The sequence below is a fragment of the Donghicola sp. XS_ASV15 genome (assembly GCF_041224595.1).
Classification (GTDB): Bacteria; Pseudomonadota; Alphaproteobacteria; order Rhodobacterales; family Rhodobacteraceae; genus Donghicola.
On sequence record NZ_JBGFGN010000162.1, the window covers coordinates 53,450 to 108,904 of the forward strand.

At 60.0% G+C, this 55,455-nt stretch carries 55 protein-coding genes (1 of these 55 running past the window's edge); 30 read left to right on the forward strand and 25 right to left on the reverse strand.

Going from position 1 to position 55,455, the window contains the following annotated elements; translation table 11 throughout:
• The 4 genes from AB9K37_RS16655 to AB9K37_RS16670 all read left to right on the forward strand — a co-directional run.
• On the forward strand, positions 1–441 hold the 3' portion of the coding sequence (locus AB9K37_RS16655) for a 16S rRNA (uracil(1498)-N(3))-methyltransferase (protein WP_369840835.1). Its footprint begins 285 nt before the window's first position; only the last 441 of its 726 coding nucleotides appear in the window; the start codon falls outside the window, past its left edge; its stop codon occupies positions 439–441.
• A 15-nt stretch (positions 442–456) separates the two neighbouring features.
• A complete protein-coding gene (locus AB9K37_RS16660) occupies positions 457–1,374 on the forward strand; it encodes a hypothetical protein (RefSeq protein WP_369840837.1) in 918 nt (305 codons plus the stop codon).
• A gap of 76 nt (positions 1,375–1,450) precedes the next feature.
• Complete coding sequence (locus tag AB9K37_RS16665; protein WP_369840839.1) at positions 1,451–1,957, forward strand: hypothetical protein; 507 nt, start codon at positions 1,451–1,453, stop codon at positions 1,955–1,957.
• A gap of 61 nt (positions 1,958–2,018) precedes the next feature.
• On the forward strand, positions 2,019–3,389 hold the full coding sequence (locus AB9K37_RS16670; RefSeq protein ID WP_369840841.1) for a glutamate--cysteine ligase: 1,371 nt from the start codon (positions 2,019–2,021) through the stop codon (positions 3,387–3,389).
• Positions 3,390–3,482: 93 nt separating this feature from the next.
• Here AB9K37_RS16670 and plsY read toward each other — a convergent pair whose 3' ends face one another.
• Genes plsY through AB9K37_RS16690 form a run of 4 tightly spaced genes read right to left on the reverse strand, consistent with a single transcriptional unit; the run spans position 3,483 to position 6,894 of the window.
• Positions 3,483–4,091: a glycerol-3-phosphate 1-O-acyltransferase PlsY gene (gene plsY / locus AB9K37_RS16675; protein WP_369840843.1), complete on the reverse strand. Its 609-nt coding sequence runs from the start codon at positions 4,089–4,091 to the stop codon at positions 3,483–3,485.
• A 1-nt stretch (position 4,092) separates the two neighbouring features.
• Positions 4,093–5,376 carry a dihydroorotase gene (gene pyrC / locus AB9K37_RS16680; RefSeq protein WP_369840845.1) on the reverse strand — a complete coding sequence of 428 codons (1,284 nt, stop codon included), beginning with the start codon at positions 5,374–5,376 and terminating at the stop codon, positions 4,093–4,095.
• A gap of 31 nt (positions 5,377–5,407) precedes the next feature.
• Positions 5,408–5,938, reverse strand: coding sequence for a hypothetical protein (locus tag AB9K37_RS16685; RefSeq protein ID WP_369840847.1), 531 nt, complete (start codon positions 5,936–5,938; stop codon positions 5,408–5,410).
• Positions 5,935–6,894, reverse strand: a complete 960-nt coding sequence (locus tag AB9K37_RS16690; RefSeq protein WP_369840849.1) for an aspartate carbamoyltransferase catalytic subunit — start codon at positions 6,892–6,894, stop codon at positions 5,935–5,937. Before AB9K37_RS16690 ends, AB9K37_RS16685 begins: the two co-directional genes overlap by 4 nt.
• 101 nt (positions 6,895–6,995) lie before the next feature.
• Here AB9K37_RS16690 and AB9K37_RS16695 point away from each other — a divergent pair, with 101 nt between their 5' ends.
• The 5 genes from AB9K37_RS16695 (at position 6,996) to AB9K37_RS16715 (ending at position 13,714) form a co-directional block, all read left to right on the forward strand.
• Positions 6,996–7,808, forward strand: coding sequence for a uracil-DNA glycosylase family protein (locus tag AB9K37_RS16695; RefSeq protein WP_369840851.1), 813 nt, complete (start codon positions 6,996–6,998; stop codon positions 7,806–7,808).
• Positions 7,805–8,347, forward strand: coding sequence for a molybdenum cofactor biosynthesis protein B (gene moaB, locus AB9K37_RS16700; RefSeq protein WP_369840853.1), 543 nt, complete (start codon positions 7,805–7,807; stop codon positions 8,345–8,347). The genes AB9K37_RS16695 and moaB overlap by 4 nt, the downstream gene beginning before the upstream one ends.
• Positions 8,344–8,781 carry an NUDIX domain-containing protein gene (locus AB9K37_RS16705; protein WP_369840855.1) on the forward strand — a complete coding sequence of 146 codons (438 nt, stop codon included), beginning with the start codon at positions 8,344–8,346 and terminating at the stop codon, positions 8,779–8,781. The genes moaB and AB9K37_RS16705 overlap by 4 nt, the downstream gene beginning before the upstream one ends.
• A gap of 112 nt (positions 8,782–8,893) precedes the next feature.
• Entirely contained in the window at positions 8,894–10,339 is a 1,446-nt protein-coding gene (locus AB9K37_RS16710) for an efflux RND transporter periplasmic adaptor subunit (protein WP_369840857.1), read from the forward strand.
• Positions 10,340–10,342: 3 nt separating this feature from the next.
• Positions 10,343–13,714 (forward strand): efflux RND transporter permease subunit, encoded by a 3,372-nt coding sequence (locus AB9K37_RS16715; protein WP_369840859.1) that lies wholly within the window; start codon positions 10,343–10,345, stop codon positions 13,712–13,714.
• Here AB9K37_RS16715 and AB9K37_RS16720 read toward each other — a convergent pair.
• Entirely contained in the window at positions 13,711–14,508 is a 798-nt protein-coding gene (locus AB9K37_RS16720) for a protein-disulfide reductase DsbD domain-containing protein (protein ID WP_369840861.1), read from the reverse strand. The genes AB9K37_RS16715 and AB9K37_RS16720 overlap by 4 nt on opposite strands.
• 105 nt (positions 14,509–14,613) lie before the next feature.
• Between AB9K37_RS16720 and AB9K37_RS16725 the strand changes: the two genes are divergently transcribed.
• Positions 14,614–15,183 (forward strand): YqgE/AlgH family protein, encoded by a 570-nt coding sequence (locus AB9K37_RS16725; protein WP_072708102.1) that lies wholly within the window; start codon positions 14,614–14,616, stop codon positions 15,181–15,183.
• Here the strand turns inward: AB9K37_RS16725 and AB9K37_RS16730 are convergent.
• Positions 15,180–16,127, reverse strand: coding sequence for an L-threonylcarbamoyladenylate synthase (locus AB9K37_RS16730; RefSeq protein WP_369840863.1), 948 nt, complete (start codon positions 16,125–16,127; stop codon positions 15,180–15,182). The genes AB9K37_RS16725 and AB9K37_RS16730 overlap by 4 nt on opposite strands.
• A 117-nt stretch (positions 16,128–16,244) precedes the next feature.
• Here AB9K37_RS16730 and AB9K37_RS16735 point away from each other — a divergent pair, with 117 nt between their 5' ends.
• The 4 genes from AB9K37_RS16735 to AB9K37_RS16750 all read left to right on the forward strand — a co-directional run bounded on the left by AB9K37_RS16735 (position 16,245) and on the right by AB9K37_RS16750 (position 19,880).
• Positions 16,245–17,960: an acyl-CoA dehydrogenase gene (locus tag AB9K37_RS16735; protein WP_369840865.1), complete on the forward strand. Its 1,716-nt coding sequence runs from the start codon at positions 16,245–16,247 to the stop codon at positions 17,958–17,960.
• Entirely contained in the window at positions 17,957–18,994 is a 1,038-nt protein-coding gene (locus AB9K37_RS16740; RefSeq protein WP_369840867.1) for an MBL fold metallo-hydrolase, read from the forward strand. Before AB9K37_RS16735 ends, AB9K37_RS16740 begins: the two co-directional genes overlap by 4 nt.
• A gap of 93 nt (positions 18,995–19,087) precedes the next feature.
• Positions 19,088–19,222 carry an aa3-type cytochrome c oxidase subunit IV gene (locus AB9K37_RS16745; protein WP_369840869.1) on the forward strand — a complete coding sequence of 45 codons (135 nt, stop codon included), beginning with the start codon at positions 19,088–19,090 and terminating at the stop codon, positions 19,220–19,222.
• Between the two features lie 19 nt (positions 19,223–19,241).
• Positions 19,242–19,880 (forward strand): hypothetical protein, encoded by a 639-nt coding sequence (locus tag AB9K37_RS16750; RefSeq protein WP_369840871.1) that lies wholly within the window; start codon positions 19,242–19,244, stop codon positions 19,878–19,880.
• Here AB9K37_RS16750 and AB9K37_RS16755 read toward each other — a convergent pair.
• The 4 genes from AB9K37_RS16755 to greA all read right to left on the reverse strand — a co-directional run bounded on the left by AB9K37_RS16755 (position 19,877) and on the right by greA (position 22,565).
• Complete coding sequence (locus AB9K37_RS16755) at positions 19,877–20,209, reverse strand: AzlD domain-containing protein (protein WP_369840873.1); 333 nt, start codon at positions 20,207–20,209, stop codon at positions 19,877–19,879. The genes AB9K37_RS16750 and AB9K37_RS16755 overlap by 4 nt on opposite strands.
• A gap of 2 nt (positions 20,210–20,211) precedes the next feature.
• A complete protein-coding gene (locus tag AB9K37_RS16760) occupies positions 20,212–20,922 on the reverse strand; it encodes an AzlC family ABC transporter permease (protein WP_369840875.1) in 711 nt (236 codons plus the stop codon).
• Positions 20,923–21,067: 145 nt separating this feature from the next.
• Positions 21,068–22,084 (reverse strand): hypothetical protein, encoded by a 1,017-nt coding sequence (locus AB9K37_RS16765; RefSeq protein ID WP_369840877.1) that lies wholly within the window; start codon positions 22,082–22,084, stop codon positions 21,068–21,070.
• Positions 22,085–22,094: 10 nt separating this feature from the next.
• Entirely contained in the window at positions 22,095–22,565 is a 471-nt protein-coding gene (gene greA / locus AB9K37_RS16770) for a transcription elongation factor GreA (RefSeq protein ID WP_072707922.1), read from the reverse strand.
• Between the two features lie 402 nt (positions 22,566–22,967).
• Between greA and AB9K37_RS16775 the strand changes: the two genes are divergently transcribed.
• The 3 genes from AB9K37_RS16775 to AB9K37_RS16785 all read left to right on the forward strand — a co-directional run bounded on the left by AB9K37_RS16775 (position 22,968) and on the right by AB9K37_RS16785 (position 27,246).
• Complete coding sequence (locus AB9K37_RS16775; RefSeq protein ID WP_369840879.1) at positions 22,968–24,620, forward strand: electron transfer flavoprotein-ubiquinone oxidoreductase; 1,653 nt, start codon at positions 22,968–22,970, stop codon at positions 24,618–24,620.
• Between the two features lie 111 nt (positions 24,621–24,731).
• A complete protein-coding gene (locus AB9K37_RS16780) occupies positions 24,732–26,423 on the forward strand; it encodes a tetratricopeptide repeat protein (RefSeq protein WP_369840881.1) in 1,692 nt (563 codons plus the stop codon).
• Positions 26,413–27,246: a 4-(cytidine 5'-diphospho)-2-C-methyl-D-erythritol kinase gene (locus AB9K37_RS16785; protein ID WP_369840883.1), complete on the forward strand. Its 834-nt coding sequence runs from the start codon at positions 26,413–26,415 to the stop codon at positions 27,244–27,246. Before AB9K37_RS16780 ends, AB9K37_RS16785 begins: the two co-directional genes overlap by 11 nt.
• An 8-nt stretch (positions 27,247–27,254) precedes the next feature.
• Here AB9K37_RS16785 and AB9K37_RS16790 read toward each other — a convergent pair whose 3' ends face one another.
• Positions 27,255–28,256, reverse strand: a complete 1,002-nt coding sequence (locus AB9K37_RS16790) for a polyprenyl synthetase family protein (protein ID WP_369840885.1) — start codon at positions 28,254–28,256, stop codon at positions 27,255–27,257.
• 56 nt (positions 28,257–28,312) lie between these two features.
• Here AB9K37_RS16790 and AB9K37_RS16795 point away from each other — a divergent pair, with 56 nt between their 5' ends.
• The 3 genes from AB9K37_RS16795 (at position 28,313) to AB9K37_RS16805 (ending at position 29,569) form a co-directional block, all read left to right on the forward strand.
• Positions 28,313–28,522, forward strand: coding sequence for a DUF2007 domain-containing protein (locus tag AB9K37_RS16795; protein WP_369840887.1), 210 nt, complete (start codon positions 28,313–28,315; stop codon positions 28,520–28,522).
• Positions 28,506–29,270, forward strand: coding sequence for a tRNA1(Val) (adenine(37)-N6)-methyltransferase (locus AB9K37_RS16800; protein ID WP_369840889.1), 765 nt, complete (start codon positions 28,506–28,508; stop codon positions 29,268–29,270). The genes AB9K37_RS16795 and AB9K37_RS16800 overlap by 17 nt, the downstream gene beginning before the upstream one ends.
• 131 nt (positions 29,271–29,401) lie before the next feature.
• Complete coding sequence (locus AB9K37_RS16805) at positions 29,402–29,569, forward strand: YdcH family protein (protein ID WP_293712644.1); 168 nt, start codon at positions 29,402–29,404, stop codon at positions 29,567–29,569.
• A 484-nt stretch (positions 29,570–30,053) separates the two neighbouring features.
• On the opposite strand, the gene phbB is transcribed toward AB9K37_RS16805, so the two are convergent.
• The 3 genes from phbB to AB9K37_RS16820 form a co-directional block, all read right to left on the reverse strand.
• Positions 30,054–30,776: an acetoacetyl-CoA reductase gene (gene phbB / locus AB9K37_RS16810; RefSeq protein WP_369840891.1), complete on the reverse strand. Its 723-nt coding sequence runs from the start codon at positions 30,774–30,776 to the stop codon at positions 30,054–30,056.
• 74 nt (positions 30,777–30,850) lie between these two features.
• Positions 30,851–32,026: an acetyl-CoA C-acetyltransferase gene (locus AB9K37_RS16815; protein WP_369840893.1), complete on the reverse strand. Its 1,176-nt coding sequence runs from the start codon at positions 32,024–32,026 to the stop codon at positions 30,851–30,853.
• A gap of 136 nt (positions 32,027–32,162) precedes the next feature.
• Entirely contained in the window at positions 32,163–32,996 is an 834-nt protein-coding gene (locus tag AB9K37_RS16820) for an EAL domain-containing protein (protein ID WP_369840895.1), read from the reverse strand.
• Positions 32,997–33,139: 143 nt separating this feature from the next.
• Between AB9K37_RS16820 and AB9K37_RS16825 the strand changes: the two genes are divergently transcribed.
• The gene (locus tag AB9K37_RS16825; protein ID WP_369840897.1) at positions 33,140–33,691 is read left to right on the forward strand and encodes a DNA-3-methyladenine glycosylase I; all 552 of its coding nucleotides are present in this window, start codon (positions 33,140–33,142) and stop codon (positions 33,689–33,691) included.
• Here the strand turns inward: AB9K37_RS16825 and AB9K37_RS16830 are convergent.
• On the reverse strand, positions 33,688–34,254 hold the full coding sequence (locus tag AB9K37_RS16830; RefSeq protein ID WP_369840899.1) for a TlpA family protein disulfide reductase: 567 nt from the start codon (positions 34,252–34,254) through the stop codon (positions 33,688–33,690). The genes AB9K37_RS16825 and AB9K37_RS16830 overlap by 4 nt on opposite strands.
• Positions 34,255–34,275: 21 nt before the next feature.
• Between AB9K37_RS16830 and argH the strand changes: the two genes are divergently transcribed.
• The 5 genes from argH to AB9K37_RS16855 all read left to right on the forward strand — a co-directional run bounded on the left by argH (position 34,276) and on the right by AB9K37_RS16855 (position 40,189).
• Positions 34,276–35,667 (forward strand): argininosuccinate lyase, encoded by a 1,392-nt coding sequence (gene argH / locus AB9K37_RS16835; RefSeq protein WP_369840901.1) that lies wholly within the window; start codon positions 34,276–34,278, stop codon positions 35,665–35,667.
• Entirely contained in the window at positions 35,664–35,804 is a 141-nt protein-coding gene (locus tag AB9K37_RS16840; protein ID WP_072707896.1) for an argininosuccinate lyase, read from the forward strand. Before argH ends, AB9K37_RS16840 begins: the two co-directional genes overlap by 4 nt.
• Positions 35,801–36,118, forward strand: a complete 318-nt coding sequence (locus AB9K37_RS16845) for a DUF2834 domain-containing protein (protein ID WP_369840903.1) — start codon at positions 35,801–35,803, stop codon at positions 36,116–36,118. The genes AB9K37_RS16840 and AB9K37_RS16845 overlap by 4 nt, the downstream gene beginning before the upstream one ends.
• 252 nt (positions 36,119–36,370) lie before the next feature.
• A complete protein-coding gene (gene lysA / locus AB9K37_RS16850) occupies positions 36,371–37,636 on the forward strand; it encodes a diaminopimelate decarboxylase (protein WP_369840905.1) in 1,266 nt (421 codons plus the stop codon).
• 39 nt (positions 37,637–37,675) lie between these two features.
• Positions 37,676–40,189 (forward strand): TIGR02302 family protein, encoded by a 2,514-nt coding sequence (locus AB9K37_RS16855; protein ID WP_369840907.1) that lies wholly within the window; start codon positions 37,676–37,678, stop codon positions 40,187–40,189.
• A 3-nt stretch (positions 40,190–40,192) separates the two neighbouring features.
• Here AB9K37_RS16855 and AB9K37_RS16860 read toward each other — a convergent pair whose 3' ends face one another.
• Positions 40,193–41,167, reverse strand: a complete 975-nt coding sequence (locus AB9K37_RS16860; protein WP_369840909.1) for a zinc-ribbon domain-containing protein — start codon at positions 41,165–41,167, stop codon at positions 40,193–40,195.
• 159 nt (positions 41,168–41,326) lie between these two features.
• Between AB9K37_RS16860 and AB9K37_RS16865 the strand changes: the two genes are divergently transcribed.
• From AB9K37_RS16865 to AB9K37_RS16875, 3 genes are read left to right on the forward strand one after another with little or no spacing between them, the layout of a single operon-like run.
• On the forward strand, positions 41,327–42,001 hold the full coding sequence (locus tag AB9K37_RS16865) for a cell division ATP-binding protein FtsE (RefSeq protein WP_369840911.1): 675 nt from the start codon (positions 41,327–41,329) through the stop codon (positions 41,999–42,001).
• Positions 41,998–42,900 (forward strand): cell division protein FtsX, encoded by a 903-nt coding sequence (locus AB9K37_RS16870; protein WP_369840913.1) that lies wholly within the window; start codon positions 41,998–42,000, stop codon positions 42,898–42,900. Before AB9K37_RS16865 ends, AB9K37_RS16870 begins: the two co-directional genes overlap by 4 nt.
• Positions 42,901–43,638 carry a lysophospholipid acyltransferase family protein gene (locus AB9K37_RS16875; RefSeq protein ID WP_369840915.1) on the forward strand — a complete coding sequence of 246 codons (738 nt, stop codon included), beginning with the start codon at positions 42,901–42,903 and terminating at the stop codon, positions 43,636–43,638.
• A 155-nt stretch (positions 43,639–43,793) separates the two neighbouring features.
• Here AB9K37_RS16875 and AB9K37_RS16880 read toward each other — a convergent pair whose 3' ends face one another.
• The 9 genes from AB9K37_RS16880 to sucC all read right to left on the reverse strand — a co-directional run bounded on the left by AB9K37_RS16880 (position 43,794) and on the right by sucC (position 54,267).
• Positions 43,794–44,111 carry a hypothetical protein gene (locus AB9K37_RS16880; protein ID WP_369840917.1) on the reverse strand — a complete coding sequence of 106 codons (318 nt, stop codon included), beginning with the start codon at positions 44,109–44,111 and terminating at the stop codon, positions 43,794–43,796.
• 81 nt (positions 44,112–44,192) lie between these two features.
• Positions 44,193–45,071 (reverse strand): GNAT family N-acetyltransferase, encoded by an 879-nt coding sequence (locus tag AB9K37_RS16885; RefSeq protein WP_369840919.1) that lies wholly within the window; start codon positions 45,069–45,071, stop codon positions 44,193–44,195.
• A 130-nt stretch (positions 45,072–45,201) separates the two neighbouring features.
• Entirely contained in the window at positions 45,202–46,590 is a 1,389-nt protein-coding gene (gene lpdA / locus AB9K37_RS16890) for a dihydrolipoyl dehydrogenase (RefSeq protein WP_303967453.1), read from the reverse strand.
• 102 nt (positions 46,591–46,692) lie between these two features.
• Positions 46,693–47,103, reverse strand: a complete 411-nt coding sequence (locus AB9K37_RS16895; RefSeq protein WP_369840921.1) for an MAPEG family protein — start codon at positions 47,101–47,103, stop codon at positions 46,693–46,695.
• A gap of 66 nt (positions 47,104–47,169) precedes the next feature.
• Positions 47,170–48,690 (reverse strand): 2-oxoglutarate dehydrogenase complex dihydrolipoyllysine-residue succinyltransferase, encoded by a 1,521-nt coding sequence (gene odhB, locus AB9K37_RS16900; protein WP_369840923.1) that lies wholly within the window; start codon positions 48,688–48,690, stop codon positions 47,170–47,172.
• Between the two features lie 4 nt (positions 48,691–48,694).
• Entirely contained in the window at positions 48,695–51,661 is a 2,967-nt protein-coding gene (locus AB9K37_RS16905) for a 2-oxoglutarate dehydrogenase E1 component (protein WP_369840925.1), read from the reverse strand.
• A 101-nt stretch (positions 51,662–51,762) separates the two neighbouring features.
• Positions 51,763–52,644, reverse strand: coding sequence for a succinate--CoA ligase subunit alpha (gene sucD, locus AB9K37_RS16910; RefSeq protein ID WP_369840927.1), 882 nt, complete (start codon positions 52,642–52,644; stop codon positions 51,763–51,765).
• 169 nt (positions 52,645–52,813) lie between these two features.
• The gene (locus AB9K37_RS16915) at positions 52,814–53,071 is read right to left on the reverse strand and encodes a hypothetical protein (RefSeq protein ID WP_369840929.1); all 258 of its coding nucleotides are present in this window, start codon (positions 53,069–53,071) and stop codon (positions 52,814–52,816) included.
• 2 nt (positions 53,072–53,073) lie between these two features.
• Positions 53,074–54,267, reverse strand: coding sequence for an ADP-forming succinate--CoA ligase subunit beta (sucC, locus tag AB9K37_RS16920; protein ID WP_369840931.1), 1,194 nt, complete (start codon positions 54,265–54,267; stop codon positions 53,074–53,076).
• 167 nt (positions 54,268–54,434) lie between these two features.
• On the opposite strand from sucC, the gene AB9K37_RS16925 reads away from it, so the two are divergent.
• Positions 54,435–55,442 carry a glycosyltransferase family 2 protein gene (locus AB9K37_RS16925; RefSeq protein WP_369840933.1) on the forward strand — a complete coding sequence of 336 codons (1,008 nt, stop codon included), beginning with the start codon at positions 54,435–54,437 and terminating at the stop codon, positions 55,440–55,442.
• The last annotated feature ends 13 nt before the right edge of the window (positions 55,443–55,455 follow it).

Consider the following 55,455-nt stretch of genomic DNA (forward strand, 5'->3'; position numbering starts at 1 on the left):
TTTATCGTCGAAAAAGCAGCGGAAATGGGGGCTGCGCGGATCATGCCTGTGCAAACCGATTTCACGAACTCCGAACGCATCCGTCAGGATCGTTTGCAAGCCCATGCGGTCGAGGCCGCCGAGCAATGCGGCGGCACCTTTGTGCCTGAAGTGACGGAGCTGCAAAAGCTGGACCGACTGCTCGCTGAGTGGCCCGCGGACCGTCAACTCATGTTCTGTGACGAGGCCCGCGTGGGCGAAGCGCTTGGCCTTGGTGATGTCTCGTGTGGCCCGTGGGCCATCCTGATCGGACCCGAGGGCGGCTTTTCCGACGTGGAACGCAATCGTCTGTCCTCTTTGGCGCAGGCTCGTGTGGTCAGTCTGGGTCCCCGCATCCTGCGGGCAGACACTGCGGCTGTGGCTGCGATGACCCTGTGGCAACAGCAACTCGGCGACTGGTAAAGCGTGTCGTCTTGGATGGATCCTAGCAAGGAATTAGATCTCCTTGCCGATCTGCGTGCCCTCTTGGACAAAGCGGCCTTCGCGCCCCGGTCAAAGCTCGTCGCAGTCCTGAAAAACGGAGAGGACGCGCTCGTTGCCTTTGGCACCTTCGGTGACAAACTGGCAATCTTCAAAGTCTACCGCACCCAGGATGCTAGAGAACTGGTTCAGAGCGCAAGTACCGCTCTGGCAGACTACGCTGCCCGCCTTGGGGAACACGACGATCTGGGGATCGTTGCTGCGCTGGCTTCCGCGCCAGAATTGGGCCTTCTGATCATGGAGTTCGCAGAAGGTACCCAAGTGAGCCGCACCCCCGAACGGTTGGACATCGATCAGACTGCATTGATGCAACGCGCCGCGCGCTGGCTGATCGCATGTGCCGGAACGGACACCATCGCACGCGCCTTCGCGCCGAACAAAGCGCTGCGAAAGTTGGAAGAGCCAGTCGCACATTTGGACCCACAGCAGGCGCCAGAGTGCATCGCACTTTTCAATAGCCTCAAAAAACAGAGACCCGGACTGCGGGGGCACCCTTTGATTTGGGGGCCGACCCATGGAGACTTTGCTCCTGTGAACTTGATGGATGACGGGAAGCGTATGATGGCGTTCGACGTTCAGGGTCTGCCCAGATTGCCATTGCTGAAACCAGCGACGAACTTTCTTGTTGCTCGCGATCTCAAGCGACCTGTCCGGGACGCATTGCGGTGGGGCCTTGATGCCCAAACCACCAGCGATTTCTTCGAGGCTTTCGGACAGCATATCCCGATTGACGACAATGCGATTCGGTTTTTCGTGGGCCACGGGATGCTGAGACGGCTCCTTTTCGACAATTTCAAAGGGAATGGCCGCGAAAACGCCAAGGTTCGCGTGCAGAATTATCTGGATGAAGTGTAGGACGAGAGTTGCGTGGTTGGAATCTCCGGTCAGACTCTTACATCGACTGTAACGCACCGCTTAAGTCAGAGGCCCGATGATACGCACAGAAGCCAAAGACGCCCTAATACGTTGGCGGGGCGTGATCGCTGCGGCCTTGATCGGCGCGTTTGGAATGCGTCTTTTGCTCGCAAGCTTCGGAATTATGCCTTGGATCGGCGGTCTGTTGGTGGCGCTGTCGGTCGTCATGCTGTTCGCCAGCCTCCAGCGGATGCGGTTTTTCTCTGGCCATGACGGACCTGGTGTTGTGCAGATCGTCGAGGGGCAACTTTCGTATTTCGGTCCGCTGGACGGGGGCATCGTGTCCTTGACAGAGATGAATAAGATTGAACTTGATCCCACCAGCCAACCAGCGTGCTGGCGCTTCTTCCAAGGAGGGCAAACACCGGTTCACATACCTGTGAATGCCGAGGGCGCAGAACAGCTATTTGATATATTTGCAAGGCTCCCGGGCATTGACACCGGCCGTATGCTGGACGAGTTGCGCGGAAACGCACAGAAGCCTGTTGTGATTTGGCGCAAGGACGACTTGCGGCTGCATTGACTTGGGCTACAAAACGGGCGCAGGTGTTGACCTTAATTTCTGACAAAAGCGGAGTGCGCCGATGTCCATCCCCCAGTCCGGTGGCGGCCTAATCGAAGATCAAAGCCAGCTGGCCGAATACCTCGCCTCGGGGTGTAAGCCGCGTGAAGATTGGCGGATCGGGACCGAGCACGAAAAGTTCGGATACTGCAAAGACAGCCTACGCCCGCTGCCCTATGAAGGCCCGCGCTCCATTCTGGCCGTTCTCGAAGGCCTGCGCGATCGCCATGGCTGGGACCCCGTCCTAGAAGGGGACAAGCTGATCGGCCTGACCAAAGATGGCGCGAACGTGAGCCTCGAGCCCGGCGGCCAGCTGGAACTGTCCGGCGCGCCGCTTGAGACGATTCACCAGACCTGTGACGAGGTGAACCAACACCTGCGCGACGTCAAAGATATCGCGGATGAAGTGGGCGTAGGGTTTATTGGCCTTGGCGCTGCGCCGATCTGGTCGTTCGACGACATGCCCCGCATGCCCAAGGGCCGGTATCGCCTGATGACAGACTACATGGACAAAGTCGGCACCATGGGCAAATCCATGATGTACCGGACCTGCACGGTTCAGGTGAACCTCGATTTCGATACCGAAGCGGACATGGTGCAAAAGATGCGCGTGGCGCTTGCCCTGCAGCCCGTTGCAACCGCGCTCTTTGCGAACTCTCCTTTCTTTGACGGTCAGCCGAATGGCCACAAGAGCTGGCGCAGCCGCGTGTGGCGCGATCTGGACAGCAGCCGGACCGGTATGCTGCCCTTCGTTTTCGAAGAGGGTTTCGGGTTCGAGCGCTGGGTCGACTACGCGCTCGATGTGCCGATGTACTTCGTCTACCGCGACGGGAAATACATCGACGCGCTCGGCCAGTCTTTCCGCGACTTCCTAAAGGGCGAGCTGCCCGCACTGCCCGGCGAGAAGCCGACGCTATCGGATTGGGCAGACCACCTGACCACCATCTTCCCCGAAGCGCGCGTGAAGAAATTTATCGAGATGCGCGGTGCGGACGGTGGCCCATGGCGCCGCCTGTGCGCGCTGCCCGCGTTCTGGGTTGGCCTGATGTACGACCAATCCGCGCTCGATGCGGCGTGGGATCTGTGCAAGGACTTTACCGCTCCGCAGCGCGAGGCTCTGCGCATCGCGGCATCTGAACAGGGGCTCCAAGCTCAGGTAGACGGTATCAACATGTTGGATCTGGCCCGCAACGTGGTCGATATCGCCGAGGGCGGCTTGAAAGCCCGCGGCAAAGAAGGTGCGGGTGGTCTGGTGCCAGACGAGACGCACTTCTTGAACGCTCTGAAAGAGAGCATCGAGTCGGGCAAAACACCCGCCGATGAACTTCTGGATCGCTACAATGGCGAGTGGGGCGGAGACTTGACCCGCATTTACCAAGACTTCAGCTACTAAGATTTTGGCCCGCCGCGTACCTTGAGTATTTAGACAAAGCAGAAAGAAAGGCTTCTTTTTGCTTTAATACTCGCAGCGCGCGGCCAGCCAGTGTCACTTCTGCCCGATCTTGGGTTCTGTGCCTCCCATCAGGCGCGAAATGTTCGCAGCGTGGCGGTAGTAGATCAGCACCGCCAGCGCGATCGCCAATCCGACCAGTTGTGGCGCCCCCAGCACATAAGCCCAAATTGGTCCCAGTGCTGCAGCGACAAGTGCGGACAATGAAGAGATTTTCAGCGTCTTTGCGGTCACCAGCCACGAGAGGCAGCACGCGATTCCTGCGGGCCAGAACAGCGCGAGCATGGTACCGAGGTAAGTCGCAACGCCTTTGCCGCCGTTGAACTTCAGCCAAATCGGGAAGCAGTGCCCAAAGAACGCGGCAAGGCCCGCGATCTGCGCCGCATCTGGTCCGATAGCAAAGCGTGCGATCAGGACGGCGATTGCGCCTTTGCCGCTGTCCAGAACCAAAGTCGCAGCGGCGGCTGGCTTGTTGCCGGTGCGCAAGACGTTGGTGGCGCCGATGTTTCCTGATCCGATTTGGCGCAGGTCGCCAAGGCCGCAGACACGGGCAATGACCAGACCGAACGGGATAGAGCCAAAGAGATACCCGAGCACCGCCGCGGCGGCCAGAAGGGTCGGGGCAGAGGTGAAGTCGGGGAACATATCAGAGCGCTCCGTAGACGAAATTGCCGCCGACGATCGTGGCGCGGACACGGCCTTCCATGCGGGCGCCGTCGAAAGGGGTGTTCTTGGATTTGGAATTCAGGCGCCAACGGTCCAACACGAAAGGCGCATCGGGATCAAAGACGACCAGATCGGCAGGCGCGTCCGGCGACAGGCGGCCTGAGGGCAAGCCGAGGCGTTTGGATGGGTTCAGTGACATGGCTCGGAACAGGGTCGGCAGGTCCAATTGGCCCGCGTGATACAGGCGCATCGCAGCGGGCAGCAGCGTTTCCAGACCGACGGCACCGCTTGCCGCTTCTTCGAAGGGCAGGCGTTTGCTCTCTTCGTCCTGCGGGGTGTGCATCGAGCAGACGATGTCGATCAGTCCCGAGGCGACGGCTTCGATCGCGGCTTGGCGATCCTCTTCATCGCGTAGGGGCGGGGTGACTTTGAAGAACGTCCGGTAGTCGGCAACGTCCAGCACGTTCAAGGTCAGGTGGTGGATCGAGATGCCTGCGGTGATATCCAGACCGTTGCGCTTGGCGCGTTCCAGCGCGGGCAGCGCGCGGGCAGTCGTGATCTGGTCAGCATGGTATTTCGCGCCGGTCATTTCCAGAAGGGCGATGTCGCGATCCAGTCCCATGCGCTCGGCCATCGGGCTGACCGAAGGCAAGCCGCGCAGCGTGGCGAATTTGCCGCCCGTGATGCAAGCGCCCGAGGACAGGCCCGGCTCTTGGGGGTGACCGATGACCAGCGCGTCAAGGCTGCGGGCATACGTCAGTGCGCGGCTCAGAACTTTGGTGTTCTGGATCACGCGCGTGGTGTCGGTGAAGGCAACGGCGCCAGCGTCCAGCAAGAACCCGATTTCCGTCATTTCCTCGCCGCGAAGGCCCTTGGTCAGGGCGGCCATGGAGTGCATGCGGACGGGCGTGACTTCGCGGGCGCGTCGTGTGACGAACTCCAGCGTTTCGGGCGTGTCGATGACGGGGTTGGTGTCAGGGCGGGTCGCGATGGTGGTCACGCCGCCCGCCGCTGCGGCCAAGCCTGCGGTTTTGAAGCTTTCCTTGTGGCGCTCGCCGGGTTCGCAGACTTTGACGCCGATATCGACGATGCCGGGGGCGACGCACATGCCGTCGCAGTCATAGGTCTGATCCACACGCGGGGCAGGGGCTGCGCCCTCTTTGCCAGTGGCAAGGATGCGACCGCCGTCATAGGCCAGCCAGCCGCGGTATTCGGTGCCTGCTTCGGGGTCGATCAGGCGGGCGTTGGTGAGCAGAGTGGTCATGCCGCTGGGTCCGTTCGTTTAGGGCGTGCGATCAGGCGGCCAGCCAAAGGGCTAGCGCGATCAGCAGCGCAATCAGAAAGATGGCGAGAAGGGTCGGGAATTTCTTGCGCGGGGCGACTGGGTCAGATTCCACGCCGGTCAGTACACCTTGGGACGATTCCTGCGGCAGGCTTTCGAAGACCACAGGGGGGACGTCCTCGGGGTATTCGCCAATCAGGGTCAGACGCGGATCAAGGGTTAGATCGTGCTCGCGGCCGGCAAAGGCAGCGGACATCAGGATCATCACATGCCCGTCCAGCGCATTCAGGCGGGCGCGGTCGGGGGCGAGCACATCCTCGGCGATGCCTTGGCCCTCGATCAGGTAGCCAACTAGGCCGAGCCCTTCGAGATCGCTGATGGGGAACACCTCGACATACTGGGGGTCGATCAGGTCGATCCCGAGCAGTTCAGAAACCTTGGTGTTCACTTCGAGGTAGGGCTGGACCTCGAACGCATCCATCGAGAGGGCAAAGACGCGGATTGCGCCGGCCTCGTTCTCTTTGATGTGCAGGGTCTGGGTCATGCCATCACGCCTGCGTCTGTGCGGCGGGCGCGCAGGTTGCGGGCCAACAGGTCCATCGCGGCCATACGGACGGCGACACCCATTTCGACCTGTTCTTGAATGACGCTGCGGTTGATGTCGTCGGCGATTTCGCCATCAATCTCGACGCCGCGGTTCATCGGGCCAGGGTGCATGACGATCGCGTCGGGCTTGGCGTAGGCCAGCTTTTCCGCGTCCAAACCATAGCGGTGGTAGTATTCACGTTCGGACGGGATAAAGCCGCCGTCCATTCGCTCTTTTTGCAGACGAAGCATCATGACAACATCCACATCCTTCAGGCCTTCGCGCATGTCGTCGTAGACTTCCACGCCGAACTCCTTGAAGGGGGCGGGCAGCAGGGTCGGCGGGCCGATCAGGCGGATACGGTTCTCCATCTTGCCCAAGAGCAGGATGTTCGAACGCGCCACGCGGCTGTGGGCGATGTCTCCGCAGATCGCGATGTTCAGGCGCTGGAGGCGGCAGCCCTTGGCGCGGCGAATGGTCAGTGCGTCCAGCAGTGCCTGTGTGGGGTGCTCGTGCTTGCCGTCGCCCGCATTCAGGACCGCGCAGTTCACCTTTTGCGCCAGCAGGTCTACCGCGCCAGAATGGGGGTGCCGCACAACCAGCAAGTCTGGGTGCATCGCGTTCAAGGTCATCGCGGTGTCGATCAGGGTCTCGCCCTTCTTGATCGAGCTGGCCTGCATCGCCATGTTCATGACGTCGGCGCCCAAACGCTTGCCCGCCAGTTCGAAACTGGCCTGCGTGCGGGTCGAGTTTTCAAAGAACATGTTAATCTGGGTCAGGCCGTTCAAAGCGTCCGAATGCTTGATGTCGCGCCGGTTCAGGTCAACGTAGACCTCGGCCAGATCAAGCAATGTGGTGATGTCGAACGGGTTGAGTTGTTCGATCCCCAGCAGATGGGCGTGCGCGAAACTCATGGAACCTCCGTAGTCGTTGGGCACGGTATAGCAGGGCTTTGGCCTGCGGCAAGGCATAGGGTCCCTTTACGCCGCACGAAACCGCCCCTAGCTTGCGCGGTATGGAAGAACACTGGGATTCTCATGCCGCATTAGCGGCGCTGGCATGGCAGCTTGAGGCTGGCGTGACCGATGCTGTATGCGATGACCCTGTGGACCGGTTCGCAGCCGCAGAAGAGGCTGCGAAAGCCGCCGAAGCCGCAGCGCCCACCGGTGTGCAGATGCCCCAAAAGAAGGCTGCGCCGCCCCCGAAGATCGCTGAAAAAGATCCTGTGGTCGAGGCACAAGAAGCAGCGAACGCCTGCCGCGATCTGGTGTCCTTGCGCAGCGCGATAGAACGATTCGATCTGTGTCACTTGAAGCGAGGGGCCAAACAGTTGGTCTTTTGCGACGGGCATCACTCTGCCCGCGTGATGATTCTAGGCGAAGCGCCAGGTCGGGACGAAGACCGCGAAGGGCGTCCCTTTGTCGGGCGCGCGGGGCAACTCTTGGACCGGATGCTGGCTGCGATTGGTCTGGACCGTCAGGTGGATGGCGCGGACGGATGCTATATCACCAATGTTCTGCCGTGGCGCCCGCCCCAGAATCGCGACCCGAACACGCAGGAAATCGCGATGATGATGCCCTTTGTGCAGCGTCATGTGCAGTTGGCAGCGCCGGATGTGATTGTGCTGATGGGAAACATCTCGTGTCAGGCAGCGCTGGGAAAGCGTGGTATCACCCGTTTGCGCGGTCAGTTCACGCAGGCTTTTGATCGGCCTGCGCTCCCGATGTTTCACCCCGCTTTCCTGCTGCGCAACCCTGCCGCGAAGCGTGAGGCATGGGCAGATCTTTTGACCCTGCGCGCGCACCTGAATGAAAGGGCCAAATCATGAGCCGAATCGACGAGACTATGGAATTCATTCCTGTTCGTATCGCCGTTCTAACCGTCAGCGACAGCCGCTCGGTGGACGAGGACCGCAGCGGTGACGTGCTGGTCCAACGGATCCAAGAGGCGGGGCACGTGGTGGTCGATCGCATGATTGTACGCGACGAGCGCGACGAAATCGCCTCGCGGCTACGGATGTGGAGCGAAACCCCCGTGATCGACGTCGTCATCTCAACCGGCGGAACGGGGTTGACGGGGCGCGATGTCACTGTCGAGGCGCACCGCGATGTCTATGAGAAAGAGATCGACGCTTTTGGCACCGTGTTCACCATGATCTCGATGCAAAAAATCGGGACCTCGGCCGTACAAAGCCGTGCGACCGGCGGTGTGGCTAATGGCACCTACATGTTCGCCCTGCCGGGCAGTCCCGGGGCCTGCAAGGATGCATGGGATGAAATCCTGAAATGGCAACTTGATTACCGTCATCGCCCCTGTAACTTCGTTGGAATCATGCCCCGTCTCGAAGAGCACAAGCGCCGCAAATGACCGGATTTGTCAAAGTTGGTAGTGTCCCCGAAGTGATCGGATGGCGTGCTGCTGTTGTAGCGGCCTTTGACGTGCAGGGCCGCGTGCTGATGCAGTTGCGCGATGACATGCCCCATGTGGCGGGCGCAGGTCGGTGGAGCATGTTTGGCGGCGCGGTCGAAGAAGGCGAAGACCTGCTGACCGCCGCGCGTCGCGAATTCCGCGAAGAAACCGGCATTTCCCTCGCTGCGCATGAGTTGATGCCGTGGGCAGTGCTGCCCGCGACCAAGCGGGCGGATGGCGCGCTGTTTATCCACCGCTGTACGCGGCTCATTGACCCGTCAGAGATTTCATTGGGCGAGGGCGCTGGCTTCGGCTTTCTGACCCGCGACCAAGTGGCACGGTTCGACGTGATCCCCCAAATGCAGCAGATGTTAGCCCAACTCTGCGTTTGACTTTTTGCCCCGACGGAAAGACGGTCTCGCTTCGTAACAGTGTTGTGGCTTGGCATATGCCCTGCTGCACCTATTCTTTTCGCAGACACCATTTTGTGAGCGGGGACGTGCCATGCGCTTTTTGCGTCAGGCTATGACGGGACTCTTTCTGGCAGCGTTTACGGCTGCCTTGTTGGTCTGGGCTGGTGCCTTGGTGCGTGACGCGGTTCAAGAAAAATTGGCGGATTCTCCGCGCGGCCGCCCTGCCCAAGAACGCGTTTTTGCCGTGAATATCGTCGAGGCGCAGCCCGATACGATCCAGCCCGTTTTGCAGGCTTTTGGTCAGGTTCAAAGCCGCCGCACGTTGGAAATCCGCGCGTCTGCTGCAGGTACCGTGGTCGAAGTTGCAGAGAATTTTGTCGAAGGTGGCTTGGTAAAAGCGGGAGAGGTTTTGGCGCGTATTGATCCGGCCGAGGCTGAGGCGGCCCTGCGCAGTGCCGAAGCCGATTTGCTGGACGCAGAGGCAGAGGTCCGTGACGCCGACCGCGCACTACTGCTGGCCAAGGATGATCTGACAGCGACAAAGGGACAGGCGGATCTGCAGGAAAAGGCGCTGCAACGCCAGCTCGACTTGCAAAATCGCGGGGTCGGTAGCGCGTCCGCGGTTGAGACGGCGGAACTGGCGGTCGCGCAGGCCAGCGCGAACGTTTTGTCATCCCGTCAGGCATTGGCGAATGCCGAGGCGCGAATAGATCTGGCCAAAACCGCTCTGTCCAGGGCTCAAATAGCGCGGGATGAGGCCGAGCGCGACTTGAATGACACTGTGATCCGCGCCGGATTTGATGGCGCATTGTCGGCGGTTAATGTGGTCGAGGGCGGTCTTGTTTCCCAGAACGAAGCTATGGCGACCGTGGTGGACCCGATGCTGTTGGAGGTCAGTTTTCGCGTTTCAACGGAACAGTTCGCGCGTCTGCTGGATGACACAGGCGCGCTGCGGCCCGCGCCAGCCAACGTCGTACTGGATGTGGCTGGCGGAAATATCGAGCGCCCGGCGACCCTGACACGCGCAAGTGCCGCTGTGGCCGAAGGGCAAAGTGGTCGACAACTTTTTGCCCGTATCGACGATCCTCGTGGTTTGAAACCGGGTGATTTTGTGCGGGTCGAGACGATGGAACCCGCGCTTGAGAATGTGGTGCGCTTGCCTGCGACCTCGGTGGACTCGTTGCCGACCGTGCTGGTGATGAACGAGGATGACCGTCTGACCGCGCTGCCCGTAACCTTGCTCCGCCGGCAGGGCGATACCGTGCTGGTCCGCGGCGATGGACTGGCGGGTCAGCGCGTGGTGGCAGAACGGACGCCTTTACTAGGGACAGGCATCAAGGTCCGCGCTCTGGGGCAGCCCGAAGCTCCGCCCGAAATGATTGAACTGTCCGAGGAACGCCGAGCCGCGCTTGTGGCCTATGTCGATGCGAACACGCGAATGCCTGCCGCAGCCAAGGAACGGATAAAAGCGGAATTACAGGAAAAAACCGTATCTAAGGAAACTGTCGATCGGCTGGAAAGCCGGATGGGGAGCTAACAAATGCAGGGGGCAGGGCGCGGTATCCTATCGTATTTCACCCGTCACGGGACGGCGGCGAACCTGCTCTTGGTGATCCTGCTGGCCTCTGGTTTGCTCGCAATCCCGCAGATGCGGGCGCAATTCTTTCCTGATGTGGTGGTCGATGACCTGGATGTCTCGATCACGTGGGACGGCGCTGGGGCCGAGGATGTGGATGGCGCCATCGTCCAGCTTTTGGAGCCAGTTTTACTCGCGGTCGAAGGAGTGACCGACGCGTCATCGTCCAGCCGCGAGGGCGGGGCGACGATCACGCTCGAATTCGAACCGGATTACGACATCGACCGTGCTGTAGACGAGGTGCAGTCCGCACTCGACCAAGTGAACGACCTGCCCGAAGACGCGGAGGACCCGCAAGTGGTGCGCGGCGGTTGGCGAGATCGCGTGACCGATGTGGTAATCACCGGTCCGATTGGGGTGGATCAGTTGGCACGCTTTGCCGATGAATTCGTGGTCCGACTGTTCGATTCAGGTGTCACCCGCACAACGATCCGAGGCGTCGCTGCCCCGCAAACCTTGATCGAGGTGCCGTCTTATCAGCTGATTGCCCATGACCTGAGCATGGCCGAAATCGCCTCTGCCATCGCAGCAGAGGTCAGCGCGAACCCCGCGGGCGACGTGGATTCGGCGAACGCACGGGTTCGCACTGGGGTTGAAAAACGGGGCGCAGACCAGATCGCCGCGATCGTGCTCAAATCCAATCAGGATGGAACGTCGCTGACCGTCGGCGATGTGGCTGACATACGGGTCGAAGGCGTCGACCGAGCGCGCACCTATTTCGTAGGCTCTGATCCGGCGATCACAATCCGTGTGGACCGATCGCCTACGGGCGACGCCATCGGCATCCAGCGCAGCGTCGAAGAGGTGGCGGCGCAGATGCAGGCCACCTTGCCCGAGGGCACGACAATTGATCTGATCCGCACGCGGGCCGAAGCGATCACGGGACGCCTGAACATTCTCCAAGAGAATGGGCTCATGGGTTTGGGCTTGGTTGTTCTGTTGCTGTTCCTGTTCCTGAACGCGCGCATTGCGTTGTGGGTCGCGGCGGGCATTCCGGTGGCGATGCTGGCCGGGATCGCGCTGATGTATGCCTTTGGGATCACGATCAACATGATCTCTCTCTTTGCGCTGATCATCACATTGGGCATCGTGGTGGATGACGCCATCGTGGTTGGTGAGCACGCGGATTTCCGTGCCCGGAGGCTGGGAGAGGACGCCGTGGCAGCAGCAGAAAACGCGGCACGGCGGATGATTTTGCCGGTGTTTGCGGCGACAATTACGACCGTCACGGCGTTTTTTGGACTGGTCACGATTGGCGGTCGGTTTGGCGAGTTGATCGCAGACATCCCGTTTACGGTGATTGTGGTGCTGATCGCTTCGATCGTGGAATGCTTCCTGATTCTGCCCAACCACCTGTCCCATGCGCTGGCGCATACGGCCCAAAACCACTGGTACGACTGGCCCTCGCGTCAAGTGAACAAAGGGTTTCGCTGGGTGCGCGATGTGGTCTTTCGCAGGGTAATGCAAGCAGTGGTAACCTTGCGGTATCCGGTCTTGGCTTTGGCGATCCTGCTCCTGGCGTCGCAGGCGGCGCTGTTTATCTCTGGTCAGGTGACATGGCGATTCTTTAACGCGCCAGAGCGGTCGAGCGTGTCGGGCAACTTTGTCATGATCAACGGTGCGGATCGCAGCGATAGCATTGAGATGATGCGCGAATTGCAGCGTGCCACCGAAGCAGTCGCGAGCCGATATGAAGACGAGTTCGGGGTGAACCCTGTAACTTATGCGGTTGCCGAAATCGGGGGCAATACGGGCCGACCGATCTCTGGCAGTGGTGACAAGGACAGCGATCTGCTCGGCTCTATTGCGATTGAACTCGTGGATGCTGACGCCCGCCCCTATTCCAGTTTTGAATTCGTGGCCGAGCTGCAAGAAGAGGTCAACCAGCACCCTCTGGCCGAGATTGTGAGCTTCCGCGGATTCCGCTCTGGGCCGGGGGGCGATGCGCTGGACGTCCAGTTCTACGGTGCCACGGCCGAAACCCTGAAGGCCGCGTCCGAGGCGCTGAAGGATGCGTTGATCCAGTTCCCCGAAGTCTCAGCGGTCGAGGATAATCTGGCTTACGACAAGCAAGAATTGGTGCTGGAACTGACTGCCCAAGGGCAGGCGCTTGGGTTTGATATCGACAGCCTTGGGACTGTGATCCGCAACCGTCTGAACGGGATTGAGGCGGCAAGCTACCCCTTGGGGCCGCGTAGCGCGACCATTCGCGTGGAATTGCCCGAAGGTGAAACGGCTGCTGATTTTCTGGATCGGATGATGATGCGGACGGCGCAGGGCGAATATGTGCCCTTGTCGGACATCGTTTCTGTCACCCGCCGCGAAGGATTTTCGACAGTCCGCCGCGAGAACGGGATTCGACTCATTTCGATCACAGGCGATATTTCCGAGGATGACCCCGCCCGTGCTGCCGAAATCCAGAGCATCATGGAGCAAGATATCCTGCCGCAAATCGCGTCTGAGTATCAGGTGGAGTTCCGAATCGCTGGCCTGTCAGAGCAAGAAGACGAATTCTTGTCCGATGCACGGACGGGGCTGATTTTGGTTCTGCTGACGATTTACCTGATTCTCGCTTGGGTCTTTGCAAGCTGGTCGCGCCCCTTGGTGGTGATGAGCGTGATTCCCTTTGGTCTTGTTGGGGCGATCTGGGGGCACTTCATCTGGGATGTGCCGCTGTCGATGTTCACTGTTGTCGGCCTTCTTGGGATGACGGGGATCGTGATTAACGACTCGATCGTTCTGGTGACCACAATCGATGAATACGCCAAGGAGCGTGGGATCATTCCTTCGATCATCGACGGGGCCACCGACCGGTTCAGGCCAGTCCTGCTCACCACGCTTACCACGGTTCTTGGACTTGCGCCGTTGCTTTACGAGACCTCAGCCGATGCGCAGTTCCTGAAGCCTACGGTGATCACGTTGGCCTACGGGCTTGGCTTCGGAATGTTCCTTGTGCTGTTGGTCGTGCCAGCACTGATTGCGATCCAGACTGATATCGGTCGTCTGATGGGGGCAGCACGCACTGCGAGCAAAGCTTCTCGTGCGCCAGTCGTGCAGCGGGGCACACAGTTAACGGCTCTGGCGATTTTCCTGTGGGGGGCTTTGACGATCGGTTGGGTGGCTGTCACCGGCGCTGCGCTGCCGCAGGTAGCAGCTGTGCTGCCGATGGTTCAAAGCATGGGTGGCGCGTTTTTGGTTTTCGCGGTCGGAACGATGATGCTGTCCCTGATCGGGTTTGGACTGACGGCATCAATGATGGGCCGCCGCGCGGCTTAATCGCAGCCGTGCACTTCGACCGCGTAGTCGCTGCCAAGAACGGTAAAGGTGATCGCCGAACGGTCGATCATCATGGTGCCGCCGGATATCGAGCTTAGGTCAGCAGAGATATGCAGGGTGTTCCCCGCGCGGTGCGTTTCAGCCGGATCGACCCAGATGCGCGGATTGTTTACCTCGACCACAGAGCTTTCGCGCGTCCCCGAGGGCGGCATGGCCAATGTTGCGTTCAGGGTCAATCCAGCGCTGGTATGCTCCAGATCACAGTCGACGTCGCGCACGCCTGCTTCGGTCCGACTAAACGGCCGAGAGGCCATGGCCGCAGCGATTTTGGGATCACGGTGACCTTGCAGAGGCAGGTCTGCTGAAAAAGGCAGCGTGACCGGCATGCAGATTTCCTCGCAGACACCCATGTCCACTTGGCCGCGTAGAATGATCGGTTTGCCCGGGTCTTGGGGGACGAGGCGCATGGGCAGCACGAGCCCGTCTTTGTAGCCAATCGTCTTGTAACCACTGCTCTCGAACACCTCTGGCGCAGGCCAGATGAAGCCGACGGACTTCAGGTTCTCGGACCCACTCCAGTCGAAATAGGGGGGGATTCCGGCCTCGCCCGGCGCGCGCCAGTAGGTTTTCCAGCCCGGCGCCAAGGCCACATCCAGCGCCGCAATGTGCGAGCCATCAGATTCCTTCCACCCAGACAGGATCTGGTGGTGAATCGTGTCATCATAGCTACCGGCCATGGCGGGCGCGGCAGCACACAAAGCGAGGGTCAGAGAAAGGGCGCGGCTGTGTTTCATCTCTTACAAATGCGATGTGTCCTTGGTTTTTCCAAGTCACATTGCAGCGAGAGAGTGTGTTACAACGCCTTGCCAGTGACAGAATTGCAGCACATGCTGTTCGGTATGAGCAGCAACACCACAGACCTGACCGGCAAACTTCTGATCGCGATGCCAGAAATGGGCGACCCCCGCTTTGAGCGGAGCGTCGTTTATTTGTGCGCCCACTCTGACGAAGGCGCGATGGGCTTGATCGTTAATAAACCGACTGACGATGTGGTCCTCGGCGACCTGCTCGAGCAGTTGGATATCCCGCAAGGGCCGTCGACCCGCAATATCATCGTGCATTACGGTGGACCGGTCGAGCATGGCCGCGGTTTTGTCCTACATTCAAGCGATTACCAGTCGGACACAGCTACGTTGCAGGTCGATTCCCGCTTTGGGATGACGGCCACAGTGGACATCTTGCAAGAGTTGGCTCGCGGCGAAGGGCCGTCGAGCGCGCTTATGGCGTTGGGCTATGCGGGCTGGGGACCAAACCAGCTGGAAGAAGAGCTGCAAGAGAACGGCTGGCTCGTCTGTGATGCCGAGTTGGAACTCGTATTCGGGACAAGCGACACCGATAAATGGATGAGCGCGTTGCACTCTATGGGCATCGACGCGCTGAACCTGTCCGCGAGCCAAGGCCGCGCTTAATCGCGAGGGGCAGCCGCGCGATTCAAGCGGTCGTTGATGGCCAAACCCAGTCCGTGATTCGGAATCGGTGCGACCGCTATGCCGTGGGGTGCGAGCGCATCAAGTGTATGGAGCGCAGGGAAAAGGTTGGTGGCCGCTTCGGTCACGTCCGCAGTCTCTGACAGGTTCAGATCGCAGTCCATCTCTCCGAAACCCAACAGCAGTTCGTCGCCCTCGCGGGTTGTGGCGTTCAGGCGGACTTTGGCACCGGGCGCGTAATGAGAGACCAGCTGACCGGGGGCTGTGATGCCTGCGCCTGCGCCAGCCAAGGGCTGGCCAAGAGCGCCCTCGGCATCTTCCATCGACAGCCCGCCCGGACGCAGCAGGCGCGGGGTGCCGTCATATACGCCGATGATCGTGGACTCGACGCCGACGGGGCAGGGGCCGCCATCCAGAATTGCAGCAATGCGCCCGTTCAAACCTGCCATGACGTGGCCGGCCGTTGTGGGGCTGATTTTTCCTGACGGATTGGCCGAGGGCGCGGCGAGGGGGCATTCGCTCACGGTCAGCACTTTGCGCGCCAAGTCATGGGCGGGTAGGCGGATCGCCACGGTGTCCAATCCCGCGGTGACCAGCGGTGACAACCCGTGTCCCTCTTTTAAGGGCAGCACCAAAGTCATCGGGCCAGGCCAGAAGGCGTGGGCCAGCGCCTCTGCCATCTCGTTCCAGACGACATAGCGGTGCGCAGCCTCGATACTCGGCAAGTGTACGATTAGCGGGTTGAAACTGGGGCGCCCTTTGGCCTCGTAGATTGCGGCGACGGCGGCATCGTTTCGCGCGTCACCGGCCAACCCGTAGACCGTTTCGGTGGGCAGCGCGACCAACTGGCCACTGCGCAAAAGCTCGCTAGCGTGGTGCACGCCTGCGTCGGTGTCCGGTAAAATCAGGGTATTTTCTACGACCATAGTTTCTGTGACGCCGCGTTTCAGTTGAAGCAAAGAAGGCAACGGATAGGGTTCCCGTTAATCAGACCCATAACGGGGCCGAAGCCCAAGGCCAAGCCCGCTTGAGAGGAGCACGCCATGCCCTATCGCGCGCCGATAAACGAATTCAGCTTTATTTTTGACAAGATCGTCGGTCTCGGCGACGTCACCAGCACGCCTCTTTTCGAGGATGCTTCGCACGATGTGGTGACCGCTATTCTGGCCGAAGCTGCCAAGCTGAGCGACGAAAAGCTGGCCCCCGTGAACCGTTCGGGCGACGAGCATCACACGGTTCTTGAGAATGGCGTCATGCGCGCGGCCCCCGGCTATGGCGAGGCGTACCAAGCCATTGCCGAAGGCGGCTGGGTTGGCATCGCAGCGCGTCCCGAGTCCGGTGGCATGGGGCTGCCCATGACCGTGGCGAGCGCGGTGAACGATATGATGGGCGCAGCCTGTCTGTCACTTCAACTGGTGCCGCTGCTGTCCATGGGGCAGATTGAGGCGCTGGAGCATCATGCCTCGGACGCCATCAAGGAACTCTACCTGCCCAAGTTGACCAGCGGTGAATGGACCGGCACGATGAACCTGTCCGAACCGCAGGCCGGCTCGGATGTAGGCGCGCTGGCGACCAAGGCAGAGCCGAATGGTGACGGCACGTTCTCAATCACCGGTCAGAAGATCTGGATCAGCTGGGGCGACGCAGATTTCGCGGAAAACATCTGTCATCTGGTTCTGGCCCGCCTGCCCGACGCGCCTAAGGGGACCAAAGGCATCAGTCTGTTCATGGTGCCCAAATTCCTGCCCGACGCGGACGGCAACCCGGGTGAGCGCAATGACCTGCGTGTCGTCAGCATCGAGGGCAAGATGGGCCTGCACGGTAGCCCGACCTGCGTGATGGAATATTCCGGTGCCAAAGGCTGGCTGGTCGGCCCCGAGGGCGGCGGCATGGCGGCCATGTTCACCATGATGAACAACGCGCGTCTTGGCGTCGGGGTTCAGGGTGTTTCGTCGGCCGAAGGTGCCTATCAGCACGCGCTGGCGTATGCGATGGAACGCAAACAGGGCCGCACTCCGGTCGAGGGACCGGGCACCATCATCGACCATGCCGATGTGCGCCGGATGCTGGCCGAATCGAAGTGCGATATCTTTGCGGCGCGCTGTATTGCGCTGGCCTGTGCGGCGGCGATCGATATGGGCAACGCGACCGGTGATGCGGCGTGGAAGGCCCGCGCAGCTTTCCTGACCCCTATTGCCAAGGCATTCGGCACCGAGACGGGCATGCGCGTGTCCGAAACCGGTGTGCAGATTTTCGGCGGCATGGGCTTTGTCGAGGAAACTGGCGCGGCGCAATACTACCGCGACGTCCGCGTGACCGCGATTTACGAAGGGACCAACGGCATTCAGGCCATGGACCTTGTCGCGCGGAAACTGATGGATGGCGGCGAGGCGGCGTATGCCCTGCTGGACGAGATTGAGGCTGATGCAGAAAAGACCCGCGCGACTCTGCCCGAATTGGCCGAGCCCGTCTGGCAAGCGACGGAGACTCTGCGCGAGGCGACCGAATGGCTGGTTTCTCAGAGCGACTTGCAGGACCGTTTCGCGGGAGCTGTGCCCTACCTGATGGGCTTTGCCCGCGTTCTGGGGGGCTACTACCACCTGAAGGCCGCGCTGGCCGAAGGGGGCGAGGGCACCCGCAGTCGTCTGGCCAAGTTCTACATTGATCGTTTGCTGCCCGAACATACTGGTCTGCTGACTCATGCGCGTCAGGGGGCGGTTGACCTTTATGCGATCACCCACGATGACCTCGTGGCATGAGCGCAAAGACAGGCATCCGTTATCCATTCCCCGACCCACCCGCCGAAGGCGAGGCTGTTGAAATTGCAGAAGGCGTCCTCTGGATCCGCCTTCCGCTGCCTATGGCATTGGACCATGTGAACGTCTACGCCCTGCGGGACGCGGGCGGCTGGACCATCATCGACACCGGCATGAACAGCCGCCGCACCCGTGCAATCTGGGACAAGGTCATGGCTGGCCCATTACAGGGCCTGCCCGTGCAGCGCGTGATCGGAACCCATCACCACCCGGATCACATCGGTCTGGCAGGGTGGTTCCAAGCCAATGGTGCCGAGCTCTTGATGGCGCGCACAGGCTGGCTGATGGCGCGGATGCTGCAACTGGACGAACAAGAGCGGCCGACAGAAGAAGCCGTCACCCATTGGCAGCGCGCTGGCATGGACGACGCTATTCTGGAGCAGCGCCGGAATGAACGTCCCTTTAACTTCTGCGATACCGTTCATCCAATGCCGCTGGGGTACACCCGCCTTCGGCAGGACGACACGATCCGCATGGGCGGGCGCGACTGGACCGTTCACACCGGCGGCGGTCACGCGCCCGAACATCTGACATTCTGGTCCAACGACGACCATCTGGTGATTTCTGGCGATCAGATCATCAGCTCAATCAGCCCCAATGTAGGCGTCTATGCGACAGAGCCAGAGGCCGACCCGCTCGCGGACTGGATTGAGGCTTGCGAGCGGTTGGGTGCGATGGCCCGAGAGGACCATTTGGTACTGGCGGGGCACAAGCTGCCATTCACCGGTTTGCCGACCCGCATGCGCCAACTTCTAGAGAATCACCACAACGCGCTGCCTCGTCTGGTCGACTGGCTGGACGAACCGAAAAAGGCGACAGACTGCTTTCCCGTCTTGTTCCGGCGCAAGATTGGGGCAGGGGAATACGGGCTTGCCTTGGTCGAAGCCGTTGCTCACTTGAACCATTTGCACCACCAAGGTCTTATTACACGCGATTTGGGGGCGGATGGCGCTTGGCTTTGGCGCAAGGCTGGCTAAAACTCTGCGGCAACACACCCCTTCGACGAAGTGGTGACAGGGCCGCTAAAATCGAATAAACGCGGCAGCGACGAACAGGAAAGGACGCCCGAGATGGCTGAACACAAGCACGGCAGCATGGACATCACCGACCAGCAGAACACCTTTGATGGGTTCATCAAGTTCACCAAGAACGCGGTGATCCTCATCATCCTGTTCCTGATCTTCTTGGCCCTGACCGGCGCCTAAGTTTCCCACCGGGGGTTTTATGAAACGTCGTTTTTTCCTGCTGGGTGCACCAGCAGTATTGGCTGGTTGTGCCGCAGAACCGATTTGGGCCCCCGATAACGAAGTGAACCGCTGGCGGTACCGACATGACGGTCCGCCCGCGATTACCCTTTATACGATGATCAGCAATGATACGGATGCCGGCGCGCACTCGGGGCTGATGATCAATGCCAGCGAGCGGATCCTGTTTGATCCCGCAGGCAGTTACCACTTTGCCGAAACGCCCGAACGCAACGATGTCTTCTTTGGCATCACAGAGCGGATTCGCGATTTCTACGAGCGGTACCATTCGCGTGTGACCTTCCGCGTCGTTGCGCAAGAGGTTGTCGTGACCCCCGAGGTCGCGCAGACCATCTACAATCGCGCTCTGAATTTCGGTGCGGTGCAAAAAGCGAACTGCACCCGTGCGGTCAGCACGGTGCTGCAGGACTTGCCACCGTTCGAGAATGTGGGTGTGACGTGGTTCCCCAAAACGCTCATGCGCGATTTTGAGGATATTCCTGGTGTCAAAGAGCGCCTGATCTTTGAAACCGATGAGGATAACAAGGATCTGGCGCTCAAGGCATTCAACGCCGAGGCAGAGTTCAACGCCCGTCAGGAGACCAAAGCCGCCAATTAACCCAAAATATAGAGCAATGAGTACAGCGCCACCGCCCCGCCTACGATGGCGAGGATGACGTTGCGTGTGACGTATCCTAAGGCTGCGGTTACGAATGCTGCACCCAGACGTGCGGGGTCCGGCGCTCCGCCTGTTGCGGCGGGGAACAGAATTGCGGGCGCGACCAATCCGGGTAGAACGGCTACGGCGGTGTAACGCAGATGGCGCAGCACCCATTCAGGGAGATCGCGGTCTCCAATCAGGCCAAGAAACACAAAGCGCAGGAAAAAGCTGCCTGCGCCAAGGCCAAAGATCACGATCCAGAGTTTGAGTGTGGGGATGTCGGCCATGATCATGCTGCCTTTGCGGTCATGCGGCGTTCGACTTCTGCGCCGACGGCCATTGCGGTGATCGCGGCGATCAGAAGGCCGAGGTTATAGGGCAGGCCCATGAAGACGAGCGCCAGTACGATCGACGTAAATGCGGCCGCGATATGTGCCAGCGAGCGCAGAGCGGGCGCAATGATCGCGAGGAACGTAATCGGTACGGCAAAATCCAAGGCAAGCCCGTCGGGAATCGAATTGCCGAGCAGCGCACCGGCAATAGTCGAGGCGTACCACAGGGGCACGACCGAACTGGCGGTGCCAACAAAGTAGGCAAACTTCTGTGATGGTGTCCGGTTTGGGTTCTTTTCGAACTCTAGCACAGAGGTCGCGTAGGTCTGGTCCACCAAGAGATAGGCGGCAAAAGCGCGCTTCCACAGGGGCATGTGGCCCAAATGGGGCGTGATCGACGCGGAATACATCGCCATCCGCAAGTTCACGGCCAGCGCAGAGATGAGCGCAATCGCGGCGGGCAGGTTGTCCGACAGCAATTGGAGCGCCGTGAACTGGGCCGCTCCTGCGATCACGACAACAGAGAAGGCCAGCGCCTCGAACACGTTTAGGCCCGCTTCGGTCGCAACAACACCGAACAGCAGGCCAAAGGGAACAATCACCAAAATGAACGGTGCGCCAGCTTTCATACCTTGGAAGAACTGGCTGCGGTCAGAGACGGCTTGCATGAGGGATCCTGCGGCTATTTTGCCTGAGAATCGCTAGTCCATCATTCGCGCTGATGCAATTGGGCGCGATGATAAAGTTTTGTTGGGTTGATCGTCACAATGCTTGCTTGTGATCTCGCACCAATGCGCGGGACGGGCTTGCAATTTAGTCGAATGTGCCCGCTGCGCGGCCTACAAGCATGAAAGCCCTGGCAGAGCGGGTGTCGGCGAAAAGGTTGATTTCCTCGTCGCTTGCTGTGTCCGCAAAGCTTGCGAACACCTTGTCGAACCGGCGCAGGAAGTGGTGGGCTGCATCACGAAAGATTGGGTCCTGACGCATGCGTCCTGCGGTCAGCGCCAGCGAGGACCGATCCCGAATGCCGCCGAGGGTCGAAACCGCGCCGCCTCTCTCTCCTGCCGCAAATTTACGCCACAACTCGGGTCGGGCGCGGTCAGGGCGTAGGTCATCCATGTAGATGCCGTCTTGGCTGAGCAGGGTCAGAATATCTTGGGCCGCTTGGATGAGTTGCGAGGCCTGATGATCCGCGAGGCCACGGCGCAGGGCGGCGAAGCCCTCTTTGTCATCGGGGGTCTCGGGGAAGTGGAGGGCACGGATGAAGTCGGTGTTCGACAGCGGCTGCCGATCGTCCTGATCCGAAATGCCAAGCGCAAGGGTAGGCTGATCTTCGGACTCGGAGACACTCGGGGTGGCAGGCAAGGCACGGATCGCATCCATCCGGCGCGAGGACGAGAACATCGCCAACGCGCTCTCGGTTTGCTGTTGGGTGGCGACCAGATCCTCGAGCTTCTTGATCAAGGCGGGGTCTACGCCTGTGTTGCGCGGGGCATGCTGCTGGCTGGACATATAGGTCTGACGAATACCATCGATGGCAATCTGCAGGCGCGCCGCCTCTTGGCGCATGATGCGCGCGGAACGGGCCGCGGTTGCGCCGACCCACATCATGCCGATTGGCATGAAGACGGCCAGCACTTCGATCACAATGCGCAGGCTGTCGCCGTCGTTTTCCGTTTCGATCCCAAAGAAAAAGAGTGCGCACAGGGCGAGCCACACAATCGTCAGCGCCACGGCGATCCACTCACCGGGGCTGACGTCGAATTTGGGCTCTACATCGCTGCGGTCGTAAAGACCCGGCGGTGTGCTGCCCTGCGTGCTGTTGGACATAGTCGTGTCCTTAGACGTAGGAAATCTTCAGGACTTCGTAGGACTTTTCGCCACCGGGGGTGCGAACCTCGACGCTGTCACCCTCTTCTTTGCCGATCAGGGCGCGGGCGATGGGCGATTTGATGTTCAGTAGACCCTTTTCGATGTCGGCTTCGTATTCGCCAACGATCTGCCAAGTTTTCTCGGCATCGGTATCCTCGTCAACGACGGTCACGGTCGCGCCGAACTTGATCGAGCCCGATAGCTTGGCCGGATCGATGACATCTGCCAGCGAAATGATGCCTTCGAGTTCCTTGATGCGGCCCTCGATGAACGACTGCTTCTCGCGCGCTGAGTGGTATTCGGCGTTTTCCGACAGGTCGCCGTGTTCACGCGCTTCGGCGATCGCTTTGATGATCGCGGGGCGTTCCACCGACTTCAGGTGCTTCAATTCGCTCTCGAGCGCGGTTGCGCCCGCGCGGGTCATAGGTACTTTTTCCATGGCCTCAGAATCCGTTATCGGCCTTGCCCCTGTCAGGGATGGCCGGTTTTTAGGGTTACGCTACCTGAACTGAGGCGGGCGGTAATTTCAAGAGCCATATGAATACAAGGTGGGATTCCTGCGATTCCGGCGCAAAAGGGCCGGCGTTTCTGCGCGCAACATGATAGCGGGCCTACATTTTGATAGGAATGCTGTGTCTCGGGTGCCTATTTGCTCTGCCTATACTCGGGGGGCAAGAAATAGGCTGTGCTTTGGGTGTTTGTGCTTTAGCAGGGCTTGTGCCGCAATGCCGCATTCAGCCATTTTAACGTCGTGTCGCGATTGACCGGCAGGGCTGATCCTGCGTAACACTGCGCCAAGTTTGAAATATTATTGCGCGAACGAGACAGAGGAGCCAGCAGCATGACCGAGATTGTGCGCGAAGCCATGGAATATGACGTCGTCATCGTTGGGGCCGGACCTGCCGGTCTGTCGGCGGCGATCCGTCTCAAGCAGCTGGACGCCGATATGAACGTCGTCGTTCTGGAAAAGGGCTCCGAAGTGGGCGCCCACATCCTGTCTGGTGCGGTGCTGGACCCCTGCGGTCTGGATGCCCTGATCCCCGACTGGAAAGAAAAGGGCGCGCCGATCAATGTGCCCGTCAAAGAAGACAACTTCTATGTACTGGGTGAGGCTGGCAAAATCCGTGTGCCGAACTTCCCCATGCCGAAACTGATGAACAACCACGGCAATTACATCGTCTCGATGGCGAATGTCTGCCGCTGGATGGCTGAGCAAGCCGAAGAATTGGGTGTCGAGATTTTCCCCGGCATGGCCTGTTCCGAACTGGTCTATGGCGAGAATGGCGAAGTCAAAGGCGTGGTCGCCGGCGAATTCGGCAAGAACGCCGACGGCACCCAAGGCCCTGGCTACGAGCCCGGCATGGAGCTGCATGGCAAATACGTGTTCCTGTCCGAGGGCGTGCGCGGTTCGCTGTCCAAGGAAGTCATGGCGAAATACGACCTGTCCAAGGGCCATTGCCCGCAGAAGTTCGGCATCGGCATGAAGGAAATCTGGGAAATCGACCCCGAGAAGCACCGCGAAGGCACTGTGACCCACACCATGGGTTGGCCTCTGGGTGCGAACGCGGGCGGCGGGTCGTTCATCTACCATCTCGACAATAACCAAGTGTATGTCGGCTTCGTGGTGCACCTGAACTACGAAAACCCGCACCTGTTCCCCTACATGGAATTCCAGCGCTTCAAGCACCATCCGATGGTTGCTGAACTGCTGAAAGGTGGCAAGCGCGTGGCCTATGGCGCCCGTGCGATCTCCGAAGGCGGCTACCAGTCGATCCCCAAAGTGACCTTCCCCGGTGGTGCCCTGCTGGGCTGTTCGGCCGGTCTGGTGAACGTGCCCCGCATCAAGGGTAACCACAACGCGATGCTCTCTGGCAAAGCGGCTGCCGAAGCAGCGTTTGACGCGATCAAAGCGGGCCGTCAGTCGGACGAGTTGACCGGGTATGAGGCCGAGCTGCGCGAAGGTGCGATCGGTCAGGACCTGAAGAAGGTGCGCAATGTCAAACCGCTGTGGTCCAAGTTTGGCCTGACCGCGAGCCTCGCTCTGGGTGGCTTGGACATGCATATGAATGAAAAGTTCGGCAAGTCTTTCCTAGGTACTCTGCGCCACGGCAAAACCGACGCGGCAGCGACCGGCAAAGCGGCGGATCACAAGCCCATCGACTACACGCGTCCTGATGGTGTTTTGTCGTTCGACCGTCTGACCAACGTTAGCTTCAGCTTCACCAACCACGAGGAAAGCCAGCCTGCGCACCTGCAGCTGAAAGACCCCAGCATCCCAGTGAACGTGAACCTGCCCGAATACGCTGGCCCCTCGGCGCGGTATTGCCCCGCAGGCGTCTATGAATTCGTCGAAGAAGAGGGCAAGGACACCCGCTTTGTCGTGAACTTCCAGAACTGCGTGCACTGCAAAACCTGCGACATCAAGGACCCCAGCCAGAACATCAACTGGACCACGCCTCAGGGCGGCGACGGGCCGAACTACCCCAACATGTGATGTCGATTGCAGTGTTGTGATCAAAAAGGGGCGGCCATTTGGTCGCCCTTTATTGCAACAGCCTGCATGCACCCGTAGGCTTGGCGCCAATCAAGACAACAGGAGGCGCCCTTGTCACCACTCCGCCCGTTCGTATTGGCTGCAGCTTTTGCCTGCGCAGGATTGCCAGCACTGGCCCAAGGGGTCTCTGGCGCCTATCTGGCCGGCCGCGTGGCGGAAACAGACCGCAACTTCTCTGAAGCGGCGAACCGCTTTGCCGAAGCGTTGGTGATGGACAAGGAAAACCCGCAGATCATGCAGGGCCTCGTCGGTGCGAATATCGCGCTGGGTGAATTGGATATCGTTGCGCCTGTCGCCCAAGACATGGTTGACCTAGGGGTCGGCAGCCAGTTGGCGCATATGGCGTTGCTCGCTCATGCCGCCAAAACGGGCGATTGGGATACGATCATCACCATGATCGACGAAGAGCGCGGCGTTGGGCCACTGGTCGACGGATTGAGTCGCGCTTGGGCCTTGGTCGGCAAGGGCGAGATGAGCGCTGCGCTAGAGGCCTTTGACGCTGTTGCGCAAGAAGACGGGCTGAACAGCTTTGGCATGTACCACAAAGCGCTGGCATTGGCGCTGGTGGGGGACCTCGAGGGCGCAAACGCCATTTTCTCGGGTGAAACCTCGGGCCGGATGCAGATTACCCGCCGCGGGGCGATGGCGAGCATCGAAGTGCTCAGTCAACTTGACCGGAATGACGATGCAATCCAGCTGATCGACTCCACGTTCGGGCCCGAGCTGGACCCCGCGTTGCGCCAGATGAAAGAGCAAATGGCCGCAGGGGAGCGGCTGCCGTTTACCCATGTGCGCAACGCTACAGACGGTATGGCTGAGGTCTATTTTGCGGTTGCGAGCGCGCTCGAAGGCGAGGCTGGCCCCGATTACACACTGCTCTATGCCCGCGTTGCGCAGTACCTGCGCCCCGAACACGTGGATGCGACACTCTTGTCGGCGGACTTGTTGGACGTGATGGGGCGCTACGATCTGGCAGAGGCGACCTACCGCCTGCTGCCCAAGGATGACCCGGCGTTTCATGCTGCCGAGCTGGGACGCGCGGATGCACTCCGCAGTGATGGCAAGGGGGACGCTGCAATTGAAGTGCTGCAATCCCTGGCAAAGACCCATAGCGATCTACCAATCGTTCATCTGACCTTGGGCGATTTCTACCGCGCCGAAGAACAGTACAAAGAAGCTGTTGCCGCTTATGACAAGGCGATCTCGCTTTATGAAAATCCCGAGGACGCGCGTTGGTTTGCCTATTACACACGGGGCATTGCCTATGAACGACTGGGGGAATGGGACAGCGCCGAATCGGATTTCCGCAAGGCTCTGGAACTCAGCCCCGGCCAGCCGCAGGTCTTGAACTACCTAGGGTATTCGCTGGTGGAAAAGGACATCAAGCTGGACGAAGCGCTTGGAATGATCGAACAAGCCGTCGCGACGTCGCCCAATAGCGGGCACATTGTAGACAGCCTTGGATGGGTTTTGTTCCGACTTGGCCGCTACGAGGAGGCTGCGGCGCAACTGGAGCGCGCCGCTGAATTGATGCCGGTGGACCCCATTGTGAATGATCATCTTGGCGACGGGTATTGGGCCGTGGGCCGCAAGATTGAGGCCCGTTTTCAGTGGCACCGCGCCTTGTCCTTTGACCCAGAGGAAGCAGATGCAGAGCGCATCCGACGCAAATTAGAGGTCGGTTTGGATCAGGTTCTCGCGGACGAAGGCGCGGCCCCGATTGAGGTGGCGAATGGCGATTGAGGCATTTGCCCCCGCCAAAGTAAACCTGACCCTTCATGTGACCGGCCAAAGAGAAGATGGATACCATCTTCTTGAATCACTCGTGGTTTTTGTCGGGGTTGGGGATCGGATCACGGTTTCAAACGCCAAAATGCTGTCGCTGACCGTTACGGGGCCTCGTGCTGCGGGTGTTCCAACCGGTCCGGAGAATTTGGTTCTCAAGGCAGCTGCATCTCTTGGCGGAGCAGGCGCGCGGGTTCATCTGGAAAAGCACCTTCCCGCTGCGGCGGGTATTGGTGGTGGCTCCTCTGATGCGGCAGCAACCCTGAGGGCTTTGTCACAACTGCACGCTACAGATTTGCCTGCGGACAACGGCCTGTCTCTGGGTGCCGATGTTCCGGTGTGTCTGCGCGCCGTGCCAACCCTCATGTCGGGTGTCGGAGAGGTTCTGACCGATGTTCCCCCATTGCCGCCTCTGTGGATGGTACTCGTGAATCCGGGTATCGAGGTGCCGACCCCAGCGGTGTTCCGTGGGCTGATCCGCAAAGACAACGCGCCGATGGCGCCGATTCCGTCCGGATTGTCTGCTGCGGCCTTTGCTGACTGGGCTGCGACGCAACGCAACGATCTGGAGATACCAGCGCGGGAGATCGCACCAGTGATCTCGGATGTGCTACGCGCGATTGCAGAAGAAGGTGCTTTGCTGTCGCGGATGTCCGGCTCTGGCGCAACGTGTTTCGGACTGTTTGGATCAGCGGAGGCTGCGTCCATGGCTGCACAGAGACTGAAAGAAAAAGCGCCCGCGTGGTGGGTGGACCACGGGGCGCTGGGGTCTTTCAAATAAGGGGGCGATCAGCGGATGCGTTCGACCACGTAATCCGCCAAATCGATCAGCATTTTCCGAACGGGTTGGTCGGGCAGAGTGGCAAGTGCAGTTTTTGCTTTTTCCGCCCATGCGAGCGCGTCCTGACGGGTGGCTTCCATCGCGCCATGTTTGGCTAGCAGACGCAGAGCTTCGTCCAGATCGCCGTCTTTCTGATCGCCATCCTCAATCGTGCGGCTCCAGAAGGAGCGCTCTGCCTCGTCGGCCGCAGCTACGGCTTTGATCACGGGCAGGGTCAGCTTTTGCTCGCGGAAGTCGTCGCCAATGTTCTTGCCCGTGGTATCGCTGTTGCCGCCGTAGTCCAGCAGGTCGTCCACAATCTGGAAGGCAATCCCCAGCGCATCGCCATAGTCAAAGAGCGCTTGCTCGTGCGCCTCTGGGGCGTCAGCGATGACGCCGCCCACTTGGGTTGCGGCCGAGAAAAGCGCTGCTGTCTTGCCACGGACAATCTTTAGGTAGGTGTCTTCGCCAGTGCGCAGGTCCTTGGCCGCGGTCAGCTGTAGGACCTCGCCTTCGGAGATGGTGGCAGAGGCATTCGCCAGAATCGCCAGAACGCGCAGGCGCCCCGTATCGACCATCAGTTGGAAGCTGCGGGCAAACAGGTAGTCGCCCACCAAAATGCTGGATTTGTTGTCCCAGAGCAAGTTCGCCGTGGGGCGTCCGCGGCGCTGTTCGCTTTCGTCGACAACATCGTCGTGCAGCAGGGTGGCGGTGTGAATGAATTCGACAGTGGCCGCGAGATGAACCGCATAGGGCCCTTCGTAGCCGCAGAGTTCCGCCGCTGCCAATGTCATCAAGGGGCGCAAACGCTTGCCACCAGCGCCAATCAGGTGGGCCGTCAGATCGGCAATGCGCGGCGCGCTATCCGAGACCATCCGTTCGCGGATCAGCGCGTCCACGGCGGTCATACCATCTGACAGATGACGCGAGAGCGCCTCGTGCGGTTTTTCGGTCGTATCGTCCAGGCTCATACAATCCCCATCGCGCAGTCTCGACAAAGCGTCATGCGACCCATTAATTGTTATTCATGGAAGAGCTGATCCGCACCAACGACCCGACGATCATCGCGTTCGCCCAAGCCCTTCTGTCTGGCGAGGATATAGACTGCTACACACTCGACGTAAACATGAGCATGACCGAAGCGGGGTTAGGAATTGTTCCTCAACGTCTCTTTGTGAAGCGTAAAGATCTGTTCATTGCTAAAGCAGTTTTACGAGACAATGACATCGAAGTCTGAAGAAATGGTAACGCGCGATGCCTTTTTGGGCGGCCGGGTCATGGCGCTACAGCCGAAAAATGGCTTCCGCTCTGGCGTCGATGCTGTTTTGCTCGCCTCGGCGGTGCAGGCCGTTCCGGGGCAAAAGGTGCTGGAATTGGGGTGCGGTGTTGGCGTCGCCAGCCTTTGTTTGAATGCCAGAGTTTCAGGACTGAACTTGACCGGAGTGGAACTCCAACAAGGTTATGCAGACCTAGCGCGACAGAATGCCACTGCGGCTGGTGCCGCAATGCGGATTTTTGAAGCCGATCTGGCGAAACTGCCCGCTGATTTGCGGCAAGAACAGTTTGATCACGTCATGGCCAATCCGCCCTACTATTCTATCGGTTCGCGGCAACCTGCGAAAAATGTCGGGCGCGAGACGGCTCTGGGTGAGGCGACGCTGATGCAGACGTGGATCGAGGTTGCAGCAAAGAGGCTAGCGCCAAAAGGTTATGCAACCTTTATCCAGCGTGCGGACCGACTCGCTGATATGTTGGGCCCGCTTTCTGCATGCCTTGGCTCGATCGAGGTGCAACCCCTGGCACCACGTGACGGAAAAGATTCGCATTTGGTGATTCTGCGTGCACGCAAAGATGGACGTGCGCCTTTGATTCTTCATGCGCCATTGATCCTGCACGAGGGTCCAGTACACTTGAGAGATGCAAACGACTATCAGACATGGGCTGTGGACGTTCTGATGAACGGACATCCCATGCCTTTGCGTTAATATCTCTTATTGATTTTCGAAAGATGCGCAAAAATACGCCGTGGGTTTACCTTTGTTGCGTTGCAGCGTGACAAAAGACCGAATCTGTGGTGCAATAAATCTGTTACATCAGCAGAGAGGAGTTTTTCTCAATGAACTTGACTTCACACGTTCAGGAACTGCGTCGTAAACATCAAGCGCTGTCGCAGGAGGTGGAATACGAAGTCCGATCTCCGAGTGCGGACATGCTCCGCGTATCTGAGCTGAAGAAGAAGAAGCTCGCTCTGAAAGAGCAAATCGAACGTCTGTCGACCCACTAAGGATTATCGACGTGGATCGGGAGTAAGGCACCGGTTTACTTGAATAAAGTTTGGATGGGCGCGTGGTAAACGCCCATTCATGGCGGACCCTCCGGCCAGACCCGGAGACGTGCGCGACAGTGGTCAGTACATCTCTAGGGGACGATACATGCACCCCTCTCAATCTATGAACACTGCCGATATGGCGCGCACGATTTACCGCATTTCTTTTGCACACCACTCTTCCAAATCGTGACGCCGGCCTCGCTTTTGCGGGGCCGGTTTACAGAGCGGCGTAAGCTGCGGCCTGTAGGCCCTATGTCTTCATCGCTCCCTGAAGGTGCGGCACGAAAAGCCGCGTCTGAACTTGCGCCGCTCTAACTCAGTTTGCAAAAATATAGGGGCCGATCGCGCGGACCGGCCCCTGTTTCATGCCAAAACCACGTCTGGTTTTGATATGGTTTGCGTATGGCAAACGTACTGACGTTTGCCACATCCCGCCCAATTAGACGAAGAACTGTGCGCCGTTCGCCGAGATGGTCGAGCCGTTGATGAAAGACGCATCGTCCGACGCGAGGAAGACCACGCAGCGCGCGATTTCTTCGGGCTCGCCCAGACGGCCTGCGGGAATGCCCGAGATGATTTTCTCGCGAACTTTCTCGGGGACAGCCAGAACCATTTCGGTTGCGATGTAGCCGGGGCAGATCGCGTTGGCGGTGATGCCCTTGGCCGCGCCTTCTTGGGCCAGCGACTTGATGATGCCCAGATCGCCCGCTTTGGTCGCAGCGTAGTTCACCTGACCGAACTGGCCCTTCTGGCCGTTGATCGAGCTGATGACCACAACGCGGCCAAAGCCACGGTCACGCATGCCATTCCACAGGGGGTGAACGGTGTTGAACACGCCGGTCAGGTTGGTGTCGATGACTTCTTGCCACTGTTCGGGGGTCATCTTGTGGAAAGGCGCGTCACGGGTGATGCCCGCGTTCGCGACAACAACCTCGATGGGGCCCAGTTCTTCTTCGACTTTGGCCAGACCCGCTTTGGAGTCTTCGTAGCTGCCAACGTTCCACTTGTAGGTCTTGATGCCGGTCTCTTCGGTGAAGGCGGCAGCTTTTTCGTCATTGCCCGCGTAGGTGGCGGCAACGGTGTAACCGGCCTCTTTGAGTGCTTTCGAAATCGCCGCGCCAATACCGCGCGAGCCTCCGGTGACCAATGCAACGCGTCCCATGTTCTCTCCGTGCGTTAGTAATTTTTTGTCCTAAAGGAATTAGGGCGCGCAATTTTCTTGCGCGCCCATTCGTCTTACGGCCGTTCGAAGCACATGGCAACACCCATGCCGCCACCGATACACAGTGTCGCGAGACCTTTCTTGGCGTCGCGGCGCTTCATTTCGAACAGCAAGGTGTTCAGGATGCGGGCACCGGACGCGCCGATGGGGTGACCGATGGCGATTGCGCCGCCGTTTACGTTCACCACGTCGGGGTTCCAGCCCATGTCTTTGTTCACGGCGCAGGCCTGCGCGGCAAAGGCTTCGTTCGCTTCGACCAGATCCAGATCTTCGGCTTTCCAGCCTGCCTTCTCGAGCGCTTTCTTCGACGCGGGGATGGGGCCGGTGCCCATGATCGAGGGGTCAAGGCCAGCGGTCGCGTAGGACGCGATGCGCGCCAGAGGCTCGAGCCCGCGCTTTTCAGCTTCTTCTGCAGTCATCAGCATGACGCCAGCCGCGCCGTCGTTTAGGCCCGAAGCGTTTGCCGCAGTGACCGAGCCGTCTTTGGTGAAGGCGGGGCGCAGTTTCTGCATGGCTTCCATGGTGGCGCCGTGACGGATGTATTCGTCCGCATCAACCACGATCTCGCCCTTGCGGGTTTTGATGGTGAAGGGCACGATTTCGTCCGCGAACTTGCCAGCCTTTTGGGCGGCTTCGGCCTTGTTCTGCGAGGCGACAGCGAATTCGTCCTGCATTTCGCGGGTGATCTGCCACTGGTCCGCCACGTTTTCAGCGGTCTGGCCCATGTGGTAGCCGTTGAACGCGTCCCACAGACCGTCTTTGATCATGGTGTCGATGTACTTCAGGTCGCCCATTTTCTGGCCCTGACGCAGTGCCGCGCAGTGGGGCGACATGGACATGTTTTCCTGACCGCCCGCTGCCACGATGGCCGCATCGCCGAGCATGATGTGCTGGGCGCCCAGAGCAACGGCGCGAAGGCCCGAGCCACACACCTGGTTGATGCCCCACGCGGCGGATTCGATGGGAAGGCCAGCGTTGATGTGTGCCTGACGGGCAGGGTTCTGGCCCTGACCGGCGGTCAGAACCTGACCGAGGATCGTCTCCGACACTTCGCTCTTATCGATGCCTGCACGCTCTACCAGGGCTTGCAGCATGGTGGCACCCAGTTCGTGGGCGGGCGTGTTTGCGAATGACCCAAGGAAGCTGCCAACTGCTGTACGCGCGGCGGATACGATAACTACGTTCGTCATATGCGGTGTCCTCTACCAAAATTCGGGGCAGAGGGCCGTCAGAGGCCGCTAATGTCGGCCTCGTCCTCCCTCCACCGACGGTGTATTGGTAGCAGGATTCTGCGGTGCCACAACAGTTCGTTCGTCGCTGTTAGCGCTAGGCAAGTCGTTTCCTAGTCCGACTTTGGTGCCAAGCGGGTCTCAGACTGGGAGCGCCGAATAAATAACCCTGCAGGCAATCGACCCCAATGGCGCGCAAACAGTCGGCTTGTCCCTTTGTTTCAACATGTTCTGCGATGGTGAACATCTCGAAGTGCTGGCCGATCGACATTAATGCACGGACGATTGCTTGATTATCGGGCGATGTGTCGATGCCGCGGATCAGGCTGCCGTCGATCTTGAGGATATCGAAGGCGAAGTCCTTGAAGTAGCGGATCGCGGTGCGGCCCGCGCCGAAATCGTCCAAGGCAAAGGCGACCCCTTTGAGCTGAATATCATCCATGATATTAAGGACTTGATCCGGTTGGGTCATCACGGATTCTTCTGTAATCTCTAGGATGAGCCGTTCGCCCACAGTCTCGTCGCGAGTCAGTCCGTGCTGAAGCGTTTTTAGCCACTTCTTGTCGTGCAACGACTTTGCAGAAAGGTTGATCGAGAGGCGCAGATTGGGGTGTCTGCACAGTTCGAGAAGACCAAATTCCAAGGCGACCCTGTCGATGATCCGGCCCATGTCTGTTGCCTCGGCCACCGGCATGAACTCTCGGGCCGGAATGACCCGTCCGGTCTCATCCATCACACGGATCAGACCCTCGTAAAATGCGATGCGGCTCGGGTCTTTTGTGACAACCACGGGCTGATAGGCCAGCATCACCTCTTTGTGCCGCAGGGCACGCTCGACCATCGCAAGGATATCCGAATCGCGCGAGCGCACGGCTGTTTCTAGGGGGTTCAGTCCCTTTGGCCGTTTCCGGCCCTTATGTCTTTCAAACATTCCAATACTCCCACCACGAAGGCAGGCTGGGCGATTCTGTTTTAACGACGTGTAAACGGGCAAATGCGCTGAAAATTGGAGATTGGTTTCGGAACGTGTTCATGGTTTGTTTGCACTTAGGTAGCTAGTCAGGAGTCGCGATAATGGTCACACGATGTGGATGGGTCACGGAGAATGCGCTGTACCAAGAGTATCACGACACCGAATGGGGCGTGCCCGAGCGGGACGGGCGAAAGCTGTTCGAATGCCTGTGTCTTGAGGGGTTTCAGGCGGGGCTGAACTGGCTGACGATCCTGAAAAAGCGCGAGGGGTTTCGCGCGGCCTTTGCGGGCTTTGATCCCTATGTGATCGCGGGCTGGGGCGAAGAGGATGTGGCGCGGCTGCTGGGCGATGCGGGGATTGTCCGGCACATGGGCAAGATCGAGGCGACGATCGGCAATGCCCGCGCGTGGATTGCCGTCGAACAGGAAGAGGGGTTTTCAGAGTTTGTCTGGTCGTTTGTCGGCAGCGTTCCGATGAGGCCGCAGCCCGCAACTTTGGCCGATGTGCCGGCCCAGACCGAGGTTTCGGTCAAGCTGTCAAAAGCCCTAAAGAAAAAGGGCTTTCGCTTTGTCGGGCCGACCACGGTCTATGCGTTCATGCAGGCTGTCGGCATGGTCGACGACCACGAGGCGGCCTGCGACTGGGCGCGTTAACTGGCGGGCGCGTCGATCAGGGTTTGCAGGATGTCTTTGGCGCTGTCGCTGGCCCAGTCGGCATCGCCCATCAGGCGTGCGATTTCCTGACCGTCGCGGTTCAGAATGATCGTGACCGGCAGGCCAAGGACACCCATATCGCGGGCGATGGCTTGGCGGTGGTCCATGTAGTGGGGCAGGTTCTCGACCCCGATTTCGCCAAAGAATTTGGCGATGCCTTCGGGCGAATTGCGGCCAGTGGCCAGCGTGACAACCTGAAAATCGTCGCCGCCGAGTTGGGTTTGCAGGTCCGATAGCATGGGCATCTCTTTGCGGCATGGGGCGCACCACGTGGCCCAGAAATTCACCAGAACGATCTGGTCGTCGAAATCGGTCAAGCGCATGGCGCCGTCGGGACCGCTGAATTCCAGATCGGACACGCGCTTTGGTTCGGCGTGGAACGACAGCTTTTTCATGTCGCCAGCCCGCAGTGCCTCTAACGTGGCGGTGTCAGCGGCAAGTGCAGGGCCATTTGCAACCAGACACATGGCAGTATAGAGCAACAGGGACTTTACAAGGCGCATCAAGACCTCCGGGGGCACGACATGTCAGACTCTTCCTCGAACGCAATGTGGGGCGGCCGTTTCGCCGCTGGACCGGACGCGATCATGGAGGCAATTAATGCCTCGATCGGGTTCGACAAGCGGTTGGCCGCACAGGACATCGCTGGCTCTCGGGCCCACGCGGCCATGTTGGCTGCACAAGGCATCCTGAGGGATAGCGACGCAGAGGCCATTCGTGAAGGCCTACTCACGGTGTTGTCAGAGATCGAAAGCGGATCTTTCGAGTTTTCGACTGCCCTTGAGGATATCCACATGAACGTGGAATCGCGGCTCAAGGAGATCGTGGGCGAACCCGCAGGTCGTCTGCACACCGCGCGGTCGCGCAACGATCAGGTTGCGACCGATTTCCGTCTGTGGACCCGTGACCAGATCGACGCCGCGATTGGCGGGGTCGAGGCGCTGATCCGTGCGCTGCTGGTGCAGGCCGAGGCGGGCGCGGACTGGGTGATGCCCGGCTTCACGCACCTGCAGACCGCGCAGCCGGTGACGTGGGGCCACCATATGATGGCTTATGTCGAGATGTTCAGCCGCGACCTGAGCCGTTTCAAGGACGCCCGCGCGCGCATGAACGAGAGCCCCTTGGGCGCGGCAGCGCTGGCGGGCACGTCCTTCCCGATTGACCGTCATATGACCGCCGAGGCGCTGGGTTTTGATCGCCCGATGGCGAACTCGCTTGATGCGGTGTCGGCGCGTGACTTTGCGCTGGAATTCCTGAGCAACGCGAGCATCTGCGCGATGCACCTGAGCCGCTTTGCCGAAGAGCTGGTGATCTGGTCCTCGGCCCAGTTCCGGTTTGTGACCCTGTCGGATCGTTTCTCGACCGGTTCGTCGATCATGCCGCAGAAGAAAAACCCTGATGCGGCAGAGCTGATCCGCGCCAAGATTGGCCGGATTTTCGGTGCTAACGTTGCACTGATGATGGTGATGAAGGGTCTGCCGCTGGCCTATTCCAAGGACATGCAGGAAGACAAAGAGCAGGTCTTTGACGCTGCCGACAACCTGATGCTGGCGCTGGCCGCGATGGAAGGCATGGTCAAGGACATGAGCGCGAACCGTCCGCAATTGGCGGCGGCTGCGGGCAGCGGATTCTCGACCGCGACCGATCTGGCCGACTGGCTGGTACGGGTTCTGGATATGCCGTTCCGCGATGCCCACCACGTGACCGGATCGCTGGTGGCGCTGGCCGAGTCGAAGAATTGCGATCTGCCCGACCTGACGCTGGACGACATGAAATCGGTGCACGACGCGATCACGGACGAAGTTTTCGGCGTGCTCGGGGTGGACAACTCGGTTGCGTCGCGCATGTCCTATGGGGGCACCGCGCCGGAACAGGTCCGCGCGCAGGTGGCGCGTTGGAAAGAGGTTCTGGGATGACACGGATTTTTGCCCTTGGGCTGGTGGCTTTGCTGGCCGCGTGCGGCGCGGATGGCGAGCCTGAGCGCCCCGAAAAGGGTGAACCTGCGTTTGGCGTGACACTGTCCGGAACCGCAGAGATGGGGATTTCGGGATGACACCGCTGCGCGTGATCTATCTGGCTTTGGCGCTGTGGGGGGCTGTGCACCCCATGGCCTATTTCCTGACCTGGTTCTGGGAGAACGGGTTTGCGATGGGGCCGATGATCGACGCGTGGCATGCGAATGCGGCATCCAGTGGGCTCGTTTGGGATCTGACGATCGCGGCGATTGCCCTGACCGTGTGGATTTTGGCCGAGGTTTGGGTGCGGCGGAACTGGATTTCGCTGATCGCGATTCCGGCGACGTTCTGCATCGGGGTCAGCTGCGGGTTGCCGCTGTATCTCTATTTCCGGAGCCGCCCGATCGACTGAGCCGTCGGATTTTGGGTGTTTATGCCAAGATGAAGGAGCGGGCGCGCTGATGCGGTGCCTGCTCTTTTTGGTCACGTTTTCGAGTGGCTCGTCGCGTTTCGCCATTTCGCATATTGAGGCGACTCCCGCGTCTGCCAGGAAAAGGCCGGCAATAAAGCGAATATCTAGGGGCTTTTGCGCGGCTGTGATTGCTTCGTCCGGCGGCTGTGCCTAAAAGGCGGCGCAATGAAACGCCGCAAAGGAGGCTGGCCCATGGATCATTTCCTGTACCGCGATGGCGCACTCTTTGCCGAGGACGTGCCGGTTTCCGAAATCGTCGCGGCTGTTGGCTCGCCCGTTTATATTTATTCGACCGCGACGCTGGAACGGCACTTTAAGCTGTTTGACGAGGCTCTGGCCGGTATGGACCATCTGGTGTGCTACGCGATGAAGGCGGCCAGCAATCAGGCGATCCTGAAGACTTTGGCGGCGCTGGGCGCGGGCATGGATGTGGTGTCGGGCGGTGAGTATGCGCGCGCCAAGGCGGCGGGTGTGCCCGGCGATCGCATCGTGTTTTCCGGTGTGGGCAAGACCGACGAGGAAATCCGCGCCGCGCTGACCGGTGGCATTCGCCAGTTCAACGTGGAATCAGAGCCCGAGATGCGGGCGATTGACCGTGTGGCGCAGTCTTTGGGCGTTGTGGCTCCGATCACCGTGCGTGTGAATCCAGATGTGGATGCCAAGACCCACGAGAAAATTGCCACCGGCAAGTCGGAGAACAAGTTTGGCATTCCGATCGCCAAGGCGCGAGAGGTCTATGCCGAGGCGGCGTCGATGAAGGGCCTTAAGGTCATTGGCATCGACGTGCATATCGGCAGCCAGCTGACGGATCTGGAACCCTTCCGTCTGGCGTACCGCAAGGTCGCGGAACTGACCGAGACCCTGCGCGCGGATGGGCACGAGATTTCGCGTCTGGATCTGGGCGGCGGTCTGGGGATCCCCTACGAGCGCGGCAATTCGGCGCCGCCGCTGCCTGTGGAATACGGCAGCATGATCAAGGAAGAATTGGGGCATCTGGGCTGCGAGATCGAGATCGAGCCCGGTCGTCTGATCGCGGGCAATGCGGGCATTCTGGCCAGCCGGATCATCTATCTGAAAGAAGGTGAAGGCCGCGAGTTCATGATCATTGATGCGGCGATGAACGATCTGATCCGTCCGGCGATGTACAGCGCGCACCACGATATTGTGCCAGTGCAAGAGGCCGCGCCGGGGGCAGAGCAGCAGCCCTATGACATCGTGGGGCCGGTGTGCGAATCGGGCGATACCTTTGCCAAGGGGCGCATGATGCCGAAGCTGTCCGAGGGGGATCTGGTCGCGTTCCGCAGTGCGGGGGCCTATGGCGCTGTGATGTCGAGTGAATACAACACGCGGCCCCTGATCCCCGAGGTTCTGGTGAAGCATGATCAATTCGCTGTCATCCGTCCGCGGCCGAGCTTTGACGAAATCATAAACCGCGATACCATCCCCGAGTGGCTCTGAGGCAATGTCGCCCGGAGCAAGCTATTCCGGGCGAGGTGCATGGCAGCGCAAGAACAGCTTCCGAAATCCATTCGTAAACCGCTGGCACTGACGTGGGCGGGCCTGTGGGCAGAGCGTGTGACGCATGCCTTTTGGCCTGTCTGGTCGGTGCTGTTTGTGTTTGCGGGACTGATGATGTTCGGCCTGTTCGGGCCGCTTCCGTTCTGGGGGCTGGCGCTGACGGTTGGCCTGTTTGGTCTGGCGGTGGCTGTTTATTTGGTGCGGGGGCTGCGGTCATTCCATATGCCGTCGCGCGAGGATGCGCTGCGTCGGCTGGATGCGACTTTGCCGGGCCGTCCGATCGCAGCGCTGCGGGACCGTCCCGCAGTTGGCAACGGGGACCCCGCGTCCGAGGCGCTGTGGCATGCCCATTTGCTGCGCATGGCAGAGCGGGTTCAGGCGGCAAAAGCCGTGGGCCCTGCGCTGAGCCAGACCAAGCGCGATCCCTATGCCCTGCGCTATGTCGCGATTGTGGCTGCGGCGATGGGCCTTTTGTTCGGGTCATTTGGCCAGATGGGGGCGTTGTCTGATGGCACGGGCAGCGGGGCTGCCCAAGCGGCGGGGCCGTCTTGGGAAGGATGGGTCGAGCCGCCCGCGCATACCCGTCAGCCTGCGCTTTATTTGAATGATTTGGCCGCTGGACCCTTGGACCTGATGCAGGGGAGCCGTGTGATCGTACGCCTATATGGGGGCGAGGGGCTCACGCTGTCCGAGACTGTGAGCGGCGATGCGCCAGAACAGCTATTGACCGCTGCCGATGCACCTGTTCGCACGCGAGAATTTTCTGTCGCTCAGAGCGGCACCTTGGAAATCACGGGGGATGGCGGGCGTGCTTGGACGGTCGCTCTGCGGCCTGATGCTGTGCCGACGGTGTCGCAGAATGGCGAGGTGGAGGCCACCCCCGAAGGCGAGATGAGCCTGCCGTTCTACGCCGAGGATGACTATGGGATCGTGGGGGGCAGCGCGGAAATCCGGCTAGATCTGGCTTCGGTGGATCGTCGCTATGGGCTCGCGCTGGAACCTGAGCCGCGCGACGGTTTGCGCTCTGATCTGCCGCTGAGCTATTCGGGAAGCCGTCAGGCTTTTGGCGAGATTCTGCGAGAAGATTTCTCGAAGCACCCTTGGGCGAATTTGCCTGTGCACGTTGTGCTTCGGGTGGAAGATGCCATCGGGCAGGTGGGACATTCAGATGTGCTGGCCTTTGAATTGCCCGGGCGCAGGTTCTTTGACCCCGTGGCGCGCGCAGTAATTGAGGCGCGCCGTGATCTGATGTGGAACCGCGAGAATGCTTCGCGGATCGGGCAGGTGATGCGGGCGGTGACCTATCGGCCCGAGGATGTTTTTCGCAACATGGAGCGGTACGAGGGCCTGAAAGCCATTCTGGCGCGTCTTGAGACTGCGGGGACATCCATGGACGCTGAGACCCGCGATGCGCTGGCCGAAGAGCTGTGGGCCTATGCGCTGGAGCTGGAAGACGGCGATCTGGAAGATGCAAGAGAGCGGATGCGTCAGGCGCAGGAACGCCTGACCGAGGCGATGCGTAATGGCGCCAGCCCCGAAGAGATCGAGCGGTTGATGCAGGAACTGCGCGATGCCACGCGCGATTTCATGCAGGAATTGGCCGAGCGGAACGGCGACCAGATGGACGATGATGCGCAGAGCAACTCTGAAAACACCATGGAGCTGACCCAGAACGATCTGCAAGAGATGATGGACCGCATCCAAGAGCTGATGAACGAAGGCCGCATGGCCGAGGCACAGCAGATGCTGGATCAGTTGATGCAGATGATGGAGAATATGAGCGTCCAACAAGGGCAGGGCGGTCAGGGCCAGCAAGCCATGGACGATCTGGGCAACACGCTGCGCGAACAGCAAGAATTGTCGGACGATGCGTTTGACCAGCTGAATCAAGGGCAGCAAGGTCAAGAAGGCCAGCAGCAGGGTCAGGGTCAACAAGGCCAAGGCCAACAGGGCGATCAGGCCCAGAATGGTCAGGGACAGGGCCAAGGGCTTGCCGATCAGTTGGCGCAGCGCCAGCGGTCCCTGCGCAATGAACTCGAGCGTCAGCGGCGCAATCTGCCCGGCGCGGGCACCGAAGACGGCGATGCGGCGCGGCGTAATTTGGACGATGCGGGCCGGTCTATGGACGAGGCAGAGGATGCCTTGCGCGACAATGATTTGGGCGAGGCGATAGACCGTCAGGCCGATGCCATTGAGAGTATGCGCGAAGGGCTGCGCAGCTTGGAGCAGGCGCTTGAGGGGCAGGAGCAGGGTCAAGATCAGGCCGGCGGCCAACAAGGGCAGGGCCGACCGATGGGCGAGGGCCGTCAGGATCCTTTGGGTCGCCGCGAAGGCAACGGCGCGCCTATGGGGACCGAAGACCCGATGCTGAATGGCGAGGATGTGTACCGCCGTGCCGAAGAACTGACCGAAGAGATTCGCCGCCGCTCGGCTGAAACCGAGCGTCCAGAAGAAGAGCGCGACTACCTGAACCGACTGCTCGACCGCTTCTGAGGATTATTCCAAGGGCTGGGCTTCAGAGCTGAAGCTGTCGAGCCACGCGGCCACATTCCGCGCCTTGGTGTCCAGCCACCCGCGTGCTGTGTCTACTGATGTGACATAGGTGCGCAGGGCTGGTGCGGCAGCGGGCATGGAAGCCGAAATCGCACCGGCTTTGACGTAGAACATCGCAAGCAACAGGGCGAAAATTATTGTCAGGAAGAAGCCCGAACGGAAGCCTTTTTGCCGTTCCTCCTCGGGGTCTTCCATCAATTCGCCCGGGGTGCGGACAGACCGGACTTTGGGCGCTTCGCGTGTGCGAAGCGTGGAATTGATATCTTCTACATCAGGGAGCAGATCGCGGCGCGAGCGATGGCCGGTGTCCTGTTCGGAGGCCATTTCCGCTGCGAGCAGCTCTGCTTCTGCGGATGCGTAATCTTGTGCCTCTTCTTCCTCTTCTGCCTCGCGCGCCTCTTTTTCGCGCAAAGACGGGATGTCGGCGGGTACGATCCGCTTCTTGATGGGTTGCATCAGGCCAAGTTCTGGTTGGCTCTCTATCGGTCCGCTTTCTTCCTGAGCGCGGCGCTCAGCCTCGAACTCGGCCTCTTGCTGAAGAACCTCACGAACCTTGGGGTCAAGTTCGCGGCGAGGCAGGTCAGGCGCTGGCGCCTCTTCGTCCTCTGCATCAGCGGGGTCGTCAAGGACCGGTTCATCGGTCGGCAGATTGGTTTGCGCCTCTTCTTCGGCAGCAAGACGGTCGAGCATTTCTTCGGGCGAAATCTCACCTTCGGACTCAGCAGCCTGCTCGGGTGTCTCATCAAGAGGCGCGTCGGCGGGCGCCAGATTCTCTTCCTGATCTTTGGCAGAATGGCTGGCGGGCTCTTGGAACCACGTGTTGGCACAGTTCGAACACTGCACGTCCCGACCTTCTTCCGGAATAACGTTATCCGGAACTTCGTAGATTGCGCCGCAATTCGGACAGGTAAGCCGCATCAAGCCCCGCTTCGACGACCAAGGCGTCATAGGTGAGTTATCATTTTCATCCGTTGTAATCCTTGTTGAAACAAAGGCAAAGTCAATGTTTACCGTGCATTGCAACGGTTTCTAGCGTACGGCAAAAGCGTATCGGACAGGAAAAGCGAGGGGCGAGTGGTGATCGAGCTGGACAACATGGCTTACAGCTATGGCGGTGGGGAGCTGCTGAGCGGTGTCTCGTTGCAGTTGCAGCCTGGGGCTTTTCACTTTCTGACCGGCCCGTCCGGGGCAGGCAAAACAACGTTTTTGCGCCTGTGTTACGGCGATTTGACGGCGACGGCAGGCAGTGTGCGGCTGTTTGGTCAGGACGTCCGTGATCTCACCCGAGATGATCTGGCCATCATGCGTCGCCGGGTCGGGGTCGTGCATCAGGACTGCCAGTTTCTGGATCACTTGCCGCTCCATGAAAACATCGCACTTCCGCTGACAGTTTCCGGCCAAGGCGGAAACGAGGACGCCAATTTGCGCGAATTGATTCAGTGGGTTGGGTTGTCGCACCGCGCGCGGGCGCTGCCGCCAGAGCTTTCGGGTGGTGAACGTCAAAGAGCGGCGCTGGCGCGGGCGGTGATCATGTCACCTGATGTTATTCTTGCAGACGAACCGACGGGCAACGTGGATTGGGAGATGTCCCAGCGCCTGTTGACTTTGCTGATTGAGCTGAACCGGTTGGGCAAAACAGTGCTGATCGCGACGCACGATCTGGCGCTGATCCGCGCGGCGAAGTCGCAGGTCCAAGTGCGCGTGCTGCGGATCGCGAACAGGAAACTGCAATTTGCGGGGGCTGATCTATGAACCCTCTTCGCTGGATTCTGTCAATTTTCGCGTCGGATTCGCAGGCTGACCGTGTGGTTCCGCCAACCGGCCACACCGTCCGACTGACCCTGTTCAGCGCCGCGGCCATGGCTTTTCTCGCTGTGTTTGCGATGGCTTTGTCTATGGCGACAGGGCGTTTGGCCGTGCGCTGGGGGGACGAATTGGCGCGCTCTTCGACGATCCGGATTTCTGCACCCGAAGCGCAGATGACGGCCCAGACCGAAGCGGCTTTGCGCGTTTTGTCGACCACGCCGGGAATCAAGAGCGCCCGCGCGCTGACCGACGAAGAGCAGCAGGCGCTACTGGCCCCTTGGTTTGGGAATGGTGTCGCCTTGGATGCGCTATCTGTCCCGCAACTGATCGAGGTTGTCGAAGAAGGCGAGGGATACGACGCAAATGGTTTGCGTTTGCGTTTGCAGGCCGAAGTTCCCGGCGCGACTCTGGACGACCACGCGCAGTGGCGCAAACCCTTGATCCGCGCGGCGATCAGCCTGCGGCGGCTCGGCACTCTGTCACTCTTGTTGATTGGGGGCACCACGGCGGCGATGATTACCTTGGCGGCGACCGCGGCCTTGGCGGCGAACGCACAGGTCATTCGTGTGCTGCGTCTGGTAGGGGCGACCGACGTTTACATCGCCAGCGCGTTTGTACGGCGGTTTACCGTGCGGGCGCTGTTTGGTGGAGTGATCGGAACCGTGATTGGAATGGTCGCGGTGTTCCTGCTGCCAAGCGCACAGACCGAGGGAGGCTTTCTGACCGGGCTTGGTTTTCAGGGCTGGCAATGGGCTTGGCCCTTGGCGATCCCGCCCTTGGGGGCTGTTGTGGCTTATTTCGCGACCCGCGCGGCCGCGATGCGGACGTTGAGAGGACTGCGATAAATGGCAAAGGCGTGGCGTTGGGTCAGATCCATTGTGTTCTTGATCCAGATGTATCTGATGATGCCCGTGCTTGGGCTGCTTTACCTGCCTTGGGCGCTTGTTGACCGCCGCGGCGCTTATGGGGGGATCCATGCCTATTGCAAATGGGTGCGATGGACCGCGTCATGGATGGTGGGCCTGCGGACAGAAATTCGCGGAACCGTCCCGACAGGTGAAGTGATCGTCGCCTCGAAGCACCAGAGTTTTCTGGATATCATCATGATTGCCAGCGTTGTGCCGCGCCCGAAATACATCATGAAGGCGAGCCTGCGTTTTGCCCCTGTGCTGGGGTGGTATGCGGGCCGCATTGGCTGCGTGGCAGTTGAACGCGGCAAACGGGCCGAAGCGATGCGCAACATGGTCCAGCAAGTAAAGCATGGGGATACGCCTGCCGGTCAGTTGATCATTTACCCCCAAGGCACCCGGGTCGCACCGGGTGTTGATGCCCCCTACAAAATCGGGGCTGGCGTGCTGTATCGTGAGACTGGACAAGACTGTGTCCCCGCCGCGACGAATGTCGGGGTCTTTTGGCCGCGTACTGGGATTTACCGAAAGCCGGGTCTTGCAGTGGTCGAATTCCTAGAGCCGATCCCAGCAGGCGCACGGATCGAGAGCATGATGGAGGTTCTCAAGGATGTCGTCGAAACGCGGTCTGACGCCCTGATGGCCGAAGCCGGTTTTAACGTTATCAAAAAATAGATTTTTTTCGCGGGTGCAGCGACGGAAGCCAACGAAGGCTTCGTTTAACCTGATGTCTGCCGCACTTTGACCCTTTGCGGCATTCGCACCGCTCACAAGTTCGCTTGTGAAACTGCGCCGGATGAGCCTGATCCTCGCTCATCCGGCCTTTTTTATCAGCGAGAGACCTCGAGAATGGTCCACTTCTGAACCTGACCCAGAACCGTCCCGCCGTTCATTTTGATACGGTCGTTAATTGCACCGGTCTCGTGGCTGGGGCAGCCAATCAATTTATGGTTTTCGGAGATGGTAAATGCCTGCGTCGCTTCGTTTGGCGTCAGCACCTGGCACACGTCATAGGTATATGGATAGGGACGCACGGCATCGAGCTCATTCATCTCTGGTGTTGTGTAGATGGCGCGATCTGGCGGAGTGTTTTGCATACAGGCGGTCAAGGCAAGCGGTATCAGCAGGAACGCGATTGGCGTCTTCATCTTTGAAACTTTCAATTCATTTAAAAATAGATAAGCGATGCATAGTGCAGACCTTGATATCAACGGGCAAGGGTTTCGGCGCTACTCTAGCGATTTTTCAAAGAAGTGGTCGGGGTAGGGATCATCATTGAAACGATCAATCTGGGTCCACCCGGTCGTCTGGTAAAGGCGGATCGCCTCGGGGAGGGCGCTGTTAGTATCAAGGCGCAGGGTTTTGATGCCGAGGGTACGCGCGCGGTCTTCTGCGTCGTTCATCAGTCGTTTGGCGAGCCCGAGGCCGCGCGCGGATGGGGCGATCCACAGGCGCTTGACCTCAGCGATCGGGCCAGCGTTGCCTTTGATCCCGACGCAGCCAATCGGCATCCCGTCCGACAGTGCCACCAGGAATGCCCCACGCGGGGGGATCATGTCGGTTGCCTGCGGGTCGCAGGATAAATTGACGTCGAAGCCGGTTTTGAAGCGGCGCCCCAGTTCGGCATAGTATTCGTTCAGGCAGAACAGGGATTGAGGGGCACGCGGGTCGCGTTCCTCGATCACGATCCGGTCTTGGCCGAGGGCGCTGGCGATCAGATCCATCGCAGCGAGCAACGCTTCGGGGCGCGGGTGACGGTCCAGCAGGTCAGCGGCGCGGGTATTACTGATCTTTTCGTAAGCGGTGAATTCGGCCTGTCCTGCTGGGGTGAGCGCGGCAATGCGCGCGCGGGCGTCAGTGGGGCTGGGGGATAGGGTGATTAGGTCTTCGCCCTCGAGCTGGCGCAAGAGGCGGCTGAGGAGCCCTGAGTCGAGGTTCAGGTAGGTGCGCAGGTCTGCCACGTCGGCATGCCCGTGGCCGATGGCATTCAGGACGCGGGCTGCACCAAGAGACCGACCGCGTCCGAGGAAGGACTCATCAAGCGCGCCCACCTCTGTCGTGACAGAGCGGGCAAAGCGGCGGAAGCGGGAGATCGGATCATGGGTCATTTGTCTGACTTATGTCAGGTAAATTGGGCGCGCAAGGGGGATTGGCGTAGCGGCTGGCAGGGCCCCTCTGACCCAAAGGAAAAACCCCCGCGCGGGGCGGGGGTTTTGCAGGTTTTGTCGATTTGGCGCCTTAGGCGTGGATCGCGCCATCCCCGCAAGCCAGAGCGGCTTCGCGCACGGCTTCGGAGTAGGTCGGGTGCGCGTGGCAGGTCAGGGCCAGATCTTCGGCGGAGGCGCCGAACTCCATCGCAACGCAGACCTCGTGGATCAGGTCACCGGCCATCGGGCCGATAATGTGTGCGCCGAGGATGCGGTCGGTTTCCTTGTCCGCGATGATCTTGACGAAGCCATCGGCGGCGAAGTTCGCCTTGGCGCGGCCATTGCCCATGAAGCTGAACTTGCCGACCTTGTAGGCGCGGCCTTCGGATTTCAGCTGCTCTTCGGTGGCGCCAACGCTGCCAACCTCGGGGTGGGTGTAGATCACGCCGGGGATGACGCCGTAGTTCACGTGGCCATGCTTGCCCGCGATGACTTCGGCGGCGGCCATGCCTTCGTCTTCGGCTTTGTGCGCCAGCATCGGGCCGGTGATGACGTCGCCGATCGCGTAGATGCCGGGGACGTTGGTCTGCCATTGGGCATTGGTCTTGATCTGGCCGCGCTCGGTCATCTCAACACCAAGGTCAGCAAGGCCGAGGCCATCGGTGAAGGGTTTGCGCCCGGTGGCGACCAGAACGACATCTGCGTCGAGCGTGTGCTCGCTGTCGTCCTTTTTGAGCTTGTAGGTGACTTTGGCTTTGGACTTCGAGGTTTCGACGCCCTGCACCGCGGCACCCAGAACAAATTCGAGGCCCTGCTTTTGCAGCAGCTTCTGGAAGGTGCGGGCCACTTCGGCATCCTGACCGGGGGTGATCGCGTCCATGTATTCCACTACGGTCACTTCGGCGCCGAGGCGCTTGTAGACCGAGCCCAGTTCCAGACCAATGACGCCTGCGCCGATGACGACCATTTTCTTGGGGGTCTTGGGCAGGGACAGGGCGCCGGTCGAGGACACGACGATCTCTTCGTCGATCTCGACGCCGGGCAGGGTCGCGACTTCGGAGCCGGACGCGATGATGATGTTCTTGGCCTCGTGGACTTCGTCACCGACTTTGACTTTGCCGGCCTCGGGGATGGTCGCCCAACCTTTGATCCAGTCGACTTTGTTCTTTTTGAACAGGAACTCGATGCCTTTGGTGTTCTGGCCGATCACGTCGTCCTTGTAGGAGAGCATCTGTTTCCAGTCGACGCTGGGGGATTTGCCCTTAAGGCCCATCTTGGCGAAGTTGTGCTCTGCCTCGTGCAGCTGGTGGGTGGCGTGCAGCAGGGCTTTGGACGGGATGCAGCCCACGTTCAGGCAGGTGCCGCCAAGGGTTTCTCGACCCTCGACACAGGCGGTTTTCAGGCCGAGCTGTGCGGCACGAATGGCGGAGACATAGCCGCCGGGGCCAGAGCCGATCACGATCACGTCGTAGGATGCCATTTTCGAAGTTCCTTTCTGGTGGTCTAGGGCGGGGGCGCTGCCCCCGGACCCCCGGGGTATTTGTGCCAAGAAAGAGGTCTTGGCGTTATGAGCGGACGCTGGTCAGAGCAGGGCGGCGACCAGCATAAGGGTTGTGGCAAGAAAGCCCACTGCCCAGATGAGCGAGCGCCAAGGCACCCAGCCAAAGGCATAGGCGGGCACGTAGAGGACACGGGCAATCAGGTAGATCCAAGCGCAGGTTCCGGTCAGGGCAGTGGACTGGCCGGAGACGGTGATCACGAGGCAGGCGATCGAGAACAGGATCAGCCCCTCGAAATGGTTGTTTAATGCGCGAAAGAGGCGGCCAGTGCGGACAGAGACCTGTTCGATCAGCGGCTTGCCAAGGCGGTCGGGGTCGCGGGGGCCGAGGGTCTTGCCTTGTCCCAACTCAAGATTGGCTGGGACCGACATCAGGACGAATTGAACGACCTGGAGCAAGGCGGCGAGGGTGAGGACTGTGAGTTCGGTCGTCATTTTCGGGCGCCTATGCGGCAAGGAGAAGGGGCGCCCCCACCAGCGCGTGGTCGGGGCGGTGTGGTTTTAGATGTCCATCAGCAGGCGACGGGGATCTTCGAGCGCTTCTTTGACGCGCACGAGGAAGGTCACAGCGCCTTTGCCGTCGACGATACGGTGGTCGTAGGACAGCGCGAGGTACATCATGGGACGGATTTCGACCTTGCCGTTGATGGCCATGGGACGATCCTGGATCTTGTGCATGCCGAGGATACCCGACTGCGGGGGGTTCAGGATCGGCGAGGACATCAGCGAGCCGTAGACGCCGCCGTTCGAGATGGTGAACGAACCGCCCTGCATCTCTGCCATGGACAGCTTGCCGTCACGGGCGCGGCGACCTTTTTCACCGATCTCTTTTTCGATCTCGGCAAACGACTTCTGGTCGACGTCACGCAGGACGGGAACAACTAGACCCTGAGGGGTGCCAGCCGCGATGCCCATGTGGACGTAGTTTTTGTAGACCACTTCGTTGCCGTCGATCTCGGCGTTCACCTCGGGCACTTCTTTCAGAGCGTGCACACAGGCTTTGGTGAAGAACGACATGAAGCCCATGCGGACGCCGTGCTTCTTCTCGAAGGCATCTTTGTAGGTTTTGCGCAGTTCCATCACCTCGGTCATGTCCACCTCGTTGTAGGTGGTGAGCATGGCTGCGGTGTTCTGCGCGTCCTTCAGGCGGCGCGCGATGGTCTGGCGCAGGCGGGTCATCTTGACGCGCTCTTCACGCGATGCGTCGTCTGCGTTGACGGGGCCACGGGGCGCTGCCGAAGCGGCGGGCGCAGGGGCAGCCGAGGTTGCAGCAGCAGCTGCGGCTGCAGCTTTGGCGACGTCCTCTTTCATGATGCGACCGTCGCGGCCCGAACCCTGAACTTGATCTGCGGACAGACCGGCTTCGGCCATGGCTTTCTTGGCAGCGGGTGCGTGCTCGACATCCTTGCCGGTCGACGACGATGCTGCGGGCGCTGCGGCAGGGGCCGACGCAGGTGCAGCCGCGGCAGCGCCGTCACCCGATGCGATGACACCCAGCTTGCCGCCGGCTTCGACGGTGGAGCCTTCGTCAAACAGGATCTCTGTCAGAGTGCCAGCAGCGGGCGAGGGAACCTCGACCGACACCTTGTCGGTTTCCAGTTCGCACAGCATTTCGTCCTGAGCGACAGTGTCGCCGACCTTTTTGAACCATGTCGACACGGTCGCTTCGGTGACCGACTCGCCCAAGGTTGGGACCATCACGTCAACCGAGGATCCGCCCGACGCCGCGGGGGCTTCGGCAGGTGCTTCGGATTTGGCGGCTGGTGCAGCAGGTGCTGCCGCTTCGCCGGATTCCGAAATGTTGGCGAGCAGGGCGTCGACGCCCACGGTGTCGCCCTCGTTTGCAACGATTTCGGCCAGAGTGCCTGCGGCGGGGCTGGGGACTTCGACGGTGACCTTGTCGGTTTCCAGCTCACACAGCATTTCATCTGCTTCAACACGGTCGCCGGGCTTTTTGAACCAGGTGGCGACGGTTGCTTCGGTCACGGATTCGCCCAGGGTGGGAACGCGGACTTCAGTCATTTGCTTAGTTTCCTTCGATGGTCAGCGCCTCGTCGACGAGCGCCTGTTGTTGTGCTTTGTGCTGCGATGCCAGACCGGTGGCGGGCGATGCGCTGGGGGCGCGGCCGACATAACGGGGGCGGCTGTGTTTTGCTTTGATGCGGCCCAGAACCCATTCGATGTTGGGTTCGATAAAGGTCCATGCGCCCTGGTTTTTGGGCTCTTCCTGACACCAGATCATCTCTGCGTTCGGGAAGCGTTCCAGTTCCTTGACCAGCGAGATCGCGGGGAAGGGGTAGAACTGCTCGATCCGCATCAGGTAGACATCGTCGATGCCGCGGGCGTCACGCTCTTCGAGCAGGTCGTAGTAAACCTTGCCCGAGCACATGACGACGCGCTTGATCTTGTCATCGGACGCCAGAGTGGTTTCCGAATTGCCGCCGCGCTCCGCATCGTCCCACAGGACACGGTGGAAGCTGGAACCGGTGGTAAAGTCCTCGGCCTTGCTGACGGCCAATTTGTGGCGCAGCAGGGATTTCGGGGTCATCAGAACCAGCGGCTTGCGGTAGCTGCGGTGCATCTGGCGGCGCAGGATGTGGAAGTAGTTCGCCGGAGTCGAGCAGTTCGCCACGATCCAGTTGTCCTGACCACACATCTGTAGGAAGCGTTCCAGACGGGCCGAGCTGTGCTCGGGGCCCTGACCTTCGAAGCCGTGGGGCAGCAGACAGACCAGACCGGACATCCGCAGCCACTTGCTTTCGCCAGAGCTGACAAACTGGTCGAACATGATCTGCGCGCCGTTGGCGAAGTCACCAAACTGGGCTTCCCACAGGACCAGAGCGTTGGGCTCTGCCAGCGAGTAACCGTATTCAAAGCCCAGAACCGCGTATTCCGACAGCATCGAGTCGATGACTTCGTAGCGGGCCTGACCTTCGCGGATGTTGTTCAGCGGGTAGTAGCGCTGTTCGGTCGACTGGTCGATGAAGGCCGAGTGACGCTGCGAGAAGGTGCCGCGGGTCGAGTCCTGACCGGCCAGACGCACTGGGTAGCCTTCGGTCAGAAGCGAGCCGAAGGCCAAGGCCTCGCCGGTGGCCCAGTCAAAACCGGCACCGTTTTCGAACATCTTCGCCTTGGCTTCGAGCTGACGCTTGACGGTCTTGTGGATGTCGACCGAGTCCGGCGCGTGGGTCAGCGACTTGCCGACCTCTTCCAGCGTTTCGGGCGCGATGGCAGTTTTGCCGCGCTGGTACTTTTCACCCTGCTTGTTCAGGTGCGACCAGCGGCCATCCAGCCAATCCGCCTTGTTCGGCTTAAAGGTTTTGCCGGTTTCGAACTCGTCGTTCAGATGCGCTTGGAACTGCGCCTTCATATCCTCGATTTCGCCTTCGGGGATCAGGCCGTCTTTGACCAGACGCTCTGTGTACAGGGACAGAGTGGTCTTGTGCGACTTGATCTGCTTATACATCTGCGGGTTGGTAAACATCGGCTCGTCGCCTTCGTTGTGACCGAAGCGGCGGTAGCAGAAGATGTCCAGAACAACGTCTTTGTGGAACTTCTGGCGGAACTCGGTCGCAACCTTGGCCGCGTGCACAACGGCTTCGGGATCGTCGCCGTTCACGTGGAAGATCGGCGCCTCGACCATCAGAGCGATGTCGGTGGGGTAGGGGGACGAGCGCGAGAAGTGCGGCGCAGTGGTGAAGCCAATCTGGTTGTTCACCACGATGTGCATGGTGCCGCCGGTGCGGTGACCGACCAGACCCGACAGACCGAAGCATTCCGCAACGACACCCTGACCAGCAAAGGCCGCGTCGCCGTGCAGCAGTACGGGCAGAACCTGCGTGCGGTCGGTATCACCCAACTGGAACTGTTTCGCGCGCGCTTTACCCAGAACAACAGGGTTCACCGCCTCGAGGTGCGAGGGATTCGCAGTCAGCGACAGGTGCACGCTGTTGCCGTCGAACTCGCGGTCGCTTGATGCGCCGAGGTGGTATTTCACGTCGCCCGACCCATCAACGTCCTCGGGCTTGAAGCTGCCGCCTTGGAATTCGTTAAAGATTGCGCGGTAGGGCTTGTTCATCACGTTGGCCAGAACCGACAGACGGCCGCGGTGAGGCATGCCGATGACGATCTCTTTGACACCCAGCGCGCCGCCGCGCTTGATGATCTGCTCCATCGCGGGGATCAGCGCTTCGCCACCGTCGAGGCCGAAACGCTTGGTGCCCATGTATTTCACGTGCAGGAACTTTTCGAAGCCCTCAGCCTCGACCAGTTTGTTCAGGATCGCGCGGCGGCCTTCGCGGGTGAACTTGATTTCTTTGCCAAAGCCCTCGATGCGCTCTTTGAGCCATGCCGACTGCTCGGGATCCGAGATGTGCATGTACTGCAGGGCAAAGGTGCCGGAGTAGGTGCGTTTGACGATGTCGACGATCTGGCGCATGGACGCGACCTGCAGGCCCAGAACGTTGTCGATAAAGATCGGACGGTCCATGTCGGCTTCGGTGAAGCCGTATGCTTTGGGGTCCAGTTCGGGGTGGGGCTCACGGCCGTGCAGACCCAGCGGGTCCAGATCGGCGGCCAGGTGGCCACGAATACGGTAGGCGCGGATCAGCATCAGCGCGCGGACGGAGTCGAGAACAGCACGCTTGATCTGCTCTTCCGAGACTTCGACGCCCTTTTCGGCGGCTTTGGCTTTGATCTTGTCGCCAGCGCCTTTGACTTCTTTGGCCGCTTCGGGCCATTCGCCGGTCAGAGCCCAGACGTCATCGCCTGCGGGCATCATCGGCCAGTCGCTGCGGCCCCAAGACGGACCTGCGGCTTCTTGTTTGACTTCAACTTCCCCATCACCGAGGGCGGCAAAGAACGCTTGCCACGCTTCGTCTACCGAGTTCGGGTCTGCGGCGTAACGCGCATATAGTTGTTCGATGTATTCGGCGTTGTGTCCCTGCAAGAAGCTTGAGGCATGGAACTGGTCGTTCGGGGATTGATCGGTCATCGCTGCACCTGATTTAGGTTGGACCCGCCCGAGGCGTCCCTCGGGCGGGCTGATGTGTTCGGTCTGACCCTAGCCCCATCGGGGCAGGGTCAGCAAATGGGTTAGCCGATTGCCTTGAGCACAGCTTCGCCGAGAGTTGCGGGGCTGTCCGCAACGACGATGCCTGCCGATTTCATGGCTTCGATCTTGTCTTCTGCGCCACCTTTGCCGCCCGCGACGATCGCGCCGGCGTGACCCATGCGGCGGCCTGGAGGAGCAGTGCGGCCTGCGATGAAGCCAGCAACGGGCTTCCAACGGCCTTTTTTCTTCTGCTCGGCCAGGAATTCAGCAGCTTCTTCTTCTGCCGAACCACCGATCTCACCAATCATGATGATCGACTGGGTTTCAGGATCGTCCAGGAACATGTCCAGCACATCGATGTGCTCGGTGCCTTTGATCGGGTCGCCGCCGATACCGACTGCGGTCGACTGGCCCAGACCGATGTCTGCAGTCTGTTTCACCGCTTCGTAGGTCAGGGTGCCCGAACGCGACACAACGCCGACCGAGCCACGCTTGTGGATGTGGCCGGGCATAATGCCGATCTTACATGCGTCGGGGGTGATGACGCCGGGGCAGTTGGGGCCGATCAGACGCGACTTGCTGTCGATCAGCGCGCGCTTCACCTTCATCATGTCCAGTACCGGGATACCTTCGGTGATGCAGACGATCAGTTCCATTTCCGCGTCGATGGCCTCGAGGATCGAGTCCGCTGCGAAGGGCGGGGGCACGTAGATCACGGTCGCGTTTGCTTCGGTGACGTGCTTGGCTTCGTGAACCGAGTTGAAAACGGGCAGGCCGAGGTGGTCTTGGCCGCCTTTGCCGGGGGTCACACCGCCGACCATCTTGGTGCCGTAGGCGATGGCCTGTTCAGTGTGGAAGGTACCCTGCGACCCGGTGAGGCCCTGACAGATTACCTTGGTGTTTTCGTCGATGAGGACTGCCATGTTCTTGGCTCCTAAATTTTTCTACGAACCGGTCCGGCGAGTTCCGAACCTGAATTGTCCTGTCATTGGAATGAGTGTCCTCGTGCTCTGAACTGCGAGTCTCGCATAACTGGCCGGTTGGCCGATCAGAACTGAAAACACTTATTACCCTTAACAAAACAGTGCGCGGTTATCTGGGCGCGCAAGCCTGACCTTGTGTCGTCTGGATCAGCATGGTGCCGACCGGACAGGTCACTGGCAGATACGTGCCCGATGCGATCGGTCCTGGTGCTGCGCTCAGCGGGATGCCTGCAAGAGGCGCGGGGCGGTCGCCCACATCATACCCGATGAAATCTTCCTGTTGCGTTTCACCCGCCGGATGTTCGGGGGCATTGAAATTTACACAGGCCGAAACAAAAACACAGCCAACCAGAACCAAAAAACGCATACTTAACCTTTCACTGCTTTAACGATCTTCTCCGCGCCGTCGCTGAGGTTGTCTGCGGCAATCACGTCGAGACCAGAGGTGTTAATAATCTCTTTACCCTTTTCGACGTTAGTACCTTCGAGGCGAACGACCAGCGGAACTTGCAGGCCAACCTCTTTTACAGCTGCAATTACGCCTTCTGCGATCACGTCACAGCGCATAATTCCACCAAAGATGTTCACCAGGATACCTTTTACGTTGGGATCCGAGGTGATGATCTTGAACGCTTCGGTGACTTTCTCTTTGGTGGCGCCGCCGCCAACGTCGAGGAAGTTTGCAGGCTCTGCGCCGTAGAGTTTGATGATGTCCATGGTGGCCATCGCCAGACCCGCACCGTTCACCATGCAGCCGATTTCACCGTCCAGAGCGATGTAGTTCAGGTCGTACTTCGACGCTGCCAGCTCTTTGGGGTCTTCTTCGGTTTCGTCGCGCAGGGCTGCAACGTCCGCGTGGCGGTAGACAGCGTTGCCGTCAAAGCCCAGCTTGGCGTCCAGAACCTTGAGGTTGCCGTCTTCCATAACGATCAGCGGGTTGATCTCCAGCATCTCCATGTCCTTCTCGACGAAGGCGGTGTAGAGCTGGCCCATCAGTTTAACGCACTGCTTGACCTGTGCGCCTTCCAGACCCAACGAGAACGCGATGCGGCGGCCGTGGTAGGGCTGGTAGCCGGTTGCAGGATCAACAGAGAAGGACAGGATCTTTTCGGGGGTCGACGCGGCGACTTCCTCGATGTCCATGCCGCCTTCGGTCGAGCAAACGAACGAGATGCGGCTGGTGACGCGGTCAACCAGCAGCGCGAGGTACAGTTCGCGGCTGATGTCCGAGCCATCTTCGATGTAGATGCGGTTCACCTGCTTGCCGGCGGGGCCGGTCTGGTGGGTTACCAGAGTGCGGCCGAGCATCTTCTTGGCTTCTTCGGCTGCTTCTTCAACCGACTTGGCCAGGCGAACACCGCCCTTTTCACCAGCGTCAGCTTCTTTGAAAGTGCCTTTGCCGCGACCACCAGCGTGGATCTGTGCCTTTACAACCCAAAGGGGGCCGTCAAGCTCACCAGCAGCGGTTTTAGCGTCTTCGGCCTTGAGCACGACGCGGCCGTCGCTGACCGGTGCGCCGTATTCGCGCAGCAGTGCTTTGGCCTGATATTCGTGAATGTTCATGGACCTGTCCCATCTTGCTGAAATTCGGTGTACATATACGCCCATGCGATGAGCGTATTAAGGAGTTTTTGCGTGACAGGGTTGAAAATCGGCATATTTCTGCTTTTTGTGATCACAGCTTTTGGGGGTGTGATCACAAGCGTTTCTGGTGTTGCACAAAGATTCGCATGACGTCCGACGCTAACATTAGTTGGTCTGTTGTCATGACGGTCAAGGAGCCCGCTCCGTTGGTTATGGCCAATGTGGGGTGGCACCTGTCCCTCGGGGCGGCAGAGGTGCATGTCTACTTGGACGACCCTGAAGATCAGGTGGCTGATCAACTCATGGTGGTTGATGGGGTCAACGTCATCCGCTGCGATGACGATCACTGGGCCCGGTTGAATGTCCGCAAAGCCGACGGCCGACAGACGCGTCGCCAAGGGGTTAATGCAACGGATGCTTACCGGCGCACTGCCGCCGACTGGATTATCCATTTGGATGCAGACGAGTTTCTGATGCCAGAGCGTCCCGTTAGTCAGCTTATTGCGGAATATGCGCGCAAAGACAGATTTCTGCGGATTCAGCCTTGGGAGCGGACTTATTTGACCGCAGCCGCCCCCGTTTCGATCTTTGAAGGCGGCTTTCGCGTGCCGTATCTTGGCAAGCTCCAAAATGACGAAGAGACATTTTGGCGCTCGACGCGGTTCTTGACCAAGGGTCTGACGGGTCATTCTGTGGGCAAAGCCCTGATGCCGACGCGGCAGGGCTGGCGAATTGGCATTCATTCGCCGAGAGAAGAAACTCGGCGGTTGCAGGGGGATTACGTGCCAGAGATGGCTTTGCTGCACTTCGATGGGATGACGCCTTTGCATTGGATGCTCAAGGTGTTGCGCTATGCGCATCTGCCGCGAGAAATGATCGAAGGGATGCTTGGCGGTCACCGGCGCGAGCAGGTTTTGATGGCCAAGCAGAGGGCACAGGCGCCTGGCGGACTGCTGAAGTTTCACAACCGGCTCAAGGTCACGGATGGCGGGCTGCGCGCCCGTCTGGAAGCGCGGGACATGTTCGTTGATGCGCCTTTTGAACCGGCGGATCAGCTCGCAGCACAACTGGGCTACATGCCCGACCTCTCGGTCGAGGGGTTTGACGCAATGTTGCGCGAGCGGTCGGGCGATCTGCTGGATCGCTTCAAATAAAAAACGCGCGCCG

Excerpts from the sequence above, each read along its gene's own strand:
- AB9K37_RS16720 (WP_369840861.1), bottom strand. The coding sequence starts at position 14,508 with ATGAAACACAGCCGCGCCCTTTCTCTGACCCTCGCTTTGTGTGCTGCC.
- AB9K37_RS16875 (WP_369840915.1), top strand. The coding sequence starts at position 42,901 with ATGGCAAAGGCGTGGCGTTGGGTCAGATCCATTGTGTTCTTGATCCAG.
- AB9K37_RS16800 (WP_369840889.1), top strand. The coding sequence starts at position 28,506 with ATGACATCGAAGTCTGAAGAAATGGTAACGCGCGATGCCTTTTTGGGC.
- AB9K37_RS16855 (WP_369840907.1), top strand. The coding sequence starts at position 37,676 with ATGGCAGCGCAAGAACAGCTTCCGAAATCCATTCGTAAACCGCTGGCA.
- AB9K37_RS16695 (WP_369840851.1), top strand. The coding sequence starts at position 6,996 with ATGGAAGAACACTGGGATTCTCATGCCGCATTAGCGGCGCTGGCATGG.
- AB9K37_RS16915 (WP_369840929.1), bottom strand. The coding sequence starts at position 53,071 with ATGCGTTTTTTGGTTCTGGTTGGCTGTGTTTTTGTTTCGGCCTGTGTA.
- greA (WP_072707922.1), bottom strand. The coding sequence starts at position 22,565 with ATGGAAAAAGTACCTATGACCCGCGCGGGCGCAACCGCGCTCGAGAGC.
- AB9K37_RS16765 (WP_369840877.1), bottom strand. The coding sequence starts at position 22,084 with ATGTCCAACAGCACGCAGGGCAGCACACCGCCGGGTCTTTACGACCGC.
- sucC (WP_369840931.1), bottom strand. The coding sequence starts at position 54,267 with ATGAACATTCACGAATATCAGGCCAAAGCACTGCTGCGCGAATACGGC.
- phbB (WP_369840891.1), bottom strand. The coding sequence starts at position 30,776 with ATGGGACGCGTTGCATTGGTCACCGGAGGCTCGCGCGGTATTGGCGCG.
- AB9K37_RS16790 (WP_369840885.1), bottom strand. The coding sequence starts at position 28,256 with ATGAGCCTGGACGATACGACCGAAAAACCGCACGAGGCGCTCTCGCGT.
- AB9K37_RS16750 (WP_369840871.1), top strand. The coding sequence starts at position 19,242 with ATGAAACGTCGTTTTTTCCTGCTGGGTGCACCAGCAGTATTGGCTGGT.
- AB9K37_RS16665 (WP_369840839.1), top strand. The coding sequence starts at position 1,451 with ATGATACGCACAGAAGCCAAAGACGCCCTAATACGTTGGCGGGGCGTG.
- pyrC (WP_369840845.1), bottom strand. The coding sequence starts at position 5,376 with ATGACCACTCTGCTCACCAACGCCCGCCTGATCGACCCCGAAGCAGGC.
- AB9K37_RS16735 (WP_369840865.1), top strand. The coding sequence starts at position 16,245 with ATGCCCTATCGCGCGCCGATAAACGAATTCAGCTTTATTTTTGACAAG.
- AB9K37_RS16885 (WP_369840919.1), bottom strand. The coding sequence starts at position 45,071 with ATGACCCATGATCCGATCTCCCGCTTCCGCCGCTTTGCCCGCTCTGTC.
- AB9K37_RS16805 (WP_293712644.1), top strand. The coding sequence starts at position 29,402 with ATGAACTTGACTTCACACGTTCAGGAACTGCGTCGTAAACATCAAGCG.
- AB9K37_RS16730 (WP_369840863.1), bottom strand. The coding sequence starts at position 16,127 with ATGGTCGTAGAAAATACCCTGATTTTACCGGACACCGACGCAGGCGTG.
- AB9K37_RS16905 (WP_369840925.1), bottom strand. The coding sequence starts at position 51,661 with ATGACCGATCAATCCCCGAACGACCAGTTCCATGCCTCAAGCTTCTTG.
- AB9K37_RS16660 (WP_369840837.1), top strand. The coding sequence starts at position 457 with ATGGATCCTAGCAAGGAATTAGATCTCCTTGCCGATCTGCGTGCCCTC.
- AB9K37_RS16840 (WP_072707896.1), top strand. The coding sequence starts at position 35,664 with ATGACACGGATTTTTGCCCTTGGGCTGGTGGCTTTGCTGGCCGCGTGC.
- AB9K37_RS16725 (WP_072708102.1), top strand. The coding sequence starts at position 14,614 with ATGAGCAGCAACACCACAGACCTGACCGGCAAACTTCTGATCGCGATG.
- AB9K37_RS16745 (WP_369840869.1), top strand. The coding sequence starts at position 19,088 with ATGGCTGAACACAAGCACGGCAGCATGGACATCACCGACCAGCAGAAC.
- AB9K37_RS16760 (WP_369840875.1), bottom strand. The coding sequence starts at position 20,922 with ATGCAAGCCGTCTCTGACCGCAGCCAGTTCTTCCAAGGTATGAAAGCT.
- odhB (WP_369840923.1), bottom strand. The coding sequence starts at position 48,690 with ATGACTGAAGTCCGCGTTCCCACCCTGGGCGAATCCGTGACCGAAGCA.
- AB9K37_RS16830 (WP_369840899.1), bottom strand. The coding sequence starts at position 34,254 with ATGCGCCTTGTAAAGTCCCTGTTGCTCTATACTGCCATGTGTCTGGTT.
- AB9K37_RS16845 (WP_369840903.1), top strand. The coding sequence starts at position 35,801 with ATGACACCGCTGCGCGTGATCTATCTGGCTTTGGCGCTGTGGGGGGCT.
- moaB (WP_369840853.1), top strand. The coding sequence starts at position 7,805 with ATGAGCCGAATCGACGAGACTATGGAATTCATTCCTGTTCGTATCGCC.
- AB9K37_RS16925 (WP_369840933.1), top strand. The coding sequence starts at position 54,435 with ATGACGTCCGACGCTAACATTAGTTGGTCTGTTGTCATGACGGTCAAG.
- AB9K37_RS16825 (WP_369840897.1), top strand. The coding sequence starts at position 33,140 with ATGGTCACACGATGTGGATGGGTCACGGAGAATGCGCTGTACCAAGAG.
- plsY (WP_369840843.1), bottom strand. The coding sequence starts at position 4,091 with ATGTTCCCCGACTTCACCTCTGCCCCGACCCTTCTGGCCGCCGCGGCG.
- AB9K37_RS16785 (WP_369840883.1), top strand. The coding sequence starts at position 26,413 with ATGGCGATTGAGGCATTTGCCCCCGCCAAAGTAAACCTGACCCTTCAT.
- AB9K37_RS16880 (WP_369840917.1), bottom strand. The coding sequence starts at position 44,111 with ATGAAGACGCCAATCGCGTTCCTGCTGATACCGCTTGCCTTGACCGCC.
- AB9K37_RS16710 (WP_369840857.1), top strand. The coding sequence starts at position 8,894 with ATGCGCTTTTTGCGTCAGGCTATGACGGGACTCTTTCTGGCAGCGTTT.
- AB9K37_RS16820 (WP_369840895.1), bottom strand. The coding sequence starts at position 32,996 with ATGTTTGAAAGACATAAGGGCCGGAAACGGCCAAAGGGACTGAACCCC.
- lysA (WP_369840905.1), top strand. The coding sequence starts at position 36,371 with ATGGATCATTTCCTGTACCGCGATGGCGCACTCTTTGCCGAGGACGTG.
- AB9K37_RS16690 (WP_369840849.1), bottom strand. The coding sequence starts at position 6,894 with ATGAGTTTCGCGCACGCCCATCTGCTGGGGATCGAACAACTCAACCCG.
- AB9K37_RS16795 (WP_369840887.1), top strand. The coding sequence starts at position 28,313 with ATGGAAGAGCTGATCCGCACCAACGACCCGACGATCATCGCGTTCGCC.
- argH (WP_369840901.1), top strand. The coding sequence starts at position 34,276 with ATGTCAGACTCTTCCTCGAACGCAATGTGGGGCGGCCGTTTCGCCGCT.
- AB9K37_RS16685 (WP_369840847.1), bottom strand. The coding sequence starts at position 5,938 with ATGACCCAGACCCTGCACATCAAAGAGAACGAGGCCGGCGCAATCCGC.
- lpdA (WP_303967453.1), bottom strand. The coding sequence starts at position 46,590 with ATGGCATCCTACGACGTGATCGTGATCGGCTCTGGCCCCGGCGGCTAT.
- AB9K37_RS16755 (WP_369840873.1), bottom strand. The coding sequence starts at position 20,209 with ATGGCCGACATCCCCACACTCAAACTCTGGATCGTGATCTTTGGCCTT.
- AB9K37_RS16775 (WP_369840879.1), top strand. The coding sequence starts at position 22,968 with ATGACCGAGATTGTGCGCGAAGCCATGGAATATGACGTCGTCATCGTT.
- AB9K37_RS16870 (WP_369840913.1), top strand. The coding sequence starts at position 41,998 with ATGAACCCTCTTCGCTGGATTCTGTCAATTTTCGCGTCGGATTCGCAG.
- AB9K37_RS16895 (WP_369840921.1), bottom strand. The coding sequence starts at position 47,103 with ATGACGACCGAACTCACAGTCCTCACCCTCGCCGCCTTGCTCCAGGTC.
- AB9K37_RS16860 (WP_369840909.1), bottom strand. The coding sequence starts at position 41,167 with ATGCGGCTTACCTGTCCGAATTGCGGCGCAATCTACGAAGTTCCGGAT.
- AB9K37_RS16670 (WP_369840841.1), top strand. The coding sequence starts at position 2,019 with ATGTCCATCCCCCAGTCCGGTGGCGGCCTAATCGAAGATCAAAGCCAG.
- AB9K37_RS16715 (WP_369840859.1), top strand. The coding sequence starts at position 10,343 with ATGCAGGGGGCAGGGCGCGGTATCCTATCGTATTTCACCCGTCACGGG.
- AB9K37_RS16815 (WP_369840893.1), bottom strand. The coding sequence starts at position 32,026 with ATGACGAACGTAGTTATCGTATCCGCCGCGCGTACAGCAGTTGGCAGC.
- AB9K37_RS16705 (WP_369840855.1), top strand. The coding sequence starts at position 8,344 with ATGACCGGATTTGTCAAAGTTGGTAGTGTCCCCGAAGTGATCGGATGG.
- sucD (WP_369840927.1), bottom strand. The coding sequence starts at position 52,644 with ATGGCAGTCCTCATCGACGAAAACACCAAGGTAATCTGTCAGGGCCTC.
- AB9K37_RS16740 (WP_369840867.1), top strand. The coding sequence starts at position 17,957 with ATGAGCGCAAAGACAGGCATCCGTTATCCATTCCCCGACCCACCCGCC.